This is a genomic window from Streptomyces sp. NPDC096339 (assembly GCF_044762985.1).
GTDB lineage: Bacteria > Actinomycetota > Actinomycetes > Streptomycetales > Streptomycetaceae > Streptomyces.
Map to the genome: position 1 here is coordinate 1 of NZ_JBIWFI010000017.1, position 54,637 is coordinate 54,637.

The window sequence follows — 54,637 nt, forward strand, 5'->3', positions numbered from 1 at the left end:
GGGCGGGTTGGGGCCCGGGGTGGGGGGCGCCTCCGGGGGGCCCCGCCCCCAGCCCCCCGCGACACAAGGGCCGGCGAGGCTGAAATCCCCAGCCCCGCCGGCGTTTGAGGCGCGGGGTCCGGGGCGGAGCCCTGGGAAACGGCGGCGCGGACGGGCTCGGGCAGTGGATGCCCGGCCGCCCCGGGGGTGCGCGGGGCCGGTCCCGGCCGGTCGCCCGTCATCGGGCGCGGCGGCGGGACTGCCAGATGCCGGCCGCTGCCAGGGCGGCCACCGCGGCGAGGCCGGTGATCAGGCCTGCGGACGGGCCGCCGCCCTCCTCGGCCCGCGGGGCGGCCGCGGCCGAGGACGGGCTGCCGCCGGAGTCCGAGCCCGGCGCGGCCGCGGACTCCGGACTTCCGGACGCCGTCGAGGCGATCGGCTCCCCGCAGCCCTGCGCCGGGTAGCCGGAGATCGCGCACAGCATCGCCGCGCCGTTGTAGCGCAGCGGCTTCGCGACCGACGCCAGTGCCTCGGCCGTCGTGGCGTCCGGGGCGACCTGCGCGCAGGCCGTGCGGGGGGCCTCCTGCGGCGGGGCCTCGCCCGAGGGGGCGTCCGCGGGGACGCCGAAGTCGACGACCAGCGCCACCCGCTTCTTCCCGTCGGCCGCCGGGGTCGCCCCACAGATCGCCGAGAAGTCGGCCGCGGCCCGCGGCCGGGCCGCCTCGTCGGAGGCGTCCTTGCTGACCGCGAAGCGGAAGCCCTGCACGGAACCGTCCGCCGGGCGGGCCATCGAGGGGCCCACCGTGGCGTACGACCAGGGCCCGCCGGCCGCGGAGTCCCAGAACGACCAGTACCGGTAGCTCGACGCCAGCGCCGGCGAGGCGGCCAGTACGGCCAGGGCGAACCCGAGCAGCACGGCGAGCACGGGCGACGGGCGGCGACGCATCAGAGCTGGTTCTTCTTGCGGCGGCCGCTCAGCAGGATGCCGATGCCCATGCCGGCCGCGGCGCCCGCCAGGATGATCCACCAGATGTTCTGGCCGCCCGAGGGCTTCTCCTTCTTGCCGTCGACCGAGGTCGCCGAGGAGTCCGCGCCCTGCGGGGCCGGGCCGGTGGCGTTCAGTGCCGCGACGAGGTCGGTGCCGCCGAAGGACTTGGGGTCCGCGCCCGTGGCGTGCGCGGCCAGGATCAGCGTGCCCAGGCCCGCCGGGCTGCCCTGCGCCCACTGCGCGGAGTTGCCCTTGAGCCACTCCAGCGCGCCCGCCGCCGACTGCTTGTGCCCGGCCGCGGCCAGGGCGATCACCGCGTCGGCGGTGTTGCCGGTGTCCGGGGTCGGCTGGTCCGCGCCCGGGGTGACCGCCGTGAGGTGGCCGTCCTTCTTGAGGGCCTCGGCGAGGTGGCCGACCGCGCCCTGGGCGAGGGCCGCCGGGTCGGCCGCCGCGTCGGCGGAGGCCGCCGGGCAGGTCAGCGGGGTCGCGGGGGTGTCCGAGGCGGACAGGGCCACGGCCGAGCCCTGGCCGAGACCGGCCAGGGCCGCGGCGGCGGTGGCGTCGGCGTTGGCGGTCAGCTTGCCGTCCATGGGCTGGTAGGCGAAAGCGCCCCGGTCGGCGGCGGGCTCGGCGGCGCAGCCGAGCTGGAAGGCGGCCAGGCCCTGGTAGGCGGACTTGCCGGCCTTCGACTTCACCTCGGCGGGCTTGTCGCCCGCCACCGCGAGGGCGCTGATCACCACGGCGGTGGAGTTGGCGTCGCTCGGGGAGCCGGGTATGTAGGACCAGCCGCCGTCCTCGTTCTGTACGGACTTCAGCCAGTCCGTGCCCTTCTTGACCGCCGCGTCCTGGCCGCCGAGAGCCTTCAGCGCCTGGACGGCCGCCGCGGTGGCGTTCGTGTCGAACATCGTCGTCGCCTCGCACGCCGCGGAGGCGTCCGCGCGGAACGCGGCGAATCCGCCGTTCGCGCACTGCTGGCCCACCAGCCAGTCCACGGCCGCCTTGGCGGGCTTGACGCCGACGGTGTGCTGGGCGAGCAGCGCGAAGGACTGGCGCCACACGCCGTCGTACGTCGGGTCGTTCTTGCCGTACAGCCCCGACGGGATCACGGGCGGCGCGGAGGGGGAGGGCGGCGCGGTGTCGGCGAGGGCTGCGGGGGCGGCGCCCACGCAGAGCACGGCGGAGGCGGCGAGCGCGGCGGCGCTGCGGCGGACGTTCATGGGGGCGGGGGGTGCCTCTCCTGCTGGGGAGCCGGAGGCAGGCACACGCGCGGGCACGCACGGGGACCGGCTCCGGCTCCGTTTACCTCGACGGTGCCGGCCGCCGGAGGACCCGGCGGCACGAGCCGCGCACCTCCGCAACGGGGCATTCCGGCTCCCTGCCCGGCGGTGGGCCGGGGCGGGTCACGGTTGCGGGTCAGCGCCGGATTCGCACCGGCTTCCCCCCGTACGGAAGTGTGGACGACCCTCTCACTGTACCGGCCCGTAGCAAGCGTGTTCGGGGGTGCCCGTCGGGGGCGCCCCTTACCGGCCAACTCCCCGGCGGGCGCCTACAGGGCCCGGTACGCGACCGGGTCGCTGCCCGGGACCGCCTCCGCGCGGCCCTGCTTCACCAGCCGCCGCAGGTGCGCTTCCGCTTCCGAGACGGCGATGTTGCGGGAGCCGTACGGGATCTGCTCCCAGGGCCGGTTCCACTCCATCCGCTCCGCCAGCCCCCACGGGGTCAGCGGCTCGGCGAGCAGCTCCCACAGGCCGGTCAGCCGCTCCTCGTGGTGGTCCAGCAGCTCCCGTACGCGGGCGGGCGCGTCGGTGAAGGCGTGCTGGTGGGCGGGGAGCACCTCGGCCGGATCGAGTCGGCCGATGCGTTCGAGGGAGTCGAGGTAGTCGCCGAGGGGGTCGGTGACCCGGTCGCTCTGCGGGTCCTCGTACAGGCCGATGTGCGGGGAGATGCCGGGCAGCAGGTGGTCTCCCGAGAAGAGGCGGCCGTTGCCGGGGAGGTTCGCCGGGTGGGTCTCCTCCAGGTGGAGGCAGACGTGGCCGGGGGTATGGCCCGGGGTCCAGATCGCGCGCAGTCGGCGTCCGGCCAGCGGCAGCAGCTCGCCGGGGACGATCTCCCGGTCGGGGACGGCGGCCCGCAGCCCGGGCAGGGTCCGCATCCGGCCGCCGCTGCGGGCGGCGCGGAGCGGGGCGATGTGCTCCTCGGGGGCTCCGGCGGCGGCGAGCTTCTCGCTCATGTAGTCGAACCAGACGCCCGGCTCGGAGGCCCGGGTCCGTACGACGACCTCGGTGTCGGCGGCGTGCATGGCGATCCACGCGCCCGAGGCCTCCCGTACCCGCCCGGACAGGCCGTGGTGGTCGGGGTGGTGGTGGGTGATCACGACTCCGTGGACGTCGGCGACGGCGATGCCGAGCGCGCCGAGCCCGGCGACGAGGGTGTCCCAGGACTCGGGGTCGTCCCAGCCGGTGTCGACGAGGACCGGGCCGCGGTCGGTGTCGAGGACGTGGACGAGGGTGTGGCCGAGCGGGTTGTCGGGGATGGGGACCTTGATCCCCCACACGCCGCCGCCGTGATCGGTGACGTGCGGCGCGTCCTGCGGCGCGTCCTTGGCCGTGTCCATTCGCCGTCCCCTGCCTCTATAAGAACGTGTTCCACCAGTTGCCCAAGTCGACCACTTTCTCGGGCTTCTGACTAGTCGTTGGATCTTCTCCACTCTTCCGTCCTGGCCGTGGACTCCTGGAACTAGAACTGGTATCAGTTCTGCAACGCCAAGCCGCAGGGCAAGCCGCAGGAGGCCTCAGCCATGACCGAGCTCGTGGAACACGGACAACTGTTCATCGGCGGGGAGTGGACGGATCCGCTGGGCACCGACACGATCCGGATCGTCTCCCCCCACACCGAGCAGGTCATCGGCTCCGTCCCGCACGCCTCGAAGGCGGACGTGGACCGCGCCGTCGCCGCCGCCCGCAAGGCCTTCGACGAGGGCCCCTGGCCGCGGATGTCCCTGGACGAGCGCATCGCCGTCGTCTCCCGGATCAAGGACGCCATAGCCGTCCGCCACGAGGAGATCGCCCGCTCGATCAGCTCCCAGAACGGCTCGCCCTACTCCTGGAGCGTCCTCGCGCAGGCGCTCGGCCCGATGATGGTCTACGACGCCGCGATCACCGTCGCGCGCGACTACCCGTACGAGGAGCACCGCGCGGGCGTGCTCGGCCCGATCCTCGTGCGCCGCGAGCCCGTCGGGGTCGTCGCGGCCGTCATCCCGTGGAACGTCCCGCAGTTCGTGGCGGCGGCGAAGCTCGCCCCCGCCCTCCTGACCGGCTCCGCGGTCATCCTCAAGCCGTCCCCGGAAGCCCCGCTCGACTCCTTCATCCTGGCCGACATCGCCCGCGAGGCGGGCCTGCCCGAGGGAGTGCTGTCGATCCTGCCCGCCGACCGCGAGGTCAGCGAGTACCTGGTCGGCCACCCCGGCGTCGACAAGATCGCCTTCACCGGCTCCGTCGCCGCCGGCAAGCGCGTGATGGAGGTCGCGGCCCGCAACCTCACCCGCGTCACCCTCGAACTCGGCGGCAAGTCCGCCGCCGTGATCCTGCCGGACGCCGACCTGGACACCACCGTCGCCGGCGTCGTCCCGGCCGCCTGGATGAACAACGGCCAGGCCTGCGTGGCCCAGACCCGCATCCTCGCCCCGCGCAGCCGCTACGACGAGATCGCCGACGCCTTCGCGGCCGCCGCAGGCGCCCTGGTCGTGGGCGACCCGCTCGACCCGGCGACCCAGCTCGGCCCGCTCGTCGCCCAGCGCCAGCAGCAGCGCTCCCTCGACTACATCCGCATCGGCCAGGAGGAGGGCGCCAAGGTCCTCTCGGGCGGCGGCCGCCCCGCCGGCCAGGACCGCGGCTGGTACGTCGAGCCCACCCTCTTCGGCGACGTCGACAACTCCATGCGGATCGCCCGCGAGGAGATCTTCGGCCCGGTCGTCTGCCTGATCCCGTACGGGGACGAGGAGGAGGCCGCCCGCATCGCGAACGACTCCGACTTCGGCCTGAGCGGCAGCGTCTGGACCGGCGACGTCGAGCACGGCATCGACTTCGCCCGCCGGGTCCGCACGGGCACCTTCAACGTCAACACCTTCAGCCTGGACATGCTGGGCCCCTTCGGCGGCTACAAGAACAGCGGCGTCGGCCGCGAGTTCGGCCCGGAGGGCCTGTCCGAGTACCTGGAGCACAAGATGATCCACCTCCCCGCGGGTTACGGGGCGGGTGCCTGATGGGTGACCGCTGGCAGGTGGAGGTGGACCGCGGGGTCTGCATCGGCTCGGGCATGTGCGTGAACCACGCCCCGGACGCCTTCGCCCTCGACTCGGCCCGCCAGTCCCACCCCCGCACCCCGCAGACGGACGCCAACGAGCCCACCCTGACGGCGGCGGAGGGCTGCCCGGTGGAAGCCATCATGATCACCCTGGCCGAAACGGGAGAGCCGGTCTTCCCGCCGGAGGACTAGCGCGCGGTCGGGGGGCGGGCCCCGCCCCCGCCCCCGACTTGCCGTCCCCGCCCACCGGGCGTACTCCGGAAGAGGAGCCATCGACCCACATCTCGGGGACGAGAGGAGCCCCTGCCATGCTGGGCGAACTCATCGGCGAGGAAACGGGACAGACCACGGGCATCAGGGTGCTCTCCGCGGAGGGCGGCCACGCCGTACTGGAGGCCTCGTACCAGGCGTCCGGCACGCTCCTGGGCACACCCGTCAAGGACATGGGCACGTACCACTCGGCGACCCGCGGGGACGGCACCCTCTTCGGCGAGGGCGAAGGCGTCACGATGACCGCGGACGGCGAGACCCTCACCTGGCACGGCTCCGGAGTCGGCCAGCTCACCGGATCGGGTGGCGTGAGCTGGCGCGGCGCGATCTTCTACGAGACCACCTCGGACCGCTTCGCGCAGCTGAACGCCCTCGCGGCGGTCTTCGAATTCGAGACCGACGAGAACGGCAACGTGGAAGCCAAGACCTACGAGTGGAAGTAGCGCCCGCCGCTGGTTCGGCGGCTGGTTCGGCTGGTTCGGCTTCCGGCGCGGCGCTTCGTCATCCGGGGTGTCCGGGCTCGCGCAGTGGAAGGGGACGCCGAGGCGGGCGTCCAAGGCCCCCTCGCAGCAGGGATGTTAGTTTCCTCCTCGTGGTGGAACACCAGAACGAGACCAGGGCGGCCTACGACGGTGTCGTCGAGCTGTACGCGTCCCTGTTCGACAACCGGCTGGAAACCCACCCGTTCTCGCGGGCCGTGATCGGCACCTTCGCGGAGCTGGTGCGCGAGACGGGCAACCCGCGGGCGGCCGACGTCGGGTGCGGTCCCGGGCATCTGACGGCCATGCTGAACGACCTGGGGCTGGACGCCTTCGGACTCGACCTCTCCCCGGGCATGGTCGCCCACGCCCGGCGGGCCCGCCCCACGCTGCGGTTCGAGGAGGCGCGGATGGAGGCCCTGCCGGTCGAGGACCGCTCGCTCGGCGGCGTAATGTCCCACTACTCGATGATCCACACCCCGCCGGCGGAACTGCCCGCGCTCATCGCCGAGCAGGTGCGCGTCCTGGCGCCGGGGGGCCTGCTCCTGGTTTCGTTCTTCGCGACCGACGGACCGGAGCCGATCCGCTTCGACCACAAGGTCACCCCCGCCTACAGCTGGCCGGTGGACCACTTCGCCGAACTCCTGACCGGCGCCGGCCTCACCCCGTTCGCCCGCCTGATCCACGACCCGGCCACGGAACGGGGCTTCCTGGACGCCCACTTGCTGGCCCGGCTGCCCTGATACGAGGCGGATCACAGTGAGTACGGGTAGGCCTCAAGGGCGAGTGTCACGAACGATATGCGTTGGCCCACCCTGAGCAAGTCCTTGTGGCAACTGATCTCGACCAGCACCACGTCCGTGCCGACCCTGAGATCCACGATCGGATCCCCGGGCCCGCCGATGGCCAGGACCTCCCCTGTGACGGCGATGCCGTCAGGTCCGTGGGCCAGGGCGCGGCCGACTGCCGGCTCCACAGGACCCCAATCGGAAACAGGCTCGGCGACAGTGAGTTCCACGAAGGCCCGGCTGCCCTGTTCCGGAAGCTCATCACCCATCCAGCGGGCCACCGCCCCCCCATGACCCGCATTGCAGCGAAACGCCACGACGCGCCGTTCCTCGCCCACCCGGTTCACGAAGATGTCCACTGTGTCGCTCCCTTTGTTCGCTCGAACGTCAGGCGCCGCTCGACGAGGCGAGTTCCCGGCGGTGCTCCAACCAGGTGTTGCTCAGGTCGTCCCAGATCGCCTGGTACCGGCCGAAGACCTCGCCGAGCTGGTCGAACGTGAGCCGGTCGGCGGCGGTCGAGGCCACGAGGTACTCGAGGTCGTCGCCAAGGCGCCGGAACCGGTGCTGCGCCTGCTCCATCAGAACCCACCGGGACCGCCAGTTGAAGAACGGCTCGACGGCTCCCAGCAGAGTCACCAGCGCCACGCACGCCAAGGCCAGACCGGTCCACGCGTTGAGGTTCTGCAGGCCCAGGATGACGGTGGACGCGGCGGACAGCACCAGCGTCGCCACCTTGGTGAGGGAGGCGCTTCGGCTGAATCGCTTCTTCCGGCTCCGGGCGTAGTCATTGCCCTCACGGATCTTGTCCAACAGGAGAACGGCCGTCTCCGCCGGGCTGAGACCCACCCCTAGTCCATTGTCCGGATGCACTCCGCCCCCAAGGTTCTCTCGCCGACCACCAGCTCCCCCCCCGGGCAGGGCCCAACACGGGTGATGGACGCCGTCGTCGGGGAGCGAGTAGCGATCCTAAGCGGCCGACATGGTCCGAGGGGCTTGCGGCCGAGGGTTCGGGGGAGGGGGCCCGCATGTCAGGTCCGGAGGGGGCAAGAAAATGGGCGCCGAATCACGAAATGGTTGAGCGGGCAATGATGTTGACCATGTCATGACCCAAGGACCAGCACCCCGCGTACTGTCGGACGAAGCCCTCTCCGACCTGCTCGGCAAGCAGCAGTTCGGCACGCTCGCCACCGTCAAGCGCAGCGGCCATCCCCACCTGACCACCATGTTGTACAGCTGGGACCCCGAGGCCCGCATCGTGCGGTTCTCGACCACGGCCGACCGCGTCAAGCTCGCACACCTGCGCCGCGACCCGCATGCGGCGGTGCACGTGCAGGGAGGCGACGTGTGGTCGTTCGCCGTCGCGGAGGGCGAGGCCGAGGTCTCCGAGGTGACGACGGTCCCCGGTGACGAGGTCGGCCGGGAACTCCTCGGGATGATCCCCCAGGCGGCGAAGCCGGAGGACGAACGGGCGTTCCTGGAGCAGTTGGTCGCCGAGCGCCGTGTGGTCATCCGACTGAAGGTGGACCGGCTGTACGGAACGGCACTCGACATCGAGGGTTAGCCGTCTGCCGTCTGCCGTCTGCCGTCTGCCGTCTGCCGGTCCGCGACCTGGCTGCGGGTCGGGGGTGGGGAGGCGGGTTTGGCGGTGCCCCGGCCGGTCGGGAGCGAGGAAGGGTTGGGGGTTTCCCGTCAGTCCCATCGTCCTTCCGCGTCGGGCCGGCCTGTCAAGGGCGCTCCTCCTTCGTCGTCGCGTCGCTGCGCGATCGCCTGCGGCGACCCTTGACAGACCGTCCCGCCACGGAAAGACAAGGACTGCCGGGAACCCCCCAAAGGAACGGGCCGGGCCAGAGATTCCAAAACGGGCCGACAGCAATGCTTGACCCGGTCGAGGTGGGGCAGACCCATCCTCGGGCCACCAAGTCCGCCGGCCGGGCCGGGCAGGCGGCCACACCCCCCGAAACCCCCACCACAAGCCCCTCGCCGGGAGGAAGGGCGCGTCAAATCGCTACGCGCTCCTCGCGTCTCGGCGTCTGACGACCTGGGGTTGTGCCGTTTTGGCGGACAAGTGTGTCGTGTTGGTCAGGCTGCGCTTGTTTCGTACTGGGCTGGGCTTTGGTAGCCGAGGCTGCTGTGGAGTCGGTGGGTGTTGTACCAGCCTTCGATGTACTCGAAGATCGCGGATCTGGCGGCCGCGTGGGTCTCCCAGGCATGTCGGCTGACCAGTTCGTTCTTCAGGGTGGCGAAGAAGGACTCGGCGAGGGCGTTGTCCCAGCACACGCCGGTGCGGCCGACGGACAGGCGGATGTTCCAGGCTGCGGCCAGGCGGGCGAAGTCCCGGCTGGTGTACTGCATTCCGCGGTCGGAATGGAAGATCACGGGGTCTTGGGGTCGTCGTTGGTGGCAGGCGGCTTTGAGGGCGTCGGCGGCCAGGGAGGTGCCCAGGTGGTCGGCGGTGGCCCAGCCGATGACCTTGCGGGTGGAGATGTCGATGACGGTGGCGAGGTAGAGCCAGCCCTGGCCGGTGGGGATGTAGGTGATGTCTCCGCACCAGCGGGCCGTGGTGGTCTCCCGGCCCGGAGCAAAGTCACGTCGGAGAAGGTCAGGGCGGTCACCTGCCCGTGGGTCGGCGACGGTGGTGGAACGGTGGCGCCTGCGGTGAAGGCCCTGCAGCCCGGCGGCCCTCATCAGGCGTGCGACCCTGCGCCGGCCGCAGGCCTGGCCCTGGCCTTTGAGGACGGCATGGATGCGTGGGGCGCCATATGTTCCGCGTGAGCGGGCGTGCACCTGGGTGATCTGCTCGGCCAGTTCCCGGTCGCGGGCAGCCCGCGGCCCCGGCGTGTTCTTCAGCCGCTGGTAGAAGGCGGACCGGGAGACCTTCATCAGCTCACACGCGCGTTTCACGTTGTGACCTGCACGCTTCTCCGCCTCGATGAACGGATGGACCGTCACCGGGTCTCCCTCGCGAAGAAAGCCGTGGCCCGCTTGAGGATCTCGACGTCTTCCCGCAGGCCGCGGTTCTCCCGCCGCAGAGCGGCCAGCTCGGCCCGCTCGTTCAGCTCCAGATCGCTCTCCTGGACCTTGGGCTCGCTTTCCTGGCCCTGGCCCTGGGCTTGGGCCACCCACAGCCGCACGGCTGTCTCGGTGAGATCGAAGTCCTTGACGACCTCGGGCACCGACCTGTCACCACGCCGGCACAACTCCACGATCTCCGCCTTGAACTCCGGCGTGAACTGCCGCCGCGGCCGCCGCGGCCTCCTGTTCGCCATGCTCTCCATCATGGACATCCCTTCCCGGGCACACGCCCAGATCTCCAGATGTCCGCCAAACAGGAACAACCTCAGACCGTCTGGGGCTGGTCTCGCCCCAGATCGCTACGCGCTCCTCTTTGACGGCGTCCGACGGCTGCCGTGGGCTGGACATAAGCCGCCTACACCCTTGAATCGTCTTCCATGACGGCGTCCGACGGCTGCGTTCGGGTCACCGCGAGTATCAGCCCCGGACGGGGGTCAGTCGCGGTCGTCGAGAAGCGCGTAGCGATCGTTGGCGGCTTATGACCAGCCCGAAGAGACCGTGGACGCCGTCAGGGAGAAGCGCGTAGCGATCTGGGGCGTGACCAGCCCCAGACGGGGGCCGGACGCCGAGACGTGAGGAGCGCGTAGCGATTTGATGCGCCCTTCCTGCCGCTCAGGCTCTTGTGGTCGACCTTTGGAGGGGTGTGGCCGCCTGTGCGGTCCGGAGGGCGAGGTGGGTGGCCCGAGGTGGGGCCCGCTGGGCGGGAGCCTGGTCGGGCATTGCTGTTGGCCCGTTGTGGAATCTCTGGCCCGGCCCGTTCGTTTGGGGGGTTCCCGGCAGTCCTTGTCTTTCCGTGGCGGGACGGTCTGTCAAGGGTCGCCGAAGGCGATCGCGCAGCGACGCGACGACGAAGGAGGAGCGCCCTTGACAGGCCGGCCCGACGCGGAAGGACGATGGGACTGACGGGAAACCCCCAACCCCTCTTCACCACGGATCGGCCGGGGCACCGCCAAACCCGAGCCCCCGCCCCCGCCGGCCGTCAGGCCCGGGGTGCGTGCACACCGCCGGAGTCGGGCCCGAACAGGCACAGTCCCCTCCCGGGAGGGCGCCACCCCCACACCCGACCCGCACCCAGGGGGGCGGGTGGGCAACCGCCGGCACGCGGGCGCGGCTCGAGGGGGTGAAGTCCCGCTCGCGGGGGACCTCGTACCCCTACTTCACGCCTTTTACCGGCCCTGCTCCGGCGCCGTCAGGTCGATCAGGCGGCACACCGTTTCGATGTCTATCTTGACCTGGGCTATGGAGGCCCGGCCCGAGAGCCAGGTGATCAGGGCCGAGTGCCAGGTGTGTTCGATGACGCGGACGGCCGAGAGCTGTTCCGCCGTCGGGGGGGCCTCCAGGCCCATGGCGTCCAGGATGATCGCAGTCGTCAGCCGGGACACCGTGTCCACCTCGGGGCTCACGCTGCGGTCCGCGAAGGTCAGGGCGCGGACCATGGCGTCAGCCAGCTGGGGTTCCCGCTGGAGGGCGCGGAAGGCGCGCATCAGGGTTTCCGCGACCCGGGCCGCCGGGTCCTCGCCCGCCGGGGGGCGTTTGCGGAGCGTGGTGTGCATGTGCTGGAGCTGGTCCTGCATGGTCGCGACCAGCAGGTGGACCTTGGACGGGAAGTACCGGTAGAGGGTGCCCAGGGCGACGCTGGAGGACTCCGCCACCTCGCGCATCTGCACCGCGTCGAACCCGCCCCGGCTGGCCAGCTGGGCGCTGGCGTGCAGGATCCGGCGGCGGCGCGCCTCCTGGCGCTCCGTCAGGGGCGGGGACGCCGGCGTGGTGACCGTGGCGGCGAGGTGCTTCGCTTCCGGTGTCATATGTCCCGTTCCGTGGCGTTCCTGGTCGTTGCGGGGCGTCTGCGTGGGGTGGTTCGGGCTGCTCCGAGTCCAGCATCTCAGGCGCCGGAGCCGTGGCGCGAATCACCTGCTCCGCCTCTTACGGTGTGGTTTCCGGCCGGTAGATTCAATGGTCTTCAACGGATCAAGTCTGCAACTTGTTCTACATTATCCGAGCGGTTACGCTCCGGCGAAAGTGCAGGGAGAAGGGGGCCGAGAGTGACCGCTGAGGCCATGGTGACGAGCCCTTTCGCGGGTTCCGCCACCGACGGCGACCGCCCGCTACGCATCGCACTCCTCACCTATAAGGGGAACCCGTTCTGCGGCGGCCAGGGCGTCTACGTCCGCCACCTCTCGCGCGAGCTCGTACGCCTCGGACACTCCGTCGAGGTCATCGGCGCGCAGCCGTACCCGGTGCTCGACACGGGTGCCACGCTCACCGAGCTCCCGAGCCTCGACCTCTACCGCCAGCCGGACCCCTTCCGCACGCCGAAGCGCGACGAGTACCGGGACTGGGTCGACGCGCTGGAGGTCGCCACCATGTGGACCGGCGGCTTCCCGGAGCCGCTGACCTTCTCGCTGCGCGCCCGGCGCCATCTGGCGGCACGCGCGGGCGAGTTCGACGTCATCCATGACAACCAGACCCTCGGGTACGGGCTGTTGGGGGATCTCGGGGCGCCCATGGTGACCACCATCCACCACCCCATCACCGTGGACCGCGCACTCGACCTCGCTGCCGCCAAGGACCGCATGGGGCGGTTCTCCGTGCGCCGTTGGTACGGGTTCACGCGCATGCAGAAGCGGGTCGCCCGACGGCTCCCCTCGGTGCTCACCGTCTCCGGGTCCTCCCGGCAGGAGATCGTCGAACACCTCGGCGTGCGTGACGACCGCATCCACGTCGTGCACATCGGCGCCGACACGGACCTGTGGTCCCCGGATCCGTCCGTCGCCGAGGTCCCCGGCCGGATCGTGACCACCTCCAGCGCCGACGTTCCGCTCAAGGGCCTCGTGCACCTCGTCGAAGCCCTCGCCAAGCTGCGCACCGAGCAGCCCGACGCGCACCTCGTCGTCGTCGGGAAGCGGGCCGAGCAGGGTCCCGTCGCCCGCGCGATCGAGACGTACGGGCTCCAGGACGCGGTCCGCTTCGTCAAGGGGATCACCGACGCCGAGCTCGTGGACCTCGTGCGCAGCGCGCAGGTCGCCTGTGTGCCGTCGCTGTACGAGGGCTTCTCGCTCCCCGCCGCCGAGGCCATGGCCACCGGCACCCCGCTCGTCGCCACGACCGGCGGGGCCATCCCCGAGGTCGCCGGTCCCGACGGCGAGACCTGCCTCGCGGTGCCCCCGGGCGACGCGGGGGCGCTGGCCGCCGCCCTGGGCCGGATGCTGGGCGACTCCGAGCTGCGGGCCCGGCTGGGCGCGGCCGGGCGGGAACGGGTGCTGACCAGATTCACCTGGGCCAAGGCGGCCGAGGGCACCGCCGCGCACTACCGCGCCGCCATCGAGCAGGCCGCCGCCGCCCGCACCCGCCGTTCGCGGTGACCTCCTTCACCTCCTTCATCTTCTTCGTTTCCTTCACCTCCCTCCTCGTCCACACCACTTCCGTACACCCCCGCGACTGCGAAGGCAGGCCCCCGTGCTGACCGTCGATTTCTCCCGGTTCCCGCTCGCCGCAGGCGACCGCGTGCTCGATCTGGGCTGCGGCGCAGGCCGGCACGCCTTCGAGTGCTACCGGCGAGGCGCCCAGGTGGTCGCCCTCGACCGCAACGGCGAGGAGATCCGCGAGGTCGCCAAGTGGTTCGCGGCGATGAAGGAGGCCGGCGAGGCCCCGGCCGGCGCCACCGCCACCGCCATGGAGGGCGACGCGCTCGCGCTGCCCTTCCCCGACGACTCCTTCGACGTCGTCATCATCTCCGAGGTCATGGAGCACATCCCCGACGACAAGGGCGTCCTCGCCGAGATGGTGCGCGTGCTCAAGCCGGGCGGCCGCATCGCCATCACCGTGCCCCGCTACGGCCCCGAGAAGATCTGCTGGGCGCTCTCCGACGCCTACCACGAGGTCGAGGGCGGCCACATCCGCATCTACAAGGCGGACGAGCTCCTCGGCAAGATGGAGGCCGCGGGCCTCAAGCCGTACGGCACCCACCACGCGCACGGCCTGCACTCCCCGTACTGGTGGCTCAAGTGCGCCTTCGGCGTCGACAACGACAAGGCGCTGCCGGTCAAGGCGTACCACAAGCTGCTGGTCTGGGACATCATGAAGAAGCCGCTGGTCACGCGGCTCGCCGAGCAGGCCCTCAACCCGGTCATCGGCAAGAGCTTCGTGGCGTACGCGACCAAGCCGCACCTCCCCGTCGACGCCGCGGGCGCGGACAAGTGAGCTCGCCCGAGCGCACCGAACACCTGGTCCTCGACGGGGTCCTGACCGCAGGTCAGGCCGCCGAGACGGTCGCGGGCATCCTCGCCGCGCAGCGCGCGGACGGGGCCATCCCGTGGTTCCGCGGGCACCACCTCGACCCGTGGGACCACACCGAGGCCGCGATGGCCCTGGACGCGGCCGGCGAGCACGAGGCCGCCGAGCGCGCCTACGAGTGGCTGGCCCGCCACCAGAACGAGGACGGCTCCTGGTACGCGGCCTACGCCGACCGGGCGGACGGCGTGGACACCGCGCAGCCGCAGGACGCCGGCCGGGAGTCCAACTTCACGGCGTACATAGCCGTCGGCGTGTGGCACCACTACCTCGCCACCGGCGACGACGCGTTCCTCGACCGGATGTGGCCGTCCGTCTACGCGGCCGTCGAGTGGGTCCTCGCCCTCCAGCAGCCCGGCGGCGAGATCGGCTGGAAGCGGGAGGCGGACGGTGCGGCCGTCACCGACGCCCTGCTGACCGGTTCCTCCTCCATCCACCAGGCACTGCGCTGCGCGCTGGCCGTCGCCGAGCACCGCGAGGAGCCCCAGCCGGACTGGGAGCTCGCCGTGGGCGCGCTGCGGCACGCGATACGCCGCCACCCCGAGCGGTTCCTCGACAAGAACCACTACTCGATGGACTGGTACTACCCGGTCCTCGGCGGCGCCCTGACCGGCGCCGAGGCGAAGGCGCGCATCGAGGAGCGGTGGGAGGAGTTCGTCGTCCCGGACCTCGGCGTGCGCTGCGTGCTGCCGAACCCGTGGGTGACGGGCGGGGAGTCCTGCGAGCTGGCGCTCGCGCTGTGGGCGACGGGGGAGTCGGACCGGGCGCTGGAGATCCTGCGCTCCATCGGCCACCTGCGCGCCGACAACGGCATGTACTGGACGGGCTACGTGTTCCAGGACGACGCGGTCTGGCCGGTCGAGCAGACCACCTGGACGGCCGGGTCACTGCTGCTCGCGGTCGCGGCGCTGGGCGGGGACGAGGCGACGGCCCAGGTGTTCGGCGGGAACGAGCTGCCGGCGGGGCTGGAGCCGGTTGCCTGCGGCGGCTGCGCTTGATCGGTGCGGCTGCGGGCTCCGGGCTGCGGGCTCCGGGCTCCGGGCTCCGGGCAGGGGGCGGGTGCGGCGCCGTTGCCGGGGCTCCGCCCCGGACCCCGCGCCTCAAACGCCGGCGGGGCTGAAGCGGCCGCCGGCGGGGCTGAAGTGGCCCCCCGGTTACGGGGTGAGACCCGAACGGGTCCCTTCGAGGGGCGCGGGCGGGCGGGGCGGGTGAGGCTGCGGGGGACAGCTCAGTCACCGGAGGCACCCGTGTCCGTACCCCGTACTGCCCGACTGCGCCGTGCCCTCACGGCGGTGTTCCTGTCCAGCGCGCTGCTCGCAGGCGCCACCGCGTGCGGCGGCGGCAGCGCCCGCAGCAGCGGCCAGGCCGGTCAGGCCGCCGCAGAGCAGGTCTCCGCGGACCAGGTGTCCGAGGAGACGATCTCGATGGCCTCGGCCGCCGAGCTGGCGGCCCTCGCGGCCGCCATCCCGGCCGCGGGCGAAGCCGATGAACAGGCCGCGGCGACGCCCTCGCCCAGTACCTCGGCCGAGAAGCAGAAGTTCGCCAAGACGCGCTTCGTCGCCAACGCCGGGCTGGCGGCCGGGGCGACCTACCAGTGGATCATCAAGCCGTACCGCGCGGGCAAGTTCAAGAAGGGCGCCAAGGGCCGTACCTTCGCCCTCATCAAGGCGGGCCTCGCCGGAGCCTTCGCGTACAACCGGCTCAAGGCGGCAGCCGACAACGCCAAGGGCGACCCCCTGCTGTCGAAGGCGGTGGCCCCGCTGACGGCCGGCATCGAGTCCCTCAAGGGCATGGCCACCAAGCTGCGGAAGGGCCAGGCGGGTGACGCCGACATCAGCTCCTTCCAGAACGTGATCGACGGGATCAAGACGGCGGGCGCGGGCGCGGGCGCCCAGGTCAAGGACCAGGTGCCGAGCCTCTCCCAGCTGGGCGGGTAGCCGGGCGCGGCCCGTGTCCGGGGGCCCAAGGCCCCCGAACGGGTGCCCCCGAGTGGCGGATCCAGGTGCCCCGGGCGAGGCTGCGGAAGATCCCTCAGCCCCCGGAGGCACCTGTGTCGATATCCCGTACCGTCCGACTCCGCCGCGCCCCGGCCGCGGTGCTCCTGTCCACCGCGCTGCTCGTCGGGACCACCGCGTGCGGCAGCGGGGACAAGGGCACGACCGCGACAGCGAGTACGACCGTGACGGGGACGGCCGCGCCGACCGGTGCGGAGGAGGCGCAGAAGTTCGCCAAGACGCGGTTCGTCGCCAACGCCGGGCTGGCGGCCGGGGCGACGTACCAGTGGATCGTCAAGCCGTTCCGCGAGGGCAGGTTCAAGGAGGGCGCGGACGGCCGCACGTTCGCGCTCGTCAAGGCGGGCCTCGCCGGCGCGTTCACGTACAACCGGCTGAAGGCGGCCGTGGACAACGCGAAGGGCGACGAGCTGCTCTCGAAGGCGGTGGTCCCGCTGTCGGCGGGCATCGACTCGCTCAAGGACCTCGGTACGAAGCTGCGCAAGGGCGAGGCGAGCGAAGCCGACGTCGGCGCCTTCGAGAGCGTCATCGACAACGTGAAGGACGCCGGGAAGAGCGCGGGTGCGGAGGTCGCGGACCAGGTCCCGAGCACGTCCGAGCTCGGCGGGTAGCCCTGCCCGCCCGCGGCCGGGCCGCCTGTTTCAATGGGCCGCATGATCGAGTACGTGGTGATCGCGGGCGCGGCCGCCGGAACCGGCTGGCTGCTGCGGCGGGGGCACCGGCAGCGGGTCGCCGCCGGGAACGTGGCGGGCATCCCCGGGATGGCACGGCAGCCGGCCGGTGAGGGCCGCTGGCGCATGGGCCTGCTGTACGTCGACCAGGGCGCGGCCCGCTGGGTCCCTCGGCGGGGCGAACCGGTGCCGCTGCCCGGTGCCCGTGCCACCGGGGTGCGGGCCCCCTCCGTGCGGGAGGGGATGTCCATCAACCCCGGCTCGCGGATCGTGACCTGCGCCTACGAGGGCGGGGGCACCATCGACGTCGCGGTCATGCCGTTGGACCTGCGCGAGGTCCTGGCGGCGGTGCCCGTCCAGGACGCCGACTAGTTCTGTTTCGTCCAGCGCTGCGAGGCGTCCCCGTCGCAGCTCGCCGTCAGCAGGCCGCTGGTGCCGGTCATGCCGAGGTCGAGGCAGCCGCCGCCGTAGTCCGACACCAGGCTGCCGCCCGAGCCGCTGTGCCAGATCCGGCCGATGTCCTGGGAGCAGTCGCCGACGAAGACGGCCTGGTTCAGCCCGTTGGAGTACAGGCAGCCGCCGCCCTGCCTGTGGACGATCTTGAAGCTGCCGTCCGAGCGGGCCTCCACGGTCCACTGGGTGCTCGCGTCGGCGCATTCGGCGAAGCTCGAAGCCCCGTACACCTGGCTGAGGCACTTGCCGTTGCTGCCGTTGCGGTAGCGGTAGGCGCCCGGGACGGGTTGCGGGGCGGCCGAGGTCTTCGGGCTGGTCGGGGGCACCGGGACGTGGGCCCCCGCGGAGCTGCCGGTGCCGGCGGAGCCGCTGCTCTGGCCCGCGCCGCCGCCCGGTCCGGCGCCGTTTCCGTTTCCGTTTCCGGTGCCGTTTGCGGATCCCGCGCCGGGGTCGGTGCCCCCGGCGCCCACCCCGCCCTGCTCGGTCTTGCCCTCGGCCGGGGACTGGGGCGGTGAGGCCGGAGCCGGCGAGGTGCCGGACGGCGTGGCGCCGTTGGGGTCGGCGGGGGCCGACGCGGAGGAGCGCGGGGCGCCGTTCGCCCCGGCCTGCGGGGAGGACACGTTCGGCAGGTACTGGATGGCGAGGGTCGTACCGCCCGCGACCACGACGACGGGGAGCACGGCGAGGGCGACGCGGACGCGGCGACGCCGTTCCGGGCGGGCCGGGACGGCCGAAGGGGCCGAAGGGGCCGAAGCGGCTGGGGCGGCCGAAGCGGCCGGCGCGGGCGGGGAGCCCTGGGCCGCGGGCGCGCCCGGGGGCACGACGTCCGGTTCGAGCGCAGGCTCCGCGGCCGGTGCCTTCTCGGGCTCCTTGCCGGGCGCCCTCTCCGACTCCTTGCCCGGTTCCTCGTCGGGCGCCTTCCCGGGCTCCTTGGCGAGTCCGGCCTCCGGGGCCTTCGGCGAGGCCTTCCCCGAGGTTTCCTCCGGCGCCTTCCCCGGTTCCTCCTGCGCTTGCGGACCGGCACCCGTGAGCGCGGCCGTCGGTACCTCGATCTCCTTCACGTCCGCGGCGAAGGCGGCCCGCTCCGTCAGCCGCTCGCCGACGGCCGCCGGCCACAGCGGCGCCGTGAACGGGCCCTGCCGCTGCGCGAGTTCGAGGAGCTCGGCGGCGGTGGGGCGGTCCGACGGGTCCTTGGCGAGGCAGTTCGCGACGAGGTCGGCGAGGTCCGGCGCCGCCGCCCGCAGCGGCTGCAGGTCGGGTTCCTCGTGGACGATGCGGTACAGCACGCCGTGCCCCGACTCGTCGCCGAAGGGCGGCCGGCCGCTCGCCGCGTACGCGAGGACCGAGCCCAGCGCGAACACGTCGGTGGCCCCGCTCACCCCCCGCGACCCCGACGCCTGTTCGGGGGCCATGTAGGCCGGTGTGCCCACGACCATGCCGGTCAGGGTCAGTCGGCTCTGCTCCGCGGCCCGGGCGACGCCGAAGTCGATGAGGGTGAGGCCGTCGACCGTCAGCATGATGTTGGACGGCTTGAGGTCCCTGTGCACCATGTCCAGCGCGTGCACCTGCGCCAGGCCCGCCGCGGCCTCCCGCAGCAGCAGCCACAGGGAGTCGGTGGGCAGGGGGCCGCCGTTCAGTTCGAGGGCTTCGCGCAGGGTCAGCCCGGGGACGTACGCGGTGGCGAACCACGGGGGCCGCGCGGAGCGGTCACTGCCGAGCAGTGGCGCGGTGGCGCCCTCGGGCAGTCGGGCGAGGTTGTCCAGCTCGTGCCCGAAACGGCGCACGAAGTCCTCGTCCTCGCCGACGACGGAGGCCAGCAGTTGCTTGACGGCGACGTACCGGCCGTCCTGGACCCCGAGGTACACCCGCCCCATGCCGCCGGCGCCCAGCCGGCCCGCGAGGGGGATCGGGCCGATTCGGCGCGGATCCTGCGGTTCCAGAGGCTCGGCGCCGCTCCCGGTCAGCTCAAACACGTCAGCGCCCCGTCAGGATCGGAATCAGTCCCCAGGAATCTACCCGATGGGTTCATGGGGCAATGAGGCGCGGGTGTAAGGGACTTGGCGAGCCGGTGCTAGCTGTTGAGCTCCGCGAGCACCCGCAGGGTATGGGGGTCCGGGGCGGTCAGGAGCAGGTCGGTGACCGGGCCCTTGCGCCACAGTTCGAGGCGTTCGGCGATCCGCTCCCGGGGGCCGATCAGCGAGATCTCGTCGGCGAAGGCGTCCGGGACGGCCAGTACCGCCTCCTCCTTGCGCCCGGCCAGGAACAGCTCCTGGATGCGGCGGGCCTCTTCCTCGTACCCCATGCGCGCCATGAGGTCGGCGTGGAAGTTGCGGGCCGCGTGCCCCATTCCGCCGATGTAGAAGCCGAGCATCGCCTTCACCGGCAGCAGCCCCTCGGCGACGTCGTCGCACACCTTGGCGCGGGCCATCGGCGCGATCATGAAACCGTCGGGGAGGTCGGTCAGCGAGGCCTGGTAGACGTCCGTGCGGGTCGGCGACCAGTACAGCGGCAGCCAGCCGTCCGCGATCCGGGTGGTCTGCTCGATGTTCTTCGGCCCCTCCGCGCCCAGCAGCAGCGGCAGGTCCGCGCGCAGCGGGTGGGTGATGGGCTTGAGGGGCTTGCCGATGCCGGTGCCGTCGTCGCCGCGGTACGGGTGGTGGTGGAAGCGGCCGTCCAGCGTGACGGGGCCTTCCCGGCGCAGCACCTGCCGGATCACGTCGACGTACTCGCGGGTCGCGGTGAGCGGGCTCGCGGGGAAGGGGCGCCCGTACCAGCCCTCGACGACCTGCGGCCCGGACAGGCCCAGGCCCAGCATCATCCGGCCGCCGGAGAGGTGGTCCAGGGTGAGGGCGTGCATGGCCGTGGCGGTCGGGGTGCGGGCGGCCATCTGCGCGATGGCGGTGCCGAGGCGGATCCGCGAGGTGTGCGCGGCGATCCAGGTCAGCGGGGTGAAGGCGTCCGAGCCCCAGGCCTCGGCGGTCCACACCGAGTGGTAGCCGAGGTTCTCGGCCTCGGTGGCGAGGTCGAGGTGGTCCGGGTTGGGGCCGCGGCCCCAGTAGCCGAGTGCGAGTCCGAGGCGCATGTACGGTCCCCTCCGCGCTGCCGTTTCTGACGGTTCGTCAGGCGACTGTAAGCCAACGGCCCCCCGCCGGGAAGGGCGGGGGGCCGTCGGTGCGGGCTCGGCGAACTAGCCGCGCTGGATGCCCGAGGTGTCGTTCAGGACGCCGCGGCGGCCGTCCTGGGTCTGGGCGATCAGCGTGTTGGGGCCGCGCTGCTCGACGGCCAGGTACCAGGTGCCCGGCGCGAGTTCCGCGATCGGGTTCGGGGAGCCGTCCTCGGCGAAGAGGGGGCGGGCCACCGGGACCGCGAACCAGAACGGGGAGAAGTCCCCCGCCGGGGGCGGGGTGGGCGTGGCCGCCGCCTGGCCCGCGTCCTGCGGGGTGCCGCCGTACGGCGGGACCGGCTGCGGGGTGTTGCCGTAGGGCTGGGCCTGCTGGCCCTGGCCCTCCGGCGCGCCCGGGTAGCCGTACCCGACGCCGGGCTGGGGCTGGCCGCCGTACGGGCCGGGGGCGGCGGGCCGCGGCTCGGGCACGAGCGGCCCCGCGAGCGCGGGGATCTTCGCACCGGCGAGGGCGACGCCCGCCAGGACCGCGACGGCGAGGAAGCCGAGGATCGCGCCGGCGCCGTTGGACCCGCTGAGGATCAGCGTCCACAGCGCCGACCAGGCGGCCGAGACCGCGAGGACGGTGCCCCACGCCGACAGCGGCAGACCGACGATCTTGCGGCCTTCGGGCACGAAGCGGGTGGCGACCAGCAGACCGGCGGCGATGAAGCCGAGCAGGAACACGGAGGGCAGGGCCAGGCCGCTGAAGTCGGTGTTCCACGCGTTCGCGGAGACGAGGGTGGCGGAGTGGAAATCGAGCAACGAGGCGATGAACAGCAGCGCCGCTGCTCCGATCACCACGCCGTCGCCTCGAGTGAGGGAGCGGATGTTCACGTCTCAGGTGTCCTTCTCGGTCTCGGTCGTCTCGTGGTGCCACGGTCACAGTGCGTGTCTGGAGCGGGCGGGCGGCACCATGGTACGGAGGTTCCCCGCGGCGATCAGGATCGGGGCGGTGACCAAGTCCCGGCGGGACTCCCGAGAGGGCTACCCGCCGAGGAACGCCACGATGCCGTCCGCGATGCCCTGGGCCGCCTTCTGGCGCCACTCCGGACTCGTCAGCTGCGCCGCGTCCTTGGCGTCACGCATGTTGCCGCATTCGATGAACACCTTGGGCCTGGTTGACAGGTTCAGTCCGCCGAGATCGTCGCGGACGACCAAACCGGTCCCGCTGCCGAGGTAGTTCGCGGGGTCCGACCCGGTGGTCCGGGCGAAGTTCGAGGCGATCCGTTCGCCGAGGTTCCGCGAGGGCCCGACGATCGGCGAGGTGTCGGCGTCGCCGCCCTTGACCCGGGCGGGGAGGATCACGTGGTAGCCGCGGTTGCCGGCCGAGACCCCGTCGGCGTGCACGGAGACGACGGCGTCGGCCTTCGCCTCGTTGCCGATGCGGGCGCGTTCGTCGATGCAGGGGCCCCAGGGGCGGTCGCCCTCGTGGGTGAGGACCACCTTCGCTCCCTGGGCCTCCAGTGCCGCGCGCAGGCGCAGCGAGACGTCGAAGGTGAACTCGGCCTCCATGTAGCCGGAGTTCGTGGTGGTGCCGGTGGTGTCGCACTCCTTGAGGTTCGTGCCGATGTCCACCTGCTGTTCGATCTCGTCGGTGTGCTTGAAGTTGCCGGTGTTGTGTCCGGGGTCGACGACGACCGTCTTCCCGGTCAGCGGGCCCTTGGCGGGGGTCTTGGCGGGGCTCTCCGCCGGATCCTCGTCCGGGGCGGTGGGCGCGGCGGCGGCCTTCGCGTCGTGGCGGGCCGTGTGACCGGACCCGGACCCGGACGCGGACCCGGATCCGGACGCGGACCCGGACGCGGACCCGGCTCCCGTGCCGGCTCCGGTGAGGACCTGGACCAGCACCCACCCGGCCAGGCAGGCCGGGGCGAGTGCGGCGATCCCCACGACCAGGGTGGACCGTCGGGCGTACCAGGGCCGCCCCGCGGGGTCGGCCGGGGTGGCGGAGGTGGGGGGCTCGGCGGACTCGGAGGGCTGAGGGCTGTCGTCGTAGCGCACGCCGCGATGCTAGACCGGGGGTCCGACCGGGTCCGTGTTCTGGGCCATTCGAGGGCGTGGTGTGCTTATATGCCCGGTTATGGAGCATTCGGGCCTGTTCAGCCCCATTCGGTGTGGGCGACCCGCTCGGCCAGCGCCGCCGCACCCGCCGGGGTCAGGTTCCCGTGGAGGCGGAGCCTGGCCAGCCCGCCGTCGGGGTGGACGTCCAGCCGGGCGTGGGTCGCGGTGGCCGGAGCCGCGAGCGGCAGCCGGTGGAGGCTGTCGGGCTGGAGCGGCGTGCGCGGCAGCACCTCGGTCCACGCGCCCGCCTCGCCGTCCTTGACCGACAGCGAGATCCAGCCGGCCGCGTTGCCCTTGAGGTTGGCCGTGTCCACCTCGACCGCACGTATCCTGCTCTGCGCGGCGAGCCGGTAGCTGATCCAGTCGTTGCCGCGGTCGCGGCGGCGCCGGGTCTCCCAGCCGTCGTCCTGCTTCTGCGACAGCCCCGGCATGATCGTGTTGCCCGGCGAGGAGTAGAAGCCGTCCGAGGCGTCCTCCACGCTGCCGCCGTTCGTCACGCAGGCCACGTCCACGCTGCCGAGCAGCGCGAGCCAGGCGGGGTCGGGCAGCACTTCGCCGTGGACGCGGAGCCTCGCGATGCCGCCGTCCGGATGCTGGTTGATCCGCAGGTGGGTCCAGCGGCGCCCGGAGTCGATCGCGAAACCGTTGGCGGCGTGGCCCAGCACGGGAGTGCGCGGCAGGATCTCCTGCCAGGCGCCCGCGTCGCGCAGCAGCTCGGCCGCGGAGGGCGTGCCGGGGAAGGCGGCGGCCTCCACGCTGACCTGCTGCGGGAAGTTGCCGCGGAAGTGGGCGGTGTCCACGACGATCCCGCGGATGATCCCCGGTGCGCCGAGGCGGATCAGGGCCCAGTCGTGGTCGTCCCCGGCGGGGAAGGGGTGTGCGGCGTCCGCACCCCGCCGGCGCCGGGTTTCCCAGCCGTCCATCACCTTGCCCTTGTGGCCGTAGTCGTGGACGTCGAAGACCGCCGGGGTGCGCACGAGCAGGTTCTCCCGTTCGGCGAAGAACTCGTCGTTGGCGGCGACCACGCCCCCGCCGAGCCGGCGGTCGGCGAGGTCGGTGAGCCGGGTGAAGGGGAAATCGCCGGTGCGGTAGTCGGCGTAGGGATCGCCGGAGACATAGGGGGCGGCGTACGGATTCCGCGTGCTGTGCGCGTCCTGCTTCTGCATCGGTGGACCTTTCCGTCGTTGCCTGTGGAACGGTGCGGTGTTCCGACTCTCACAGGCAGCGGACGATCAGGTCCATCGAAGGTTTTCGATCAAACCATTCAGTCGAACTGAACGGTCCAGGGTGTCAGATGCCCTCGCCGACACGACGCAGGACGCGCAGGGAGTCCGTCACCGAGACCTCCTCGAAGGCGCCCGAGGCGAGGGCGCGCAGGTAGATCCGGTACGGGGCCTGGCCGCCGTCGGCCGGGTCGGGGAAGACGTCGTGGATGACGAGCGTCCCGCCCGCGGCCACGTGCGGGGCCCACCCCTCGTAGTCGCCGGTGGCGTGCTCGTCGGTGTGGCCGCCGTCGATGAAGACGAACCCGAGCGGGCCGCCCCACGCCGCCGCGACCTGCGGGGAGCGCCCCACGATCGCGATGACGTGCTCCTCCAGCCCCGCCTTGTGCAGGGTGCGGCGGAAGGTCGGCAGGGTGTCCATCAGCCCGATCTCCGGGTCCACGACCGTCGGGTCGTGGTACTCCCAGCCGGGCTGCTGCTCCTCGCTGCCCCGGTGGTGGTCGACGGTGAACGCCGCCACCCCAGCCTCGCGGGCCGCGTCGGCCAGCAGGATCGTGGAGCGCCCGCAGTACGTCCCGACCTCCAGTAGCGGCAGCCCGAGCGCGGCGGCCTCCGCCGCGGCCTCGTACAGGGCGAGGCCCTCGCCCGCGGGCATGAACCCCTTGGCCGCCTCGAAGGCGGCGAGGGTCTCCGGCTTGGGGGTGGCGGCCATGGGTCCTCCGGGGTTGCGCGTGCGTGGCGGTGACGGTGGCGGCCCATGCTGCCCTACCGCCGGGTAGCGGTCCATGCCGGGGCCCCGGTGCATGCCGGGGCCGGGCGCTCGGGGGACCCCGGGTTCGACGCCCCGCCCTTCAGGGTGGGCGCGAACGGCCTTTACCCTGAGGCAAGTTCGGCCGACCAAGCGGACTCACCGGGGGAACGGGCAGCATGAGCAGTGGGATCAGTGACGACCGGGACGACCAGGACGACGACAACGTCGACGGTGGCATAAAGCCGCTCGCGGCCACCGATCCGAGCCGGATCGGGCCGTACCTGCTGCTCGGGCGCCTCGGCGCCGGCGGCATGGGGCGGGTGTACCTGGCCCGGTCGGACGCAGGGCGGACCGTCGCCGTGAAGGTGGTGCACGAGGAGCACGTCTCGAACGCGCAGTTCCGGGCCCGCTTCCGCCGCGAGATCGACGCCGCCCGGCGCGTCGGCGAGCGGTACACCGCGCCCGTGATCGACGCGGATCCCGACGCCGACCGGCCCTGGGTGGCGACGGGATACGTCCCCGGGCTCTCGCTGGAGCAGATCGTGCGCCGGCACGGCCCCCTGCCCGTGGACTCCGTACACGCCCTCGCGGAGGGCCTGTTGCACGCGCTGGCCGACATCCACTCGGCCGGGATCGTGCACCGAGACCTCAAACCGTCGAACGTGATGCTCACCGTCGAGGGCGCCCGCGTCATCGACTTCGGCATCTCGCGGGCCCTGGAGACCTCCGTCGAGTCGCTGCTGACCAGCACCGGCATGGTCGTCGGCTCGCCCGGATTCATGTCGCCCGAGCAGGTCCGCGGGCAGCGCGCCGGGGTGAAGAGCGACGTGTTCACCCTCGGCTGCGTCCTGACGTACGCGGCCACGGGCCGGCTGCCGTTCGGGGCCGGTGCCAGCAACCAGCACGCGGTGATGTTCCAGATCGTGGAGGGCGAGCCGGAGCTGGAGCGGGTGCGGGACGACTCCCTGCGGGCGCTCATCCGCCGCTGCCTGGCCAAGGCCGTCGACGAACGGCCCGGCGTGGAAGAGCTGCTGGAGGACCCCGAGCGGGTCCGGCCGGCGGCGCCCGGAGGGGCGTGGCTGCCGCCCGAGGTCGTCGCGCGGCTCGCCCGGCAGGCGGCGCGGCTGCTCGACGCGGAGGCGGCGCCCCAACGGGAGGCGGAGACGGAGGCCGCTGCCGAGGCCACCGACCGGGCGACGCTCGGGCTGCGCCCGGAGTCCGGGCCCGCCGGACCGGGGTCGGGCGAGCCGGCCCCGGGTCCGCCCCCCGGTCCCGCGGCCGTGGACGGCACCCCCGCGACCGAGCGGCGCGGCCGCAAGCGGCGGTGGACCGTCGCCGTGCCGGCAGTCTTCGTGATCACCATCGGCGGCGGCACGGTCGCCCTGATCCAGCCGTTCGGCGGTGAGGGCTCGCAGGCGGCGCCCCCGGCGAGCAGCGCGCCCGTGACACCCGGCGCCGGGGGCGCCCCGTCCGCGGTGAACGGTTCACCGGCTCCGGGCGCACAGACCCCCCAGACCCCGACCCCGCAGAACCCCGACGGCACGGCGCAGGGCGGCCAGGTCGGCGGCGCCGCGGACCCGGGCGGTGGCGGTGGCGGTGCGCAGGGTGCCGCGGCGGGCGCGGGTACGCCGGGAGGCGGTGGGGGCACCCCGGGCGGAACCGGGAGCGGCGCCGGTACCCCCGGGGGTGGCGGCGGGGGCCCCGCCGCCGGGGGCACCGGTACCAGTACCGGCACCGGCACCGTTCCCGGCGGCGGCAACGCGTCCGGCACCACCCCCGGCTCCACTCCGGGGGGCGGGGGTTCGCCGAGCGGAGGCGGTTCGTCCGGCGGGGACGCCGTGCCCTCGTACTTCGTCGGCACCTGGACGTACAAGGGCCAGTTCAACATCGACCAGCCGGCGACGGTGACCATCTCCCGGTCCGGGTCCGTCCGCCTGATCACCGAGTCCCAGCTGGGCCACTGCGAGAACATCGCGAAGGTGACGTCGGTGGGCGGCGGCGGAAGCCGGATCAACATCGGCTCGGCGGCGGTGGACAAGAGCAAGTCGACCAGCAGCTTCTGCGGCGCGCTGGACGCGTCGTTCTTCACGAAGAGCGAGCCGGTCGGACTCCAGCACAACGTGGGACCGGCGCACGGCGACGGCTACTACTACGAACGCTCCTGACCCGAGCCGTTGTTGACGGTCCGTATGCCTCAGGGTGTGTTTCCTCGCCGTCCGGGAGGGCAACCTCGTCGTCCGCGTGGACCTCGGCAGCAAGATGTACCCCGCGGGCTCGCGCCTCCAGCAGGTCAAGGACATCGCCCGCTCGGCGGTGCAGGCCGCATCCCGCTGACGCCGAGCCGCCACACGTCGTGGAACACGTTCCATTCTGACCTTCCGTCAGAATGGAACGTGTTCTACTCTGCCGCGCATGGGCATCGGAATCACAGCGGAACAGCGGGAGTTGGCCGAAGCCGTACGCGGCTGGGTGGCGCGGGCCATGCCTCCCGAAGAGGTGCGCAAGCTGCTCGACACCCCGCCGCAGACCGGGACGCGGCCCACCTACTGGGACGCGATGGGCGCGCAGGGCCTGCTGGAACCGCACCTGGAGGGCGGGACCCTGCTCGACCTCGCCGTCGTCGTCGAGGAGGCCGCCCGGGGCGCGCTGCCCGGGGCGTACCTGCCGAGCGCGCTGGCGTCCGTACTGCTGGACCGGGCCGGGGCCGAGCCCCTCTCCGGGCGCGTCGGGGCCGTCGCGCTCGGGCCCGGGACGCTGACGGCCGTCGCCGTCGAGGGCGGCGGGTACCTGCTCGACGGGCTCGCGCCGCCCGTGCTCGGCGCCGGCGAGGCCGACCTCGTGCTGCTGGCCGCCGAGGCCGCGCACGGCACCCGCTGGTTCGCCGTGGACGCCGCCGCGCTGGACGTCCGTACGCAGGAGAGCGCCGATCCCACCCGCCCCACCGCCGAGGTGCACGCGCGCGGGGTCACCGTCGGCGCCGACCGGGTGCTGGAGCTGGAAGCGGCCCTCGTACGGGACCTGGCCTGCACCCTCTTCGCCGCCGATGCCTGCGGCATCGCCGCCTGGGCCCTGCACACGGCCGCCTCGTACGCCAAGATACGCGAGCAGTTCGGCCGGCCCATCGGGCAGTTCCAGGGCGTCAAGCACCTGTGCGCCGACATGCTCGTCCGGCTGGAGCAGGCCCGGGCCCTGGCCTGGGACGCCGCGAACGCGATGGACGAGCCGAGCGCGGACGTGCGGTCGATGGTCGCCGCGCTCGCGGCGGGCACGGCGCTGGACGCCGCCTACTCCTGCGCCAAGGACTGCATCCAGATCCTCGGCGGCATCGGCTTCACCTGGGAACACGACGCCCACGTCCACCTGAGGCGGGCGGTCGTCGCCCGCCAGCTGCTCGGCTCCGGCGACGGCCACCGCATCCGGGCCGTGCGCCTCGCGGAAGGCGGCGCCCGGCGCGAGCTGCGCCTCGAACTCCCCCCGGAGGCCGAGGAGTACCGGGCGCGGGCCCGCACCGTCATCGAGGACGCGCGCGGCCTCGACCCGGCCGCGGCGCGGCGGATCCTCGCCCCGACCGGCTACGCGGCCCCCTACCTCCCGCCGCCCTACGGGCTCGGCGCCGGCCCCGTCGAGCAGCTCGTCGTCCAGCAGGAGATGCAGGCGGCCGGGGTCAAGGTCGCCGACCTCGGCATCGCCACCTGGGTCGTGCCGTCGCTGCTCGCCTACGGCACCGACGCGCAGCGGGAGACGTACGCGCTGCCCACCCTGCGCGGGGAGCTGACCTGGTGCCAGCTCTTCTCCGAACCCGGGGCGGGCTCCGACCTCGCCTCGCTGCGCACCAAGGCCGAGCGCACCGAGGACGGCGGCTGGAAGATCAACGGGCAGAAGGTGTGGACGAGTTCCGCGCACACCGCCGACTACGGCATCCTGCTGGCCCGCACCGACCCGGACGCCCCCAAGCACAAGGGGCTCGGCTACTTCGTCGTCGACATGAAGAACACCCCCGGCATCGACGTCCGCCCGCTCAAGGAGATCACCGGCGAGGCCCTCTTCAACGAGGTCTACTTCGACGACGCGGTCCTCCCTGCGGACGCGCTCGTCGGGGCGGCCGACGGAGGCTGGAAGGTCGCCCGCAACACCCTCGGCAACGAACGCGTCCACATGGCCGGCCTGATGAGCTTCGACACCGGCCTCGAAGCCCTCATCGCCCGCTCCGCCGAGCTCGACGGTGCCTACAGGGCCCGCATCGGCGCGCTGGCCGCCGAGGCGCACGCGCTGGCCTGCATCGGGCTGCGCACCACCCTCCAGCAGGTGTCGGGGCTGGAGCCGGGCGCGGGTGCGTCGGTACGCAAGCTCGTCCAGACCCCGCACCAGCAGCGGACCGCCGAGCTCACCCTCGAACTGCTGGGCCCGGCGGGCGCCGTACGGGAGGGGGCCGGGGAGCGGGCGGTGCACGGGATGCTCATGTCCCGCTGCCTGACCATCGCCGGGGGCACCACGCAGGTCCAGCTCAACGTCGTCGCCGAGCGGATCCTCGGCCTTCCCAGGGACTGAAGGGCAGCACAGACATGAAGTCGTACATCGTGGGCGTCGGCATGACGAAGTTCGAGAAGCCGGAGTCGCGGGACTGGCAGTACTGGGACATGGCGAAGGAGGCCGGGAGCGCGGCGCTCGCGGACGCGGGGGTGGACTACGGGCTGGTCGAGCAGGTGCCGGTGGGCTACTGCTTCCAGGCCTCCACGGCCGGCCAGCGGGCGGCGTACGAGCTGGGGCTGAGCGGAGTCCCGGTCTACAACGTGAACAACAACTGCGCGACCGGTTCGACGGCGCTGATGATGGCGCGGCAGTTCGTCGAGGGCGGGATCAACGACTGCGTCCTCGCGCTCGGCTTCGAGAAGATGAAGCGCGGAGCGCTGGGCGGCGGCGCGGACGGCGGCGACTTCAAGACCTCGCCGGTGGCCCGCCACTACGGGATCATGGCGGCCGGGCACGGCTTCGAGATGTCCCCGCCCACCGCGCAGATCTTCGGCAACGCGGCGCGCGAGCACATGGAGCGGTACGGGACCACGGCCGCGCAGCTGGCGGCGGTCGGCGCCAAGAACCACAGGCACTCGGCGAACAACCCGAACGCGCAGTTCCAGGACGTGTACTCGGTCGAGGAGATCCTGGCGGCGAAGGAGATCCACTCCCCGCTGACCAAGCTCCAGTGCTCGCCGACCTCGGACGGGGCGGCGGCGGCGCTCGTGGTCTCGGAGCGGTTCGTCGTACAGCACGGGCTGCACGACAAGGCGGTCGAGATCGTCGCCCAGTCGATGACGACGGACACGGACGAGTCCTTCGCCTCGGGCTCGTGCATCGACGTCGTCGGCAAGCCGATGTCGGCGGCGGCGGGGCGGCAGGTCTTCGAGGCGTCGGGGCTGGGCATCGAGGACGTGGACGTGATCGAGCTGCACGACTGCTTCTCCATCAACGAACTGCTGACGTACGAGGCGCTGGGCATGTGCGAGGAGGGCGCCGCCGGGAAGCTGGTGGAGTCGGGCGCGACGACGTACGGCGGGCGGTGGGTGGTCAACCCGTCCGGGGGACTGATCTCCAAGGGGCACCCCCTGGGAGCCACGGGGCTGGCGCAGGCGGCGGAGTTGGTCTGGCAGCTTCGTGGCGCGGCCGGTGCGCGGCAGGTCCCCGGTGCGCGGGTGGGCCTTGCCCACAACATCGGGCTGGGGGGCGCGGCGGTGGTGACCCTGCTCCGCAAGTAGCGCCCCGGCGGGGGACCCGGGGCTCCGCCCCGGACCCCGCGCCTCAAACGCCGGCGGGGCTGGCTTTTGCCCGCGCTGAGTCGTCAGATGCCGCTGCGAACACGGCGCTCCGCGCCCGCGCCTCGAATGCCGGCGGGGGGGGGGGGGGGGGGGCCCGGGGCCCCCCCCCCCCCCCCCCGCGCCCCCCCCCCCCGCCGCCGGAGGCATGCTCAGCCCCGCCGGCGATTGAGGCGCGGGGGTGCGGGGGCAGCGGCCCAGTGGGCCTCGCTAGCCGGCCTTCACCAGTTCGCAGCGGCCGTCCACGCACTCCCGTCGCAGCCGCCCCCGCGAGACCGTCTGGGCCAGCCCGATCGCCCAGCACATCGGGCACCCCCGCAGCGCCAGCAACCCCACGGGCGCGAGCAGCAGGGAGGCCGGGCCCGTGAACGGGAGGAGGGCCACGGCGCCGATCAGGGCGCCGAAGCCGACCGCCCCCCGCGCCAGGTGCCGCGGCAGGGACGCGCTCGCGAAGTCGCCGCCGGCGCGGTCAGTGGTCGGCATGGGCATCGCCACCTCCAGGGGCAGTACGCAGGGCGAGCTGCACGGCCGCGCGGGCGCGGTGCAGCCGGGACTTCATCGCCGGGGTGCCGATCCCCAGCGCATCGGCGGTGACGCGGCCGCTCAGGCCCTGGACGTCCCGCATGATCAGCACCCTCCGCTGGTCCTCGGGCAGCGCGGCCACGGCCTCCGCCACCCGGGCCGCCTCCAGGCGCAGCACCACTTCCTCCTCGGCGGACATCGCCCGCTCCTCCGGTACCGTCCCGGCCCCCCGGGGAATCGCGGCCCGGGCCCGCCGCATGCACTCGTTGCGGACGATGCGGAACATCCACGAGGCCAGTGCGCCGGACGCCCGCAGCATGCCGATCTTGCGGTACAGGATGATCAGCGCTTCCTGGGCCGCGTCCTCGGCGTCCTCGGGCGAGGCGCACAGCGAGTGGGCGAAGCGGCGTACGTGCGGGTGCGAGCCGGACACCAGCGCGGTGATCGACTCGACGTCGCCGCGCTGCGCGGCCGCGACCAGCGTCGCGCCCGGCCAGGACGGGTCAGCCACGGGCCCGGCTCCGCTTGCGCAGGACGACGGCCGTGCAGGTGCACAGCAGTACGAGGGCGACGGCTCCGGCGATGACGTAGGTCACTGCGACCTCCAGGTCTCGTGTTTCGGTCCCGACCTTGTCGTCGGTACGTACACAAGAGGCGGGAGGGCTCGGAAAGGATTCACCCGGGGAACCACCCGGGAATTCACCCCAGGACCGGGTCGATCACCGTTTCGCCCATCGAGGCCCGCCGGATGGAGTCGGCCAGCTCCTCCAGCGGGCCGTCCCGCAGCACCAGGCCCGCCGCGCCGGCGGCGAGCACCGCTTCGGCCAGTCCCGGGTGGGCCGAGCCCGTCGTGACCAGGACCCGGCACTCCGGGTCCTCCGCGAGGATCGCCGACGCGGCGGCGACCTCCTCCACCAGCGCCACCGCCGGACGCGCCGTCAGATCCCGTACGACCTCGATGTCCGGCTGGAGGCCGAGCCGCAGCGCCAGGGCCGGATCGGGCGGGTCCAGCAGGACCCGCAGGGACCGGGTGGGGCGGTGGTTCACGGGCATTTCGCTCACGTGCGAAGAGTAACTGACGTGGAGTCAGCACATGGGGTCAGCGCTCTTCCCAACTGCTGGGGCGTGCGTTATACATTCCCTCACCGGTCCTAGAACGCGTTCTAAAACCGGTCCGCATGCGACCTCGGTGCGGCCGACGGTGCGGACGGCCGCACCGAGGTCTTCCAAGAAGAACCAAGAACAGGGAGCAGCATCCTCATGCCGATCGATGCCGCCAAGGCCCTCGCCGCCGACCCCCGCAAGGGGGACATCGGCTGGGACCACAAGGACATCCAGCTCTACCACCTCGGCCTCGGCGCGGGCGCCGCGCGCAGCGGGCAGAGCCTGGCGACCGACCCAGACGAGCTGCGCTACACCCTCGAATCCAAGCTGCACGTGCTGCCCAGCTTCGCGACCGTCGCCGGCGCCGGGATGGCCATGCTGGGCGGCCTGTCCGCCCCGGGCATCGACGTCAACCTCGCCATGGTCCTGCACGGCGGCCACTCCATCACGCTGCACCGGCCCATCCCCGTCAAGGGGCAGGCCACCGCCGGCTCCAAGGTCGCCGCCGTCTACGACAAGGGCAAGGCGGCCGTCATCGTGCTGCGCTCCGAGGTCGAGGACGCCGACGGGCCGCTGTGGACGAGCGACGCGCAGATCTTCGTACGGGGAGAAGGAGGCTTCGGCGGCGAGCGCGGGCCCTCCGCCAAGGAGGAGCTGCCCGAGCGCGCGCCCGACCGCGTCGAGGAGCGCCACATCCGGGACGACCAGGCACTGCTCTACCGGCTCTCCGGCGACTGGAACCCCCTGCACGCCGACCCCGAGTTCGCGAAGCTGGGCGGCTTCGACAAGCCCATCCTGCACGGCCTGTGCTCGTACGGGATGACCCTCAAGGCCGTCGTCGACACGGCGCTCGGCGGGGACGTCTCCCGCGTCCGCGCCTACCGCACGCGCTTCGCCGGGATCGTCTTCCCGGGCGAGACGCTGCGCATGCGGATGTGGCAGGAGCCCGGCCGGGTGCTGGTGTCGGTGACCGCCGTCGAACGGGACGACGCGCCGGTCCTCGCCGACACCGTCGTCGAACACGCGTAATCCAGAACGCGTCATCCAGACCTGTTTAAGGAGCCGCACCGTGCGCGCAGCACTGCAGAGCGAGATAGGCCAGGACAAGCTCGAGGTCGTCGACGACATGGAGGCCGTGGGCTTCGGCCCCGGCAAGGTCAGGATCCGCATCAAGGCCACCGGCCTGTGCCACTCGGACCTGTCCGCGATGAGCGGCGTACTGCCCCAGCCCGCCCCCTTCATCCCCGGCCACGAGGGCTCCGGTGTGATCGTGGACGTCGGCGACGGGGTGACCGGCCACCACATCGGCGACCGGGTCCTCGTCTGCTGGCTGCCGCCGTGCGGTCACTGCCCCGCCTGCAAGCGGGGCCAGGGCCACCTGTGTCTGGAAGCCTTCGGGAACGTCGCCACCCCCAACTTCAAGCGGGCCGACAACGCGATCTTCGGCTTCGCCGGCACCGGCACCTTCTCCGAGGAGATGGTCGTACCGGCCGCCTGCGCCATCCCGATCCCCGACGACGTGCCCTTCGACATCGCCGCCCTCATCGGCTGCGGGGTCACCACCGGCCTCGGCGCGGCCATCAACACCGCCAAGGTGGAGGCCGGAGCCTCGGTCGCCGTCATCGGCTGCGGCGGAGTCGGCATCTCCGTCATCCAGGGCGCCAAGGTGCAGGGCGCGGCGCAGATCGTCGCCGTCGACCCGGTGGAGTCCCGGCGCGAGGCGGCCCTGAGGTTCGGGGCGACGGAGGCGGTCGCACCCGACGCCTTCGACGACGCCAAGAACCGCATCACCGGCGGCGAGGGCTTCGACTACGTCTTCGAGGTCGTCGGCAAGTCCGCCACCGCGCAGACCGCGTACAAGATGACCCGGCGCGGCGGCAGCGTCGTCATCGTCGGCGCGGGCGCGCTCGACGACAACTACCAGGTCGACATGTTCTCGCTCTTCTTCGACGAGAAGAAGATCCTGCCGTCGATGTACGGCGGCGGGGACGTGCTCCGCTCCTACGACCGCACGATCGCCCTGTGGCGGGCCGGCCGGGTGGACCTGGCGAGCCTGATCACCCACCGGGTGCAGCTCGCCGAGATCAACGACGCCCTGGACCAGATGCGCACGGGCGTGGCCCTGCGCACCTGCATCGAAATCTGACGCCCAGCCGACCAGCTCTGAGAGGAACCGTACGGATGTCACTGCCACTTGAGGGACTCTCCGCCATCGTCACGGGCGCGGGCCGCGGGCTCGGCCGGGCCGAGGCGATCGAGCTCGCGCGGCTCGGCGCGAGCGTGGTCGTCAACGACTTCGGGCAGCCGGGCCGTGACGGCTCCGGGGAGGCCTCGGCCGCCCCGGCGGAGGAGGTGGCCGAGGAGATCCGTGCGGCGGGCGGCCGGGCGGTGGCGCACCTGGGCGACGTGGCCGACTTCGAGCAGGCCCGCGAGCTGGTCGACCTGGCGGTGAGCAGCTTCGGGAAGCTCGACATCCTGGTCAACAACGCGGGCATCCTGCGTGACCGGATGGTCTTCTCGATGTCGGAGGACGAGTGGGACTCGGTGATCCGGGTCCACCTCAAGGGCCACTTCAACACCACGCACTTCGCGTCCGTGCACTGGCGCGAGCGGTCGAAGGCGGCGGGCGGGCCGGTCTACGGCCGGATCGTCAACACCTCCTCCGAGGCCTTCCTCGGCGGCTCGGCCGGCCAGCCGAACTACGCGGCGGCCAAGGGCGGCATCGTGGGCCTGACCACCTCCACCGCCCTGGCCCTCGCGAAGTACGGGGTGACGGCCAACGCCATCTGCCCGCGCGCCCGGACCCGTATGACGGAGGACGTCTTCGCCGGCTTCCAGGTCCCGGAGGAGGGCAAGCTCGACGCCCTCGCCCCCGAGCACGTCTCCCCGCTCGTCGGCTACCTGGCCTCGCCGGCCTCGGCGAAGGCCAACGGCCAGCTGTTCGTCGTGCACGGCGGGATCGTAGTCGTGATGGAACGCCCCAAGGTGGCGGCCAAGTTCGACACCTCGAAGGAGACCTTCTCCTTCGAGGAGCTGGACGAGCTGCTCACCCCGCACTACGACTCCCGCCCCGCGAACGAGACCTTCGCGGCCGCCGAGGTCCTCGGCCTCAAGCACGGCTAGTCCGCGTGTTCGCGCTCCGGGCGGCGGAAGACCCCCGCCGCCCGGGCGTCTTCCCGCGGCCCGTGGCCCGCAGCCCGCTGCCCGCGGTCAGATCGGGAAGCCGAGAGCGTCCCGCAGATCGGCGGGTTCGCGGTAGTGCACACCGGTCATTCCGAGTGCCACGGCCGCCCGGACGTTCTCCAGGCGGTCGTCGACGAAGAGGCACCGCTCCGGGGCGGCGCCTGCCCGTTCGACCGCGATCTCGTAGATCCCGCGGTCCGGCTTGGCCACGCCCACCCGGGCGCTGCTGACGACGTGGTCCGCGAGGTCGGACAGCCCCATCGAGGCCAGGTCGTCGTCCAGCCGGTGGGTCGCGTTCGTCACCAGGACCAGCACCTGCCCCGCCGTGCGCGCGGTGCGCAGTACGGAGACCACGGCCTCGTCGGCAGCGAACGGCGCGTCCGCGAACGCCGTGGCCAACTCCCGTGCCGATACCGCGGATATGCCGCTGCCGTCCGTCAGCGCGAGGGCGATGGAGTCCACCCATTGCGCGACGGTGGTGCGGCCCAGCAGCAGCGGTCCGTCGAGCTCGGGACGGAAGGCCACCTCCGCGGTGGTGCCAACGGGCAGCGCGGCGGCCCGTTCCAGCTCCGCCAGGCCGCTCGTGTCGTAGAAGCGGATCACATTGTCGAGGTCGCAGAGCACCGCGTCGAAGGGCCTGGGCGCGGAGGATTCCCGGGTGGTCGTCATCCGGCCTGCCTATCACGGCGGCTGCCCCGAAGGGCTACAGAGGCGCCTGTTGCAGAGGGACCGGCCGGGGTGCGGCGGCCGCGGGCGGTGGCGGGTCCAGGCGGACCGGCGGGGGAGGGGCGGGCGGCAGGGCCATCCCGAGGATCCCGCAGGGCGCCTCCGGCGTCGCGTACGGGAGGTGCAGGCGGCCCTCCGTCGTCCACAGGCCCGTGCCGCCGAGCCAGCCGGCCGGGCCGCCGAGCCGGAAGACGTGCCGGTCGGCGGGGCGCCACAGGGCGAGCCCGGTGTCTCCCACCCGCAGCGCCACCCCGCAGCTCTCCGGCATCAGGGCCTGGCCCGGCTGCACCGCGAACGGGGTCGCCTCCTCGTCCAGCCGCAGGCACTCCGGGAAGCGCACCGGCCGGGTGCTGCCCAGCACCCCCCACCCCAGGCGCGGTTCGCCCGGGGCGTCGGAGCGGATCAGCAGCAGCCCGCTGTCCGGGTCGGCCAGCAGCAGCCGGTCCTCGCTGGCATCGGCGATCTGGAGCAGCGGGGAGACCTCGCCGCCCCGCCCCAGGTCCACCGCGACGGCCTTGACGGTGCCCTCCAGCTCCCGGTCCAGGGCCAGCATCCGGCCCGCCCGGTCCAGCCACACCCCGCCGGAACACTTGCCGGGAACGCTCGCCACCCGGGCGAAGGCGCCGCCGGCCACCTGCCACACCGTCGTCCCGGTGTCCGTCACGGCCAGGGCGTAGGCGGCGAGCCCGTCCGGGCACGGGGCGAGCAGTCGGACCCGCAGCCCTTCCTCCGCCTCCACCGTCCCGAGCTGGAGCTCCCCGGTCCGGGGCCCGGCCGCGGCGCCCGTCGGGTACAGCAGCGCGAAGGCGTGCCGCTGCGCGACCCGGCGGTGGATCAGCACCCGCCCGTCCGTCAGCGGGAGCACCTCGCTGTCGGCCTCTTCGGGCTGCGCGAGCGGCAGCGGTACCGCGTACGCCTCGGACCCGGACAGGGTCCAGCGCTCGGCGTAGTACGCCTCGCCCTCTCCGGCGAGCCGGGCGGCGTACGAACCGTCCACGGTGATCGTGAACGGAGTCGTGGTCGTCACATCGATGGCACAGACAGTCATCTGGGCCCTCACCTCCGAGAGGAAGCTAGTTTTCGCACTTCCTGCCGAACAACACCGCCAACTCCGCTTCACACATACGGGTGTCCGGTCGGCGATTCGCCTGTGGTGGAGGTGGTGGTTGTGCACTCCCGGCCTCGCCGGCGTTCGAGGCGCGGGCTCCCGGGGCGGAACCCCGGGGGCCCGGGCGCGGACCGAGGGCCCTCTCGGCGGAGCCTCGCCTGGCGGGGACGGTCGCCCCGGACGGTAGCCTTGGCCCGTGCCCCGTCTCTCTGAAGTCATCGCCGCGCTGGACGCTCTCTGGCCCCCCTCGCGGGCCGAGCAGTGGGATGCCGTCGGCACCGTCTGCGGCGACCCCGATGCCGAGGTCTCCCGGGTGCTGTTCGCCGTGGACCCCGTACAGGAAATCGTCGACGAGGCGGTCAAGCTGGGCGCCGACCTGGTCGTCACCCACCACCCCCTCTACCTGCGCGGCACCACCACCGTCGAAGCCGGCACCTTCAAGGGCCGCGTCGTGCACACGCTGATCAAGAACGACATCGCGCTGCACGTCGCCCACACCAATGCCGACACCGCCGACCCCGGAGTCTCCGACGCCCTCGCCGGCGCCCTGGACCTGCGGATCACCGGCCCGCTCGTGCCCGACCCGACCGACCCCAACGGCCGCCGGGGCCTGGGCCGGCTCTGCGAACTGGACCACCCCGAGACCCTGCGCGAGTTCGCCGCCCGCGCCGCCGCCTGGCTGCCGCACACCGCGCAGGGCATCCGCGTCGCGGGCGACCCGGACATGCTCATCCGTACCGTCGCCGTCAGCGGCGGCTCCGGCGACAGCCTCTTCGCACAGGTCCGCGCCGCCGGCGTGGACGCGTACCTCACCGCCGACCTGCGCCACCACCCGGTGTCCGAGGCCCGCGAGCAGAGCCCGCTCGCCCTCGTCGACGCCGCCCACTGGGCCACCGAGTGGCCCTGGTGCGAGCAGGCCGCCGCGCAACTCGACGCGATCTCCGAGCGCAACGGCTGGGGCCTGCGGACCCACGTCTCGCGCACGGTCACCGACCCCTGGACGGCGCACGCGCCGTCCCTCACCTCCCCTTCTACCTCTGGAGCCCCCAACTGAACGCCGAGCCCGCCGACCAGATCCGACTTCTCGACGTCCAGGCCCTGGACGTCCGGCTGTCTCAGCTCGCCCACAAGCGCAAGTCGCTGCCGGAGCACACCGAGGTCGACTCGCTGACCAAGGACCTCACCCAGCAGCGCGACCTGCTCGTCGCCGCGCAGACGCAGGCGAGCGACGCGGCCCGCGAGCAGACCAAGGCGGAGCAGGACGTGGACCAGGTGCGCCAGCGCGCCGCCCGCGACCAGGCGCGACTGGACTCCGGCGTCGGAGTCTCGGCCCGGGACCTGGCCAACCTGCAGAGCGAGGTCGTCTCCCTCGCCAAGCGCCAGGCCGACCTGGAGGACGTGGTCCTGGAGGTCATGGAGCGTCTCGAGGGCGCGCAGGAGCGGGTCACCGAGCTGACGGAGCGGGTCTCCGCCCTCGAAGCCAAGCTGGCGGACGCCACCGCGCGCCGGGACGCCGCGACCGGTGAGCTCGACACCGAGGCCGCCAAGGTCACCAAGGACCGCGAGGTCATCGTCGGATCGATGCCGGCCGACCTGATGGCCCTGTACGAGAAGATCCGCCTCAAGCAGGGCGGGGTCGGCGCCGCGCGCCTGTACCAGCGCCGCTGCGAGGGCTGCCGGCTGGAGCTCGACACGGCCGAGGTCAACGAGATCAAGGCCGCGGCCCGCGACCAGGTCGTCCGGCACGAGAACTGCGGCCGCATCCTGGTCCGTACGGCGGACTCGGGCATCTGATGCAGCGGCCGGTCCGGTTCGTCGTGGAGGCGGACGGCGGCTCCCGGGGCAACCCGGGGCCCGCCGGCTACGGCGCGGTCGTCCTCGACCCGGCGACGGGGGAGACGCTGGCCGAGCGCGCCGAGTTCATCGGCGTCGCGACGAACAACGTGGCGGAGTACAAGGGCCTGATCGCCGGCCTCAAGGCGGTCCGGGACCTCGCCCCGGACGCGCAGGTGCAGGTGCAGGTCCGGATGGACTCCAAGCTCGTCGTCGAGCAGATGTCGGGCCGCTGGAAGATCAAGCACCCGGACATGCGGCCGCTGGCGGCGGAGGCGGCGAAGATCCTGCCCGCCTCCCAGGTGTCGTACGAGTGGATCCCGCGCGAGCGCAACAAGCACGCGGACCGGCTCGCCAACGAGGCGATGGACGCGGGCAAGCGGGGCCGGCAGTGGGAGCCGTCGGCCTCGACGGCGGCCTTCTCGACTCCGTCGGGGCCCCCGGGTGACGCGGCCGCCGGCGCGGCGGCGGCCCGAGCAGCCCTCGCCTCCGCCCGCACCCGAACCGGCACCCCGGAGGCCGAGGCCGCCCGCGGCATCGCCGCCGGGGCGGACACGCCGGTCGCCTCGGGCGGCGGTGCGTGGACCGGCGGTTCGGACGCGGAGGCGGCGCGCGGCATCGCGACCGGGGCGGTGGGCACGACGGCCGACTCCGGCAGGGGGGCGCGCGGCCACGCGACGGCCCCCGGCGTCTCCGCCGCTGCGCGCGGCCCGGCGGCCGACCGGGTCCAGGAAGCGGCCGACGTGCTGTTCACGGACGGCGGGGCCCTTCCCGAGGCCCAGGCCATGCTCGAACCCTGCCTCGACTCCGATGCCTCCGAGACCACGGCCGCGGCCCCGTCAGCGGGCGCGGCAACTCCCGGCTGGGGCCCGGACATGGGGGCTCCGGCCACCTTCGTGCTCCTGCGCCACGGCGAGACCGCGCTCACCCCGCAGAAGAGGTTCTCCGGGAGCGGGGGCAGCGACCCCGAGCTGTCCGAGGCCGGCCGCCGCCAGGCCGCCGCCGTGGCCGAGGCGCTGGCCGCCCGCGGCACGATCCAGACGGTCATCAGCTCCCCGCTGCGCCGCTGCCGCGAGACCGCGCAGGCGGTCGCCACCCGCCTCGGCCTCACCGTGACCGTCGAAGACGGCCTGCGCGAGGTGGACTTCGGAGCCTGGGAGGGCCTGACCTTCGCCGAGGTGCAGGAGCGCTTCCCGGACGACCTCCAGGCCTGGCTGGACTCCCCGAAGGCGGCCCCCACCGGCGGCGGCGAAAGCTTCATGGCGGCCACCCGGCGGATCTCCGCCACCCGCGACCGCCTGCTCGCCGCCCACGCCGGCCGCACGGTGCTGCTGGTCACGCACGTGACCCCGGTCAAGATCCTGGTCCGCCTCGCCCTGGGCGCCCCGCCGGAGGCCCTGTTCCGCATGGAACTCTCCGCGGCCTCCCTCTCGGCGGTGGCCTACTACGCCGACGGCAACGCCTCGGTCCGCCTCCTGAACGACACGGCGCACCTGCGATAGCCACTCCCGGCCCGGCCCGGCCGCGAAACCCGGAACCCCCGCCCTTTGCGCGGGGGTTCCCGCTTTCCGTGCGGGTTACCTCTCCTTGTACGCGGCCAGCAGTCCCAGCTTCCGGGCCTGGGTGATCCAGCGGCCCGCCGTCGCTTCCGACTTCGCCCACCGGGCAGCGATGGCTTTGCGGGGTGCGATGCCGTGATCCACGGCCCACAGGTACACCTCGGCGACGGCCCGCGCGTGGTCGGTGTCGCCTCCGTACCGCCTGTCGGCGACGTGGGGCACGACGGCTGCACCGAGCTGCTTCACCCTGACCTCTGCGGCGATCTTCAGCAGGCGGTCGTAGGGCAGCCGACGGAGCACGGTCGGGGTGAGCCGCGGGCTCTCAGGGCTCGTCATTCGGATGAAGAAGCCGTTCGGATGGGACTCTCCCGGGGGAAAGCCGACGATGAAGGTGCACTCGTCGTATCCGGGGACCTCGGTCATCGTCACACCGTCGACACTGGTCGAGATCTTGACCTGGGGGTCGGTTTGATGCACGCCGCGATCACTCTCTTGTAATATGAGCGCTCGTATTGAGCAGGTGTGTCAGATGTTTTCCGTCACTCCCCCCATCCTGCTCCATCTCGGCGACAGGCCCCGCCTCCGGCGAGAAGGCGAAGGCCGGCGCCCGGCCGACCGCGGCCGCCGGGCCTCAGGGCGCGGCAAAGGTCGGGTCCACACAAGGGAGCACGCATGGCCAAGATCAAGAAGCGATATGCCGCCATAGCCGTCGGGGACTTGCGCGTCGACGAACGCATGGACGTCGAGCGCGTGTTCGGCGTCGCCCAGCGCCCGTTCATGAAGGCCTGGGCGAACAAGTTGGACAAGGAGTGGAACCCCGACTACCTCCTGCCGGCCCTGGTCTCCTTGCGTAAGGACGGCTTCTACTACCTGATCGACGGCCAGCACTCCACCCACGTGGCCAAGATCCGCGAGGGCGAGTCCTTCAAGCGTGACTGCATGGTCTATGAAGGCCTGAGCCTCGACATGGAAGCCCGCCTGTTCCTCGCGGCCAACCGCGACCGCAAGGCGGTTCGCCCGCTCGACACTCATCACGTCGCCCTCACCGCGCGGGACGAGATCGCCGTCCGCATCGACGAAGAAGTGACGAGTTGCGGGCTCACCGTGAACAGTGGAACGACCGCCACCCGCGTCGGGGCAGTCCAGGCGCTTCAGTACCTCGCCAAGACCGAAGGCATGATCAGGACGGTTCTGACCTGTGCGGAAGAGGCTTGGGGCCGTCGCGCCTCCTCCTGGGACGGCACGGTTCTGCGCGCCCTCGGGATGATCATCGAGAAGAACGGCGAGGTGATCAACCGTGACCGCTTGGTCAAGGTGATGGGCGAGAAGACGGTCCAGCAGTGGAAGTCGCAGGCCATAGTCAAGGCGATGAACGGCGGAGGTTCGAGCTCGCGCTCCAAGCCACTCGCCAATGACATCATCGCCCGCTACAACAACCGTCTGACCACCACGACGAAACTCGAAGCGGTCTGAGCCGGCAACGCAGGCGGTCGCCACCCGCCTCGGCCTCACCGGGACCGTCGAAGACGGCCTGAGCGGGGTGGACTTCGGCGCTTGGGAGCGCCTGACTTTCGCCGAGGTGCAGGAGCGCTTCCCGGGCGACCTCCAGGCCTGGCCGGACTCCCCGAAGGCGGCTCCCACCGGTAGCGAAAGCTCCGGTCGAGATCCTGGTCCGCCTCGCCCCGGGCGCCCCGCCGGAGGCCCTGTTCCGCATGGAACTCTCCGCGGCCCGGCCCGGCCCGGCCCGGGTCAGGGTGCGGGCCTGAGGCGGTCGAGGGCCTCCACCGCCTGTTCCAGCGCCCGGGCCGTGTTCCGGGCCTGGGCGTTCGCGGACCGGATCTTGCCGCTCGCGTACCGCGGGGGCTGAGCCGCGTCCGTCGTGGCCCAGTCGTCACGGTGGTCGACGTGCCGGGCCAAGTGCTTCAGCGCGTCTTCGAGGTGGCGGGCCAGCTCGCGCAGGCTCTCGGTCACCGAGGCGACGTCGGCGGGACTCCCGTATGCGTCGCGGGGGTCGCGGGTCGCTCCGGCGAGGTCGCGTATGAGCGCGGCGGCGGCAGCCGCGGCGGCGGGGTGATCGGTCATGGATTCGAGGGTGCCCCACGGTGCGCCCCGCCGAAAGACGCTTGCACCCGCCGCCGCGAACCGGGCGGCCACCGCGGAGGGATCAGTCGAGGACGCGACGGATCTCGGTGGGCCAGGCCCACAGGGTGAGGGCGAACGAGGGCAGTGCGACGACGATGCCGATCGTGGCCCACGTCCAGGCGTTCGCGAGCGTACCCACCGCGTCCTCGACCTCGGATCCGCACCCGAACCGCCCGCAGTCGGTCGGGATCTCGGTGTGGGCGACCACGGTCAGCGCGATGACGGAGATCAGGGTGCCGATCAGGGCGAGGGTCAGCCAGCCGCCCGCGTAGGGGGCGGCCTGTCCGAACGGGGCCCGGCGCTGTACATAGGCGAGTTCCGTCCGGACCATCGGGTGACCGCTCGCGGTGGCGGGGCCGGGCACCCGGGCCGGGTTCTCGGGGGTGGTCACGCGTCTTCCTCCTCGATTCGCCGTCCGCCCACCCTGCGTTACCGCTGGCAGGTCCGGTGGATCATATGGGTGACCCGGCGTCAGATGAAGAGGTGTCTCATCGTTCGGAGGAAGGTGCGGACGCCGACGGTCCTCGGGCGTGAACGCGGGGCCGGGGCCGGCGCGGTGGCGGGAGGTCGCCGGACCTGCGCGGGCATCGCCGCTCCCACCCCGAACGGAGTGGGAGCGGCAGACGAGCCGGCCTGTACGCCGGGTTCTGTCACCCGGTGACCTCGCGGTCGCCGGGGAGACGGCCATCCATCTAGGACCGGTGTTGCCACCGGCCTCGTGCGGTCTACCCGCGAACTCGGGCGGGCAGCCCTCAAGCGTTCGCGCAGACCCGTCCGGGGACGGATCCTCTTGACCTTGCTCCGGGTGGGGTTTACCTAGCCGCCTGGGTCACCCCAGGCGCTGGTGGTCTCTTACACCACCGTTTCACCCTTACCGAGGGCCGAAGCCCCCGGCGGTCTGTTTTCTGTGGCACTGTCCCGCGGGTCACCCCGGGTGGGCGTTACCCACCACCCTGCCCTGTGGAGCCCGGACGTTCCTCGGCGGGATCCGGGGATCCCGACGCGGCCGCCCGGCCGACTCGTCTGCCGTGCCAGCCATGTTACCCGGGGCGCAGGTCGCGCTTGACCTTGACGCAGCGGCAGGGTTTCTACTGGGCCCCATGCGGATCGGAGAGATCGCCGCGCTCGTCGGGGTCACCACCCGGGCGATCCGGCACTACCACCATGTCGGGCTGCTCCCGGAACCGGAGCGGCGACTCAACGGGTACCGGGCCTACGGGGTCCGCGACGCCGTCCTGCTGGCCCGTGTGCGCCGGCTCACCGAGCTCGGGCTGAGCCTCGACGAGGTGCGGGACGTCCTCGCCGACGACGCCGGGCGCGAACTGGCCGACGTACTGGAGGAACTGGACGCCGACCTGGCCCGGCAGCAGGCCGAACTCGCCGAGCGCAGGCGCCGGCTCGCCGTGCTGCTGGCGGCCGGGCCCGGGGAGGCCGAGCCGCTGTCGCCCGCGCTCGCCGCGCTGCTGGCGAAGGCGCCGGAGACCGCCTCGCGCTCCGCCGCGATGGACCGCGAGCACCTGGAGCTCCTCGACGCCTCGGGCGCGGCCGGCGAGGAGCTGTACGCCGCGCTCGGCCCGCTCGCCGCGGATCCGGCGGTGCTCGCCCTGTACGAGCGGCTGGACGACCTGGCCGGGGCGCCCGCCGACGATCCGCGGATCCCGGGGCTGGCGGCGGAGTTCGTGGCGGCCGTGCCCGAGGAGGTGTTCGCCGCCGTCCCCGCCGACGGGGTCGTCGTGTCCGGGTTCCGGGAGGCACTGCTCGCCGAGTACGCCCCCGCGCAGGCCGAGGTCGTCCGCCGGGTGATGGAGGCGTTCATGGAGAAGGGGAGGGGATGAACGGGATGCCCGGGGTGCGCGGGATGAGAGTGGCGCGGGTTGCCGCGGCCACCGTCGTGCCGGCAGAGCTGGCGCTCGTGGTGTGTCTGGCCGCCGGGGTTCGGCTCCCGGGGTGGGCTCTCCCGCTCGCCGAGGGCCTGGTGCTCGGGGTGGTGCTGCTGGAGGCCTGGGTGCTGGGGCAGCTGTACGCGGCCGGGCGCCGGCGCGGTGCCCGGCGCGGGGAGGCATGGCGGGCGGCGGGGCGGGCCGTGGTGCCCGTCCGGGTGCGGCGGCTGGTGCGGCACGAGCTGCGCGCCGGCGCCTCGCTCGGGTGGTGGGTGCTGCGCCGCAGGCACGGGGTGCGGGCCGGGGACCTGGCCGCCGCGTACACGGGGCCGCAGACGGCCATGATGTACGGGATGCTCTTCGTGTCGGTCGTGGAGACCGTCGCGCTGTCCTTGCTCATCCCCTGGCCGGCGGTGCACCGGGTGGTGCTCGTTCTCGATGTCTACGGGGTCCTGCTCGTGCTCGCCCTGCACGCCGCCTGCGTCACCCGGCCGCACGTGCTCCGCCCCGACGGATCCCTGCGGATCCGCTACGGGGCGCTGTTCGACCTGGTCGTGCCGCCCGACGCGGTGGCCTCCGTACGGGTGGACCGCCGCTATCCCGAGGGACGGCTCGTCACCCTCTCCGAGGACGGGGTGCTCGACCTGATCGTCGGCAGCCAGACCACGGTGACCCTGGAGCTGGCCCGGCCCCTCCCCTTCACCCGCCCGTTGGGAGCCCGGGGAGAGGCCCGCGTCGTCCGCTTCCACGCCGACGACCCGCGGGCGCTCGTGGGAGCCCTCCGGGGGGCCCTCACGCCGTAGGGGCACTCACGCCGTGGCGAAGAGGATCTTCGCCGTTCCCGGGTCCGCATGAGTGAGGCGGACCCGGATGCGCTCGCCCAGCGGCAGTTCCTCCCGCGGGGACTCGACGCGGCCGACCACCGCGGGCTCCTCCAGGTGGACCGTTCCCACCAGCGGCTCCCGCTCCTTGACGTCGATCACCGTGGCGTCGAAGGTCTCCCCGACGCGGTCCTTCAGCACGGCGGCCTCGACGAGGTCCACGGACTCGCGCTCGACGGCGTTCGCCAGCCGGGAGCCCTCCGCCATCCGCTCGGGGAGCGCGGCGAGGCCCTCCACCGCCCACCGCGGGGGCTCGGCCCCGGCCACCGCCGCCACGCACAGCTCGCCGGCGTACCGGTCGGCGAGTCGCCGCAGCGGCGCCGTGCAGTGTGCGTACGGGGCCGCCACCGCGGAGTGGATCGCCGGGTCGGGGGTCTCGCCGCCGCTGAACACCGTGTAGCCCGCGCCGCGCAGCAGGGCGGTGCACTCCTGCAGGAACGCCGCGTGGGCGGGCCGGTGCGGGTCGAGGGAGCGGACGAGTTCCGCGTACGGGACGTGGTGCGGCCAGTCGATCCGCAGGGCCTTCGCCGCCCGCCGCAGCCTGCCGACGGCGCCGTCGGGGGCGTTCGGCAGGGTGCGCAGGATGCCGGTTCCGGTCGCGAGCATCAGGTCGGCGGCGGCCATGCCCGTCATGAGGGAGATCTGGGCGTTCCAGCCGTCCGCGGGCAGCGGGGCGCGGTAGGCCAGGGCGTACGAGCCGTCCTGTGCGACGACCTCCTGCTCGGGCACGCCCAGGGAGATGCCGCCGCGCTCCCGCTCCAGGGCCTCGCGGAGCCGGCCGATGTCCTTGAGGAGGGCGACGGGCTCCTCCGCGGTGCCGGAGTCGATGGCCTTCTGGACGCCGTCGTAGTCGAGCTTGGCCCGGCTGCGGACCAGGGCGCGGCGCACGTCGGTGGTCTCGACCCGGCCGTCGGCGTCCAGGTCGAGCCGCCACACCAGGGCCGGGCGGGTGTGGTCGGGCAGCAGGCTGGCCGCGCCCTCCGAGAGGACGGCCGGGTGCAGGGGGACTTTCATGTCGGGGAAGTAGAGGGTGGTGACCCGGCGGTGCGCCTCGGCGTCGAGGGCGCCGCCCGGGGTGACGAACGCGGCTACGTCGGCGATGGCGTAGTGGACGCGGTACCCGCCGGAGGATCGTTTCGCCAGGTGCATGGCCTGGTCGAGGTCGACCGAGGCCGGGGGGTCGATGGTGAAGAACGGGATGTCGGTGCCGTCCTGCTCGGGGAGGCGGGGGTGCCCGGCCGCATGCTCGGCCTCGGCGAGGGCCGCCGGCGGGAACTCCCCGGGCACCTCCAGCTTCGTCCGCAGTTCACGCAGCGCGGCCCGCAGGGCGGCCCCGTCTGCGCCGGTCATGTGTATCTGACGGCGTGGCATGGGTCGAGCGTAGGCCCTGGCCGGGTGGTTTGCGTGGTTCAGGGGGTTCTGTCCGTTCGGTCTGTGCGTCGGGGTAGGGGCGGCGGGCCGTCTACCCTGGCGAGGGGCCGCATCCCCGCGTCGTGTCGCATCGAAGGAGAACCACCGTGCTCGTGCTGCTGCCGCCGTCCGAAGGAAAGGCCGCCGGCGGCTCCGGCGCACCCCTGCAGCCGGAGGCGCTGTCGCTGCCCGGCCTGGCCGCGGCCCGTGCGGAGGTGCTGGAGGAGCTGGTCGGGCTGTGCGGGGCCGACGAGCTGAAGGCGCGCGAGGTGCTGGGGCTGAGCGAGGGCCTGCGGGGCGAGGTGGCCAAGAACCTGGAACTGCGCTCGGCGGCCGCCCGCCCGGCGGGGGAGATCTACACGGGTGTGCTGTACGACGCGCTGGGCCTGGCGGACCTCCCGGAGCCGGCGCGGAAGCTCGCCGGGGACTCGCTGCTGGTCTTCTCCGGGCTGTGGGGCGCGGTCCGGATCACCGACCGGATCCCGTCGTACCGCTGCTCGATGGGCGTGAAGCTGCCGGGGCTGGGCGCGCTGGGCGCGTACTGGCGGGGGCCGATGGCGGAGGTCATGCCGGAGGCGGCCGGGGACGGGCTGGTGCTGGACCTGCGGTCGGCGGCGTACGGGGCGGCGTGGAAGCCGAAGGGCGAGGTGGCGGGGCGGACCGCGACCGTGCGGGTGCTTCACTCGCAGGTGGTGGACGGCGTGGAGAAGCGGTCGGTGGTGAGCCACTTCAACAAGGCCACGAAGGGCCGGCTGGTCCGGGACCTGCTGCTGGCCGGGGCCGTGCCGGCCGGACCGGGCGAGCTGGTCGAGGCGCTGCGGGACCTGGGCTACGTGGTGGAGGCCGAGGCTCCCGCCAAGTCCGGCAAGGCGTGGTCCCTCGACGTGGTGGTCACGCAGATCCACCACTGACCCCCCGGGGCCTCCGCCCCCGGACCCCTGCGCCCTGGCGGCTCCGGACCGGGCGGGACGGGGTCGGGTGGCTCGCGCTCGGATCGCCGGTGCGGCTCAAGGACCCGGGGCGGAGCCCCAGGGCTTTGCGCCGGGTCTCCGGCCCATCCGGCCGCGCCGACGTTTGAGGCAGGGGCCACCTTCCAGGGGTGGCCCGGGGAGGGCACGGGCAGCGCCCGGGTGGTCCCGAGTGGCTACGGCAGGGCGTGCGCGCGGGCGGAGCCGGACTCCTGGGCCAGTCGGCGGAGGGCCGCGAACATCGTGTCGCCCAGGACCGTGCCCACCGCGACCGACTCGACCAGGTCCTCGCGGGCGACGGTCTGGGCGACGTACGCGAGGTCCGCCGAGGCGACCCGTTCCGCCGCTTCGGCGTACGCGTCGAGCACCTCCTCGAACCGGCCGTGCCCCGCACGGGACAGCGCCGCCAGGGTCGAGGCGAGGGCCTCCCCGGCCGGGCAGCCCGGTTCCACGTTCCAGCCGCGGGCCGCGACGAGGCGGGCGACCTTCGTCCGGGCCAGGGCCGTCTCCGCGTCCGGCTCCTCGCGGCCCACGGCCGGCACCAGCCGGTCCGCCACCGTCCCGAGCATCTTGTGTACGGGCTGCTCCTTGTCGTCGACGGCGGCCAGCACCTCGCGGATGGCGGCCACGGAGAGCCCGCCGACCTCCAGCAGACCCCGGATCAGCCGCAGTCGGCGCTCGTGGGACTCCTCGTAGCGGGCCTGGTTGGGACTGCTGAGCTCGCCGGCCGGGAGCAACCCCTCCCGGACGTAGTACTTGATCGTCGGTACCGGGATCCCGGTCCGCGCGCTCAGCTCTCCGATGCGCATGTTCGCGTCCGTCCGTCCGTTCGGCCATCGGCCGCTCTTGTCTTCCGAACCTCTCATCATAGATAGTGGCACTACCGGATAGCGGTAAGTGCCGCTATCCATTCATTCTTGGGGGTCCGATGGAGTTCTCGTCCTTACGCGCCTGGCACCGCCCGCTGGTGGTCTTCGCCGGGGCGATGGCGGTCTGGGCGGCGGGGTCCGCGGTCGGCCTCGTCCTCGACGACCGGATGCTCGTGGGCATGCCGATCTGGGCCAAGCCCTTCAAGTTCGCGGTGTCCTTCGTCGGATACGCGCTGAGCCTGGCCTGGATGATCTCCCTGCTCGAACGGGCCCGGCCGCGGCTGCGCCGCCCGGCCCGGTGGGCCGGGACGGTGGTGGTCGTCACGAGCGTCGTGGAGATGGTGCTGATCACCGGTCAGGTGATCCGCGGCCGGCAGATCCACTTCAACCGCTCCACGCCCTTCGACTCGCAGGTGTACGACGTCATGGCCGGGACCGTGGTGGTGCTGTGGACGGCCACCCTCGTGATCGCCGTCCTGCTCTTCCGGGCCCCGCTCGCCGACCGGGCCACCACCTGGGCGATCCGGATCTCCGCGGTCCTCGCACTGGTCGGTGCCGGACTGGGCTACCTGATGACGCAGGCCACGCCCGAGCAGCGGGCGGCCGGGGACGACGCGGCCCCGCTGGTCGGCGCGCACAGCGTGGGGGTGCCCGACGGCGGGCCCGGCATGCCGCTCACCGGCTGGTCCACCACCGGGGGCGACCTGCGGATCCCGCACTTCGTCGGCATGCACGCGCTGCAACTGCTGCCGCTGTTCGTGCTCGTCCTGGCCGCCCTCGGCACCCGGTACGCCCGGCTGCGCGAGGAGCGGGTACGGCTGCGGGTGACCCTGGTGGCCGGCGGGGTCTACGCGGCGGTGCTGGCACTGCTGACCTGGCAGGCGCTGCGCGGGCAGCCGCTGACCTCGCCGGACGCGACGACGCTGGGCGCGGGCGCGGCCGTCCTGGCGGCCGGGGGCCTCGGGGTGCTCCTCGCACTCCGGCCCGGGCGCCGGCCCGCGCTGGTGGGGACGGCCGGGTCCTGGTGGTCAGAGCGCTAGCGGCCCAGGGGCCAGGCGACCGTCGCCGGGGTGTGGTCCGTGGAGCCCGCGTACAGGGCGCAGGCGTCGGTCAGGGTTTCCAGCAGGGTGAGCGGGTCCGGGAGGGGGTGTTCCATGCCGCGGATCCAGGTCACCGCGTGGTCACCGGGCAGGGCCGCCGGGGGGACCAGGACGTAGCTGCCGCGGCAGTGCCAGCGCAGGCCCGGGTGCTCGTCCATCGTCTCGGGGTGGCAGTCCAGTTCGCAGGGCCACCACTCGTCCTCGTCCTCGGGGGTGCCGCGGGTGGCGGTGAAGAAGAGCATGCGGGCCTGGTCGCCGGTGCCGCCCGACTCGGCCACGGGGCCGACCTCGACACCGGCCTCCAGCAGGCGGGCGAGGGCGTCGGCGCCGGCCTCCAGCGGGACGTCGAGCACGTCGTGGACCATGCCGGTCGCGGTGACGAAGTTGGCCTGGGGCTGGTTGCGGGCCCAGCGCTCGACCTGGGCGCGGTCGGTGGTCGACTGGGTCTGCCACGCGAAGGAGAGCGGGTGCCGGGCCGGCGTGGGACAGCCGATGCGGTCGCACGAACATCGATAGCCGGCCGGATGGGCGGCGGGGGCGATCGGCAGACCGGCGGTGGCGACCGACAGGAGCAGCGCCTCGCGCTCGCGCCCGGGGTCCTCCGCCGCGGGTTTCCGGCGCCGCAGCAGCCACTGGGAAATCCTGCTCTGCGCGCCGCGCGTGACGCGGCCGGACTCAGACCCCATCTATCCCCTCACCAAACCTTGCCCCTGCAGACCCTGGCAGACCCTCACATCGTCCCACCATCCTGAGCCCCGGGTGACCGGTCTCGACGACCGGGGGGCCGGGATGGAGTGGCCGAAAATCGACGTATAGGCGGGTGAAGGGGGCATATCTCCGCCTGATGTTCGCGATTCAACCGGCGGTGACGTTGGCCACCCCGCCCAGCACCCGGTCCACCAGCGCGTCCGTGTAGGCGTGCGTCAGCGGTGCCGTGCGCAGCAGCCAGCGGTAGGTGAGCGGGCCCAGCAGCATTTCCACCGTCAGCCGCAGATCGGTGTCCGGGGCGAGCTGTCCGGCGTCGCGGGCCGTGCGCAGCCGGGCCTCGTAGAGGGCGAGCTGCGGCTCCAGCAGCCGCTCGGTGAACTGTGCGCCGAGCTCCGGGTCGGTGGCTCCGGCCGCCGTGAGGGCGCGCGCGGGGGCCTCGTACTTCTCGTCGGTGAACTCGTCCACGGTCGCCCGCAGGACGGACTTCAGGTCGGCGGCGAGGTCCCCGGTGTCCGGGAAGCCGGTCCACTCGGCCGCGTCCTCGGCCTCCCCGGCGAGGGCCAGCGAGGCGTCGAGGAGGACGGCCGCCTTCGACGGCCACCAGCGGTAGATGGTCTGCTTGCCGACCCCGGCGCGGGCGGCGATGGCCTCGATGGTCAGCTTGTTGTAGCCGACCTCCCCGACGAGGGCGAGCGAGGCGTCGAGGATCGCGCGCCGGGAGCGGTCGCTGCGGCGGGAGGCGTCAGGGGTCCTGGTCATGGCTCGAAACTACCAACCGAGACGTCTCGTCTCCTCCTTGCCGGCTAAACCACCCAATCAGTTCACTGCGGTGTGCCGCTTGAGGAGAGACGATTCTCTCCACACTCGTCGCACGTCGACGTCGTAAGTCGTGAGGAGCCTTCTTTGCGCAGAGACGCCACACCCCGGCGCTACCTGATGTGCCCACCGGCACACTTCAAGGTCACCTACTCCATCAACCCGTGGATGGATCCCACGAAACCGGTGGACCTGCCCCTCGCCATGGCCCAGTGGGAGGACCTGAGGGACCGCTACCGCGCCCTCGGGCACACCGTCGAGACCCTCGTCCCGGACCCCGGGCTGCCGGACATGGTCTTCGCGGCCAACGGCGCCCTCGTCGTCGACGGCCGGGTGCTCGGCGCCCGGTTCGCCTACCCGGAACGGGCCGCCGAGGCCGAGATCCACCTCGCGTGGTTCCGCGACCACGGCTACCGGAACGTCCACGAGCCGTCCCACGTCAACGAGGGCGAGGGCGACTTCGCCGTCACCGCCACCTACATCCTGGCCGGCCGGGGCTTCCGCTCCAGCCCGCTCTCCCACGACGAGGCGCAGGAGTTCTTCGGGCGCCCGGTCATCGGCCTCGACCTGGTGGACCCGCGCTTCTACCACCTGGACACGGCGCTCAGCGTCCTCGACGGCGACGAGATCATGTACTACCCGGCGGCCTTCTCACCGGGCAGCCAGGGCGTACTGCGCAGGCTCTTCCCGGACGCGCTGATCGCCGAGGCCTCGGACGCGGCGGCGCTCGGCCTGAACGCGGTCTCGGACGGCCGGCACGTGCTGCTCCCGCAGGAGGCGACCGGACTGCTGGCGCCGCTGCGGGACCGGGGCTTCGAGCCGGTGCCGATGGATCTGGGGGAGCTGCTCAAGGGCGGCGGCAGCGTGAAGTGCTGCACGCAGGAGCTGCGGCCGTAGCCCTCCGGGCCGGCGGGCGGGTGGCTGTGGGCGGGCCCGTCCGTCGGCTGCTGGTGGCGCGGTGGCGCGGTGGCGCGGTGGCGCGGGGCCCGGTGGCTCGGTGGCGCGGGGCCCGGTGGCGCTGCGGTGCTGTGGGGCGGGGCCCGGTGGGATGTGGCCGCGGCGGCCCTGCTCCGGCCACCGCGGCCGCCGCCTACTCGGCCGTCTCGTCGGCCGGGGGCCAGGCGTTGCCCCAGTCGGCGTCCCGCGCGGCCTTGTACAGGTCGCCGTGGCGCTTGGTCACGTTGACCTTGGTCAGGCCCTCGCTCTCCCGGCCGCACAGCTCCAGCAGTACGAGCCCCTTCCGGATCTGCGGCTTCCGCGTGATCCGGGAGGTGGCCGGCCGGGTGGGGAAGCGGGTCGCGGCGACGTAGCTGAACTTCTCGTCCTCGTACGGGAGCGAGCCGCCCTTGACCTGGCGGTGCAGGGAGGACCGGCTGACCCGCGCCGAGAAGTGGCACCAGTCCCGGCCGACCTCGATCGGGCAGGTGCCGTCGTGCGGGCAGGGGGCGGCGACGTGGAGCCCCGCCGCGATCAGTTGGTCGCGGGCCTCGCGGATGCGGAGGTAGCCCTCCGGAGTGCCCGGCTCGATCAGGACCACGGCCTGGCCGGCGCGGGCCGCCTCGGCGACGACCGCCGTGCGGGCCTGCGGGGTGAGTTCGCCCAGTACGTACGAGACCGTGACCAGGTCGGCCTCGGGGATCGTCAGCCCGGCGCCGATGACGGCCCGCCGCCAGTCCGCTGCGCGGAGCACGGGGGAGGGGGCCGCCTGCGCGAGCTCCCTGCCGAGCTTCAGGGCCGGCTCCGCCCAGTCCAGGACGGTGGTCTCGCGGGGGCCGTCCCAGGTGGCGTCCACCGCCCAGGTCGCCGAGCCCGTGCCGCCGCCGACGTCCACGTGCGAGGCCGGGGCCCAGTCCGGGGCGGCGTCCGCGAGGCCGTCGAGGGCGGAGCGTACGGCCTCGAAGGTGGCCGGCATCCGGTACGCCGCGTACGCCGCGACGTCGGAGCGGTCGCGCAGCACGGGTGCGTCGGTCGGGGTCTGCCCGCGGTAGCTGGCGATGAGCCGCTCGACGGCGGCGGAGGCCTGCTTGGGCGGGAGCCCGTCGAGCAGCCGGCCGAGTGCGGTGCGGAGGGTTTCGGCGGTGGTGGGGGCGGAGGCGGCGTTCACCAGCGAAGCTTACGCCGACCGAGGGCCCCCGGCGGTGGCGGTCGGGCCGGGTGCGGCACCGTCGCGGGGGCTCCGCCCCCGGGCCCCCGCGCCTCAAACGCCGGCGGGGCTGAAGTCCGGCCACCGGGCCCGAGGCCCGGTTCCTTTCAGCCCGTCCGGCGTTCGTGGCTCCGGTCCCCCTCCAGCTTGGCTGGCGTTTGAGGACCGGGCACATCCAGCCTCGCCGGCGTTTGAGGCGCGGGGTCCGGGGCGGAGCCCCGGGGAACGGTGGAAGGGCGGGTAGGGGAGTGCTCCGCGCAGCGGCACCCCGGGGGCGGCCCGCACGCGAGGGGCCGTCGGGGCCGGGCGCGCGCCGGGGCACCTCCTCGGGCGTCGAACCTTTCCAGGCAGCGGACATGCGCGGCGTGGTTGCGTTCGACGCCCTGCGGGGGCGCCCCACCACACACCCGACCCCGCCGGCGCGGGGGCATGCGAGCGGGCCCGGCCCCGGCGGCGCGGGGGTGTGGACGGTGCGGGGCAGTCTCGTGGCGCCGACGCACCGCGCCCCGCGGGGGCCCGGCTCGGTGGGGGTCAGGGGCGGGGTTGCCAGGGGCGGCAGAGGGTGGTGAAGCAGGCCGTCGCCAGGAGGACGCAGGTCAGCTGGACCACGGCCATGGGGACCGCCGTGTCCTCGCCCGCGATGCCGACCAGGGGCGAGGCGATCGCGCCGACGAGGAAGGAACAGGTGCCGATCAGCGCCGAGGCCGAGCCCGCCGCGTGCGGGGTCCGCATCAGGGCCTGGGCGTTGGTGTTCGGCAGGAGCACGCCCATCGCCGACATCAGGATGAAGAGGGCCGCCGCGATCGGGACGAGTCCGACCTCGCCGAAGACGCCCGTCGACATCAGGAGGAGGGAGAGCGCCGCGGCCGTGACGATGGCCAGGCCCACCGCCAGGACCTTGTCCAGGCTGACCCGGCCGACCAGCAGCTTGCCGTTGATCTGGCCGACGGCGATCAGCCCGACCGAGTTGACGCCGAAGAGCAGGCTGAAGGCCTGCGGCGAAGCCCCGTAGATCTCCTGCACCACGAAGGGGGACGCGGAGATGTACGAGAAGAGGACGGCGAAGGCGAAGCCGCCGGTCAGGGTGTAGCCGGCGAACACGCGGTCGGCCAGGAGCCCCCGCATGGTCCGCAGGGCGGCGCCGACGCCGCCGGTCTGCCGGCGTTCGGCGGGGAGGGTTTCGCCGAGGCTGCGCCAGACCGTCAGGGTGAGCGCGATGCCGATGGCGGTGAGGACGACGAACACCCCGCGCCAGTCGGAGAAGCGCAGGACCTGGCCGCCGATCAGCGGGGCGACGATCGGGGCCACCCCGGATATGAGCATCAGGGTGGAGAAGAAGCGGGCCATCTCGACCCCGTCGTACAGGTCGCGTACGACGG

At 73.1% G+C, this 54,637-nt stretch carries 55 protein-coding genes, 1 other RNA gene, 1 pseudogene and 1 riboswitch (1 of these 58 cut by a window edge); of the genes and pseudogenes, 28 read left to right on the forward strand and 29 right to left on the reverse strand.

Annotated elements, in window-relative coordinates; all coding sequences use genetic code 11:
• Window positions 1-217: 217 nt before the first annotated feature.
• From ACIQ5Y_RS21700 to ACIQ5Y_RS21710, 3 genes are all read right to left on the reverse strand, one after another.
• Window positions 218-925: an SCO2322 family protein gene (locus tag ACIQ5Y_RS21700; RefSeq protein WP_403882678.1), complete on the reverse strand. Its 708-nt coding sequence runs from the start codon at window positions 923-925 to the stop codon at window positions 218-220.
• Entirely contained in the window at window positions 925-2,184 is a 1,260-nt protein-coding gene (locus ACIQ5Y_RS21705; protein WP_403882681.1) for a prenyltransferase/squalene oxidase repeat-containing protein, read from the reverse strand. The genes ACIQ5Y_RS21700 and ACIQ5Y_RS21705 overlap by 1 nt, the downstream gene beginning before the upstream one ends.
• A gap of 143 nt (window positions 2,185-2,327) precedes the next feature.
• Window positions 2,328-2,408, reverse strand: a riboswitch (cobalamin riboswitch).
• Window positions 2,409-2,513: 105 nt separating this feature from the next.
• Window positions 2,514-3,581, reverse strand: a complete 1,068-nt coding sequence (locus ACIQ5Y_RS21710; RefSeq protein ID WP_403882684.1) for an MBL fold metallo-hydrolase — start codon at window positions 3,579-3,581, stop codon at window positions 2,514-2,516.
• A gap of 183 nt (window positions 3,582-3,764) precedes the next feature.
• Here ACIQ5Y_RS21710 and ACIQ5Y_RS21715 point away from each other — a divergent pair, with 183 nt between their 5' ends.
• From ACIQ5Y_RS21715 to ACIQ5Y_RS21730, 4 genes are all read left to right on the forward strand, one after another.
• On the forward strand, window positions 3,765-5,228 hold the full coding sequence (locus ACIQ5Y_RS21715; RefSeq protein ID WP_403882687.1) for an aldehyde dehydrogenase: 1,464 nt from the start codon (window positions 3,765-3,767) through the stop codon (window positions 5,226-5,228).
• Complete coding sequence (locus tag ACIQ5Y_RS21720; protein ID WP_403882690.1) at window positions 5,228-5,461, forward strand: ferredoxin; 234 nt, start codon at window positions 5,228-5,230, stop codon at window positions 5,459-5,461. The genes ACIQ5Y_RS21715 and ACIQ5Y_RS21720 overlap by 1 nt, the downstream gene beginning before the upstream one ends.
• A 116-nt stretch (window positions 5,462-5,577) precedes the next feature.
• Entirely contained in the window at window positions 5,578-5,982 is a 405-nt protein-coding gene (locus ACIQ5Y_RS21725; protein WP_403882693.1) for a hypothetical protein, read from the forward strand.
• 149 nt (window positions 5,983-6,131) lie between these two features.
• The gene (locus ACIQ5Y_RS21730; protein ID WP_403882696.1) at window positions 6,132-6,761 is read left to right on the forward strand and encodes a class I SAM-dependent methyltransferase; all 630 of its coding nucleotides are present in this window, start codon (window positions 6,132-6,134) and stop codon (window positions 6,759-6,761) included.
• 11 nt (window positions 6,762-6,772) lie between these two features.
• On the opposite strand, the gene ACIQ5Y_RS21735 is transcribed toward ACIQ5Y_RS21730, so the two are convergent.
• The gene (locus ACIQ5Y_RS21735) at window positions 6,773-7,165 is read right to left on the reverse strand and encodes a hypothetical protein (RefSeq protein ID WP_403882699.1); all 393 of its coding nucleotides are present in this window, start codon (window positions 7,163-7,165) and stop codon (window positions 6,773-6,775) included.
• A gap of 28 nt (window positions 7,166-7,193) precedes the next feature.
• Window positions 7,194-7,652 (reverse strand): DUF4231 domain-containing protein, encoded by a 459-nt coding sequence (locus tag ACIQ5Y_RS21740; protein WP_403882702.1) that lies wholly within the window; start codon window positions 7,650-7,652, stop codon window positions 7,194-7,196.
• A gap of 256 nt (window positions 7,653-7,908) precedes the next feature.
• Here ACIQ5Y_RS21740 and ACIQ5Y_RS21745 point away from each other — a divergent pair, with 256 nt between their 5' ends.
• On the forward strand, window positions 7,909-8,367 hold the full coding sequence (locus tag ACIQ5Y_RS21745) for a PPOX class F420-dependent oxidoreductase (RefSeq protein ID WP_403882704.1): 459 nt from the start codon (window positions 7,909-7,911) through the stop codon (window positions 8,365-8,367).
• A gap of 518 nt (window positions 8,368-8,885) precedes the next feature.
• Here the strand turns inward: ACIQ5Y_RS21745 and ACIQ5Y_RS21750 are convergent.
• The 3 genes from ACIQ5Y_RS21750 to ACIQ5Y_RS21760 all read right to left on the reverse strand — a co-directional run bounded on the left by ACIQ5Y_RS21750 (window position 8,886) and on the right by ACIQ5Y_RS21760 (window position 11,683).
• Window positions 8,886-9,755, reverse strand: coding sequence for an IS3 family transposase (locus ACIQ5Y_RS21750; protein ID WP_403882707.1), 870 nt, complete (start codon window positions 9,753-9,755; stop codon window positions 8,886-8,888).
• Window positions 9,752-10,072: a transposase gene (locus tag ACIQ5Y_RS21755; RefSeq protein WP_403882710.1), complete on the reverse strand. Its 321-nt coding sequence runs from the start codon at window positions 10,070-10,072 to the stop codon at window positions 9,752-9,754. Before ACIQ5Y_RS21755 ends, ACIQ5Y_RS21750 begins: the two co-directional genes overlap by 4 nt.
• Before the next feature lie 972 nt (window positions 10,073-11,044).
• Complete coding sequence (locus ACIQ5Y_RS21760; protein WP_403882713.1) at window positions 11,045-11,683, reverse strand: TetR family transcriptional regulator; 639 nt, start codon at window positions 11,681-11,683, stop codon at window positions 11,045-11,047.
• A 237-nt stretch (window positions 11,684-11,920) separates the two neighbouring features.
• Between ACIQ5Y_RS21760 and ACIQ5Y_RS21765 the strand changes: the two genes are divergently transcribed.
• The 6 genes from ACIQ5Y_RS21765 to ACIQ5Y_RS21790 all read left to right on the forward strand — a co-directional run bounded on the left by ACIQ5Y_RS21765 (window position 11,921) and on the right by ACIQ5Y_RS21790 (window position 17,223).
• Window positions 11,921-13,240 carry a glycosyltransferase family 4 protein gene (locus ACIQ5Y_RS21765; RefSeq protein ID WP_403882716.1) on the forward strand — a complete coding sequence of 440 codons (1,320 nt, stop codon included), beginning with the start codon at window positions 11,921-11,923 and terminating at the stop codon, window positions 13,238-13,240.
• 94 nt (window positions 13,241-13,334) lie between these two features.
• On the forward strand, window positions 13,335-14,078 hold the full coding sequence (locus tag ACIQ5Y_RS21770; RefSeq protein ID WP_403882719.1) for a class I SAM-dependent methyltransferase: 744 nt from the start codon (window positions 13,335-13,337) through the stop codon (window positions 14,076-14,078).
• Window positions 14,075-15,166, forward strand: coding sequence for a prenyltransferase/squalene oxidase repeat-containing protein (locus tag ACIQ5Y_RS21775; protein ID WP_403882722.1), 1,092 nt, complete (start codon window positions 14,075-14,077; stop codon window positions 15,164-15,166). The genes ACIQ5Y_RS21770 and ACIQ5Y_RS21775 overlap by 4 nt, the downstream gene beginning before the upstream one ends.
• Before the next feature lie 249 nt (window positions 15,167-15,415).
• Window positions 15,416-16,105: a hypothetical protein gene (locus tag ACIQ5Y_RS21780; RefSeq protein WP_403882725.1), complete on the forward strand. Its 690-nt coding sequence runs from the start codon at window positions 15,416-15,418 to the stop codon at window positions 16,103-16,105.
• A 119-nt stretch (window positions 16,106-16,224) separates the two neighbouring features.
• Window positions 16,225-16,791, forward strand: a complete 567-nt coding sequence (locus tag ACIQ5Y_RS21785; protein WP_403883079.1) for a hypothetical protein — start codon at window positions 16,225-16,227, stop codon at window positions 16,789-16,791.
• Between the two features lie 42 nt (window positions 16,792-16,833).
• Complete coding sequence (locus tag ACIQ5Y_RS21790) at window positions 16,834-17,223, forward strand: hypothetical protein (RefSeq protein WP_403882728.1); 390 nt, start codon at window positions 16,834-16,836, stop codon at window positions 17,221-17,223.
• On the opposite strand, the gene ACIQ5Y_RS21795 is transcribed toward ACIQ5Y_RS21790, so the two are convergent.
• The 6 genes from ACIQ5Y_RS21795 to ACIQ5Y_RS21820 all read right to left on the reverse strand — a co-directional run bounded on the left by ACIQ5Y_RS21795 (window position 17,220) and on the right by ACIQ5Y_RS21820 (window position 24,460).
• Complete coding sequence (locus tag ACIQ5Y_RS21795) at window positions 17,220-19,277, reverse strand: protein kinase (RefSeq protein WP_403882731.1); 2,058 nt, start codon at window positions 19,275-19,277, stop codon at window positions 17,220-17,222. The two genes, ACIQ5Y_RS21790 and ACIQ5Y_RS21795, sit on opposite strands and share 4 nt — an antisense overlap.
• Window positions 19,278-19,375: 98 nt before the next feature.
• A complete protein-coding gene (locus tag ACIQ5Y_RS21800) occupies window positions 19,376-20,386 on the reverse strand; it encodes an LLM class F420-dependent oxidoreductase (protein WP_403882734.1) in 1,011 nt (336 codons plus the stop codon).
• A 105-nt stretch (window positions 20,387-20,491) separates the two neighbouring features.
• Entirely contained in the window at window positions 20,492-21,301 is an 810-nt protein-coding gene (locus ACIQ5Y_RS21805) for a hypothetical protein (protein WP_403882737.1), read from the reverse strand.
• Window positions 21,302-21,451: 150 nt separating this feature from the next.
• Window positions 21,452-22,465: an N-acetylmuramoyl-L-alanine amidase gene (locus tag ACIQ5Y_RS21810; RefSeq protein WP_403882740.1), complete on the reverse strand. Its 1,014-nt coding sequence runs from the start codon at window positions 22,463-22,465 to the stop codon at window positions 21,452-21,454.
• Window positions 22,466-22,563: 98 nt separating this feature from the next.
• Window positions 22,564-23,691, reverse strand: a complete 1,128-nt coding sequence (gene alc, locus ACIQ5Y_RS21815; protein ID WP_403882743.1) for an allantoicase — start codon at window positions 23,689-23,691, stop codon at window positions 22,564-22,566.
• 124 nt (window positions 23,692-23,815) lie between these two features.
• Window positions 23,816-24,460, reverse strand: a complete 645-nt coding sequence (locus ACIQ5Y_RS21820) for a class I SAM-dependent methyltransferase (protein WP_403882746.1) — start codon at window positions 24,458-24,460, stop codon at window positions 23,816-23,818.
• Between the two features lie 215 nt (window positions 24,461-24,675).
• On the opposite strand from ACIQ5Y_RS21820, the gene ACIQ5Y_RS21825 reads away from it, so the two are divergent.
• From ACIQ5Y_RS21825 to ACIQ5Y_RS21840, 4 genes are all read left to right on the forward strand, one after another.
• Entirely contained in the window at window positions 24,676-26,664 is a 1,989-nt protein-coding gene (locus tag ACIQ5Y_RS21825; RefSeq protein ID WP_403882749.1) for a serine/threonine-protein kinase, read from the forward strand.
• A gap of 34 nt (window positions 26,665-26,698) precedes the next feature.
• Entirely contained in the window at window positions 26,699-26,833 is a 135-nt protein-coding gene (locus ACIQ5Y_RS21830) for a hypothetical protein (RefSeq protein WP_403882752.1), read from the forward strand.
• 78 nt (window positions 26,834-26,911) lie between these two features.
• Window positions 26,912-29,047, forward strand: coding sequence for an acyl-CoA dehydrogenase (locus ACIQ5Y_RS21835; protein WP_403882755.1), 2,136 nt, complete (start codon window positions 26,912-26,914; stop codon window positions 29,045-29,047).
• Window positions 29,048-29,061: 14 nt separating this feature from the next.
• Window positions 29,062-30,249 carry a lipid-transfer protein gene (locus tag ACIQ5Y_RS21840; RefSeq protein WP_403882758.1) on the forward strand — a complete coding sequence of 396 codons (1,188 nt, stop codon included), beginning with the start codon at window positions 29,062-29,064 and terminating at the stop codon, window positions 30,247-30,249.
• A gap of 267 nt (window positions 30,250-30,516) precedes the next feature.
• On the opposite strand, the gene ACIQ5Y_RS21845 is transcribed toward ACIQ5Y_RS21840, so the two are convergent.
• From ACIQ5Y_RS21845 to ACIQ5Y_RS21855, 3 genes are all read right to left on the reverse strand, one after another.
• The gene (locus tag ACIQ5Y_RS21845; RefSeq protein ID WP_403882761.1) at window positions 30,517-30,789 is read right to left on the reverse strand and encodes a hypothetical protein; all 273 of its coding nucleotides are present in this window, start codon (window positions 30,787-30,789) and stop codon (window positions 30,517-30,519) included.
• Complete coding sequence (locus ACIQ5Y_RS21850) at window positions 30,776-31,339, reverse strand: RNA polymerase sigma factor (RefSeq protein ID WP_403882764.1); 564 nt, start codon at window positions 31,337-31,339, stop codon at window positions 30,776-30,778. Before ACIQ5Y_RS21850 ends, ACIQ5Y_RS21845 begins: the two co-directional genes overlap by 14 nt.
• 188 nt (window positions 31,340-31,527) lie before the next feature.
• On the reverse strand, window positions 31,528-31,881 hold the full coding sequence (locus ACIQ5Y_RS21855) for a DNA-binding response regulator (RefSeq protein WP_403883082.1): 354 nt from the start codon (window positions 31,879-31,881) through the stop codon (window positions 31,528-31,530).
• 207 nt (window positions 31,882-32,088) lie between these two features.
• Between ACIQ5Y_RS21855 and ACIQ5Y_RS21860 the strand changes: the two genes are divergently transcribed.
• From ACIQ5Y_RS21860 to ACIQ5Y_RS21870, 3 genes are read left to right on the forward strand one after another with little or no spacing between them, the layout of a single operon-like run.
• Window positions 32,089-32,961: a MaoC/PaaZ C-terminal domain-containing protein gene (locus tag ACIQ5Y_RS21860; protein WP_403882767.1), complete on the forward strand. Its 873-nt coding sequence runs from the start codon at window positions 32,089-32,091 to the stop codon at window positions 32,959-32,961.
• A gap of 40 nt (window positions 32,962-33,001) precedes the next feature.
• Window positions 33,002-34,078, forward strand: a complete 1,077-nt coding sequence (locus ACIQ5Y_RS21865) for a Zn-dependent alcohol dehydrogenase (RefSeq protein WP_403882769.1) — start codon at window positions 33,002-33,004, stop codon at window positions 34,076-34,078.
• Window positions 34,079-34,113: 35 nt separating this feature from the next.
• The gene (locus tag ACIQ5Y_RS21870; RefSeq protein ID WP_403882772.1) at window positions 34,114-35,055 is read left to right on the forward strand and encodes a 3-oxoacyl-ACP reductase; all 942 of its coding nucleotides are present in this window, start codon (window positions 34,114-34,116) and stop codon (window positions 35,053-35,055) included.
• Between the two features lie 87 nt (window positions 35,056-35,142).
• Here the strand turns inward: ACIQ5Y_RS21870 and ACIQ5Y_RS21875 are convergent, their stop codons facing one another.
• Entirely contained in the window at window positions 35,143-35,784 is a 642-nt protein-coding gene (locus ACIQ5Y_RS21875; RefSeq protein ID WP_403882775.1) for an HAD-IA family hydrolase, read from the reverse strand.
• 34 nt (window positions 35,785-35,818) lie between these two features.
• Window positions 35,819-36,889, reverse strand: a complete 1,071-nt coding sequence (locus ACIQ5Y_RS21880; RefSeq protein ID WP_403882778.1) for a hypothetical protein — start codon at window positions 36,887-36,889, stop codon at window positions 35,819-35,821.
• A 256-nt stretch (window positions 36,890-37,145) separates the two neighbouring features.
• On the opposite strand from ACIQ5Y_RS21880, the gene ACIQ5Y_RS21885 reads away from it, so the two are divergent.
• The 3 genes from ACIQ5Y_RS21885 to ACIQ5Y_RS21895 are packed head-to-tail and all read left to right on the forward strand — an operon-like array spanning window position 37,146 to window position 40,284.
• Window positions 37,146-38,003, forward strand: a complete 858-nt coding sequence (locus ACIQ5Y_RS21885) for a Nif3-like dinuclear metal center hexameric protein (protein ID WP_403882781.1) — start codon at window positions 37,146-37,148, stop codon at window positions 38,001-38,003.
• On the forward strand, window positions 38,000-38,743 hold the full coding sequence (locus tag ACIQ5Y_RS21890; protein ID WP_403883085.1) for a zinc ribbon domain-containing protein: 744 nt from the start codon (window positions 38,000-38,002) through the stop codon (window positions 38,741-38,743). Before ACIQ5Y_RS21885 ends, ACIQ5Y_RS21890 begins: the two co-directional genes overlap by 4 nt.
• Complete coding sequence (locus ACIQ5Y_RS21895) at window positions 38,743-40,284, forward strand: bifunctional RNase H/acid phosphatase (protein WP_403882784.1); 1,542 nt, start codon at window positions 38,743-38,745, stop codon at window positions 40,282-40,284. Before ACIQ5Y_RS21890 ends, ACIQ5Y_RS21895 begins: the two co-directional genes overlap by 1 nt.
• Before the next feature lie 75 nt (window positions 40,285-40,359).
• On the opposite strand, the gene ACIQ5Y_RS21900 is transcribed toward ACIQ5Y_RS21895, so the two are convergent.
• Window positions 40,360-40,818: a hypothetical protein gene (locus ACIQ5Y_RS21900; protein ID WP_403882787.1), complete on the reverse strand. Its 459-nt coding sequence runs from the start codon at window positions 40,816-40,818 to the stop codon at window positions 40,360-40,362.
• Window positions 40,819-41,118: 300 nt separating this feature from the next.
• On the opposite strand from ACIQ5Y_RS21900, the gene ACIQ5Y_RS21905 reads away from it, so the two are divergent.
• Both ACIQ5Y_RS21905 and ACIQ5Y_RS21910 read left to right on the forward strand, forming a co-directional pair.
• On the forward strand, window positions 41,119-41,814 hold the full coding sequence (locus ACIQ5Y_RS21905; RefSeq protein ID WP_403883088.1) for a DUF6551 family protein: 696 nt from the start codon (window positions 41,119-41,121) through the stop codon (window positions 41,812-41,814).
• Window positions 41,804-42,071: pseudogene (locus tag ACIQ5Y_RS21910) on the forward strand (histidine phosphatase family protein); the annotation flags it as partial. The gene ACIQ5Y_RS21905 and the pseudogene ACIQ5Y_RS21910, both read left to right, overlap by 11 nt.
• Before the next feature lie 19 nt (window positions 42,072-42,090).
• Here the strand turns inward: ACIQ5Y_RS21910 and ACIQ5Y_RS21915 are convergent.
• The 3 genes from ACIQ5Y_RS21915 to rnpB form a co-directional block, all read right to left on the reverse strand.
• Window positions 42,091-42,423: a hypothetical protein gene (locus ACIQ5Y_RS21915; RefSeq protein WP_403882790.1), complete on the reverse strand. Its 333-nt coding sequence runs from the start codon at window positions 42,421-42,423 to the stop codon at window positions 42,091-42,093.
• Between the two features lie 82 nt (window positions 42,424-42,505).
• Window positions 42,506-42,874: a hypothetical protein gene (locus ACIQ5Y_RS21920; protein ID WP_403882793.1), complete on the reverse strand. Its 369-nt coding sequence runs from the start codon at window positions 42,872-42,874 to the stop codon at window positions 42,506-42,508.
• Window positions 42,875-43,103: 229 nt separating this feature from the next.
• Window positions 43,104-43,505, reverse strand: an RNA gene (gene rnpB / locus ACIQ5Y_RS21925) — RNase P RNA component class A.
• 78 nt (window positions 43,506-43,583) lie between these two features.
• Here rnpB and ACIQ5Y_RS21930 point away from each other — a divergent pair.
• Complete coding sequence (locus ACIQ5Y_RS21930) at window positions 43,584-44,318, forward strand: MerR family transcriptional regulator (RefSeq protein WP_403882796.1); 735 nt, start codon at window positions 43,584-43,586, stop codon at window positions 44,316-44,318.
• Window positions 44,315-45,166 carry a hypothetical protein gene (locus tag ACIQ5Y_RS21935; RefSeq protein ID WP_403882799.1) on the forward strand — a complete coding sequence of 284 codons (852 nt, stop codon included), beginning with the start codon at window positions 44,315-44,317 and terminating at the stop codon, window positions 45,164-45,166. Before ACIQ5Y_RS21930 ends, ACIQ5Y_RS21935 begins: the two co-directional genes overlap by 4 nt.
• A gap of 6 nt (window positions 45,167-45,172) precedes the next feature.
• Here ACIQ5Y_RS21935 and ACIQ5Y_RS21940 read toward each other — a convergent pair whose 3' ends face one another.
• A complete protein-coding gene (locus ACIQ5Y_RS21940) occupies window positions 45,173-46,615 on the reverse strand; it encodes an RNB domain-containing ribonuclease (RefSeq protein ID WP_403882802.1) in 1,443 nt (480 codons plus the stop codon).
• Between the two features lie 146 nt (window positions 46,616-46,761).
• On the opposite strand from ACIQ5Y_RS21940, the gene yaaA reads away from it, so the two are divergent.
• Entirely contained in the window at window positions 46,762-47,565 is an 804-nt protein-coding gene (gene yaaA / locus ACIQ5Y_RS21945; RefSeq protein ID WP_403882805.1) for a peroxide stress protein YaaA, read from the forward strand.
• A gap of 233 nt (window positions 47,566-47,798) precedes the next feature.
• On the opposite strand, the gene ACIQ5Y_RS21950 is transcribed toward yaaA, so the two are convergent.
• Window positions 47,799-48,431: a MerR family transcriptional regulator gene (locus ACIQ5Y_RS21950; RefSeq protein WP_403882808.1), complete on the reverse strand. Its 633-nt coding sequence runs from the start codon at window positions 48,429-48,431 to the stop codon at window positions 47,799-47,801.
• Between the two features lie 119 nt (window positions 48,432-48,550).
• On the opposite strand from ACIQ5Y_RS21950, the gene ACIQ5Y_RS21955 reads away from it, so the two are divergent.
• A complete protein-coding gene (locus tag ACIQ5Y_RS21955) occupies window positions 48,551-49,531 on the forward strand; it encodes a hypothetical protein (RefSeq protein ID WP_403882811.1) in 981 nt (326 codons plus the stop codon).
• Here ACIQ5Y_RS21955 and ACIQ5Y_RS21960 read toward each other — a convergent pair.
• Window positions 49,528-50,277 (reverse strand): bifunctional DNA primase/polymerase, encoded by a 750-nt coding sequence (locus ACIQ5Y_RS21960; protein ID WP_403882814.1) that lies wholly within the window; start codon window positions 50,275-50,277, stop codon window positions 49,528-49,530. The two genes, ACIQ5Y_RS21955 and ACIQ5Y_RS21960, sit on opposite strands and share 4 nt — an antisense overlap.
• 169 nt (window positions 50,278-50,446) lie before the next feature.
• The gene (locus ACIQ5Y_RS21965) at window positions 50,447-51,058 is read right to left on the reverse strand and encodes a TetR/AcrR family transcriptional regulator (RefSeq protein WP_403882817.1); all 612 of its coding nucleotides are present in this window, start codon (window positions 51,056-51,058) and stop codon (window positions 50,447-50,449) included.
• A 72-nt stretch (window positions 51,059-51,130) separates the two neighbouring features.
• Between ACIQ5Y_RS21965 and ddaH the strand changes: the two genes are divergently transcribed.
• Window positions 51,131-52,012 carry a dimethylargininase gene (ddaH, locus tag ACIQ5Y_RS21970; RefSeq protein ID WP_403882820.1) on the forward strand — a complete coding sequence of 294 codons (882 nt, stop codon included), beginning with the start codon at window positions 51,131-51,133 and terminating at the stop codon, window positions 52,010-52,012.
• Between the two features lie 193 nt (window positions 52,013-52,205).
• Here the strand turns inward: ddaH and ACIQ5Y_RS21975 are convergent, their stop codons facing one another.
• Both ACIQ5Y_RS21975 and ACIQ5Y_RS21980 read right to left on the reverse strand, forming a co-directional pair.
• A complete protein-coding gene (locus ACIQ5Y_RS21975; protein WP_403882822.1) occupies window positions 52,206-53,219 on the reverse strand; it encodes a small ribosomal subunit Rsm22 family protein in 1,014 nt (337 codons plus the stop codon).
• Window positions 53,220-53,789: 570 nt separating this feature from the next.
• Window positions 53,790-54,637 carry the 3' portion of a Bcr/CflA family multidrug efflux MFS transporter gene (locus ACIQ5Y_RS21980; RefSeq protein ID WP_403882825.1) on the reverse strand. The gene runs 433 nt beyond the window's last position, so only the last 848 of its 1,281 coding nucleotides appear in the window; its start codon lies off the right edge, out of view; the stop codon is at window positions 53,790-53,792.

Coding starts and splice junctions, on each gene's coding strand:
- ACIQ5Y_RS21700 (WP_403882678.1), bottom strand. CDS start 925: ATGCGTCGCCGCCCGTCGCCCGTGCTCGCCGTGCTGCTCGGGTTCGCC.
- ACIQ5Y_RS21705 (WP_403882681.1), bottom strand. CDS start 2,184: ATGAACGTCCGCCGCAGCGCCGCCGCGCTCGCCGCCTCCGCCGTGCTC.
- ACIQ5Y_RS21710 (WP_403882684.1), bottom strand. CDS start 3,581: ATGGACACGGCCAAGGACGCGCCGCAGGACGCGCCGCACGTCACCGAT.
- ACIQ5Y_RS21715 (WP_403882687.1), top strand. CDS start 3,765: ATGACCGAGCTCGTGGAACACGGACAACTGTTCATCGGCGGGGAGTGG.
- ACIQ5Y_RS21720 (WP_403882690.1), top strand. CDS start 5,228: ATGGGTGACCGCTGGCAGGTGGAGGTGGACCGCGGGGTCTGCATCGGC.
- ACIQ5Y_RS21725 (WP_403882693.1), top strand. CDS start 5,578: ATGCTGGGCGAACTCATCGGCGAGGAAACGGGACAGACCACGGGCATC.
- ACIQ5Y_RS21745 (WP_403882704.1), top strand. CDS start 7,909: ATGACCCAAGGACCAGCACCCCGCGTACTGTCGGACGAAGCCCTCTCC.
- ACIQ5Y_RS21755 (WP_403882710.1), bottom strand. CDS start 10,072: ATGGCGAACAGGAGGCCGCGGCGGCCGCGGCGGCAGTTCACGCCGGAG.
- ACIQ5Y_RS21760 (WP_403882713.1), bottom strand. CDS start 11,683: ATGACACCGGAAGCGAAGCACCTCGCCGCCACGGTCACCACGCCGGCG.
- ACIQ5Y_RS21790 (WP_403882728.1), top strand. CDS start 16,834: ATGATCGAGTACGTGGTGATCGCGGGCGCGGCCGCCGGAACCGGCTGG.
- ACIQ5Y_RS21800 (WP_403882734.1), bottom strand. CDS start 20,386: ATGCGCCTCGGACTCGCACTCGGCTACTGGGGCCGCGGCCCCAACCCG.
- alc (WP_403882743.1), bottom strand. CDS start 23,691: ATGCAGAAGCAGGACGCGCACAGCACGCGGAATCCGTACGCCGCCCCC.
- ACIQ5Y_RS21820 (WP_403882746.1), bottom strand. CDS start 24,460: ATGGCCGCCACCCCCAAGCCGGAGACCCTCGCCGCCTTCGAGGCGGCC.
- ACIQ5Y_RS21825 (WP_403882749.1), top strand. CDS start 24,676: ATGAGCAGTGGGATCAGTGACGACCGGGACGACCAGGACGACGACAAC.
- ACIQ5Y_RS21835 (WP_403882755.1), top strand. CDS start 26,912: ATGGGCATCGGAATCACAGCGGAACAGCGGGAGTTGGCCGAAGCCGTA.
- ACIQ5Y_RS21840 (WP_403882758.1), top strand. CDS start 29,062: ATGAAGTCGTACATCGTGGGCGTCGGCATGACGAAGTTCGAGAAGCCG.
- ACIQ5Y_RS21845 (WP_403882761.1), bottom strand. CDS start 30,789: ATGCCGACCACTGACCGCGCCGGCGGCGACTTCGCGAGCGCGTCCCTG.
- ACIQ5Y_RS21855 (WP_403883082.1), bottom strand. CDS start 31,881: ATGCCCGTGAACCACCGCCCCACCCGGTCCCTGCGGGTCCTGCTGGAC.
- ACIQ5Y_RS21860 (WP_403882767.1), top strand. CDS start 32,089: ATGCCGATCGATGCCGCCAAGGCCCTCGCCGCCGACCCCCGCAAGGGG.
- ACIQ5Y_RS21870 (WP_403882772.1), top strand. CDS start 34,114: ATGTCACTGCCACTTGAGGGACTCTCCGCCATCGTCACGGGCGCGGGC.
- ACIQ5Y_RS21875 (WP_403882775.1), bottom strand. CDS start 35,784: ATGACGACCACCCGGGAATCCTCCGCGCCCAGGCCCTTCGACGCGGTG.
- ACIQ5Y_RS21880 (WP_403882778.1), bottom strand. CDS start 36,889: ATGACTGTCTGTGCCATCGATGTGACGACCACGACTCCGTTCACGATC.
- ACIQ5Y_RS21895 (WP_403882784.1), top strand. CDS start 38,743: ATGCAGCGGCCGGTCCGGTTCGTCGTGGAGGCGGACGGCGGCTCCCGG.
- ACIQ5Y_RS21905 (WP_403883088.1), top strand. CDS start 41,119: ATGAAGGCCTGGGCGAACAAGTTGGACAAGGAGTGGAACCCCGACTAC.
- ACIQ5Y_RS21915 (WP_403882790.1), bottom strand. CDS start 42,423: ATGACCGATCACCCCGCCGCCGCGGCTGCCGCCGCCGCGCTCATACGC.
- ACIQ5Y_RS21930 (WP_403882796.1), top strand. CDS start 43,584: ATGCGGATCGGAGAGATCGCCGCGCTCGTCGGGGTCACCACCCGGGCG.
- ACIQ5Y_RS21935 (WP_403882799.1), top strand. CDS start 44,315: ATGAACGGGATGCCCGGGGTGCGCGGGATGAGAGTGGCGCGGGTTGCC.
- ACIQ5Y_RS21940 (WP_403882802.1), bottom strand. CDS start 46,615: ATGCCACGCCGTCAGATACACATGACCGGCGCAGACGGGGCCGCCCTG.
- ACIQ5Y_RS21950 (WP_403882808.1), bottom strand. CDS start 48,431: ATGCGCATCGGAGAGCTGAGCGCGCGGACCGGGATCCCGGTACCGACG.
- ACIQ5Y_RS21955 (WP_403882811.1), top strand. CDS start 48,551: ATGGAGTTCTCGTCCTTACGCGCCTGGCACCGCCCGCTGGTGGTCTTC.
- ACIQ5Y_RS21960 (WP_403882814.1), bottom strand. CDS start 50,277: ATGGGGTCTGAGTCCGGCCGCGTCACGCGCGGCGCGCAGAGCAGGATT.
- ACIQ5Y_RS21965 (WP_403882817.1), bottom strand. CDS start 51,058: ATGACCAGGACCCCTGACGCCTCCCGCCGCAGCGACCGCTCCCGGCGC.